Origin of the sequence: Pseudomonas sp. Root329, from assembly GCF_001424925.1 — a bacterium.
Classification (GTDB): Bacteria; Pseudomonadota; Gammaproteobacteria; order Pseudomonadales; family Pseudomonadaceae; genus Aquipseudomonas; species Aquipseudomonas arabinosi.
On record NZ_LMCV01000003.1, the window covers coordinates 57,672 to 114,826 of the forward strand.

Genomic DNA, 57,155 nt, shown 5'->3' on the forward strand with positions numbered 1-57,155 from the left:
ATTGGCAGCAAAAAGCCCGCGGGGGAGCGAGCTGTCTGCCGATGGGGTCGCTAATCCTTCAGCTTTTTTCAGTATAGACCCGTGAAAGGCAGGTAGCATCAGCCTTCTCGGACCGTCACTTGCGACCTGGCATTGAGCTGCCGGCATTCACGCCGGGCGTCCTCTTCATGGTCGAAACCGTCACCGATGAAGCCACGGGTTCGAGTATCGGCGATGCGATACCAGACAGCGGCATCGGGTGGTGGATGGTTGGTATCTCCGGCTCGGCGGCCATAGATGATGATCTTGTTGCAACGCTTCACAACGAAAATGTCTTCCATGGCCTCACCACAGCTAATTCAGGTTCACAACAACTATAGAAGTCATTTGCGATCGTGCAAAAAATAGACAGGTCAGTTCGTCGCTTCAACGGTTGCGAGCATCTTCTCCAAAAACACCGCAAGCCCGACTTCCTCTGCCCTGAGCCCTTTGCGCGCTCGTGGCCTGGGCAGCTCAGCCAACGCCCCCAAAAGAAAACCATCGAGCACCGCCGGGTGGATGTAGCACTTGCGGCAGACTGCCGGAGTGTTACCCAATTGCTTGGCAACGTTCTTGACCATCTCCACCACATGCCGCTTGGCATCCGACTCCGGCTCCCACTGCAGTTCACGCAAAACCGCCAACGCCAACGCGCTGCCGGCCCAGGTTCGGTAGTCCTTGGCAGTGAAGTCGGCACCGGTGAGGGTTTGCAGGTAGGCGTTGACGTCGGAGGAGCTGACGGTGTGCCGCTCACCGTTTTCATCCAGGTACTGAAACAGGTTTTGTCCGGGAATTTCCAGGCAACGTTTGATAATCCGCGCCAGGCGTCGGTCTTTCACGGTGATCTGGTGCTCGACGCCGCTCTTGCCGCGAAACTGGAACAGGATCGCGTTGCCGTTGACCTCGACGTGACGGTTGCGCAGGGTGGTCAGGCCGTAGGAGCGGTTGTCCCGAGCGTACTGGGTGTTGCCGACCCGGATCAGCGTCGCATCAAGCAAGGTGATGACCGTGGCCATGACTTTGTCGCGACTGAAGCCGGGAGCCGCCAACAGAGTTTCAAGCTGTTTGCGCAGTTTCGGCAGCGCCAGCCCAAAGTCCCGCAAACGTGAGTACTTGTCGGCATCGCGCACTTCTCGCCAGCGCGGGTGATAACGGTATTGCTTGCGGCCTCGGGCATCACGACCGGTGGCTTGCAGATGGCCGCGCGGGTCTGCGCAGATCCATACATCGGTGTAGGCCGGGGGCACGGCGAGGGCATTGATGCGTTTGATTTCGTCTTGATCGGTGATGCGTTGACCTGCCGGGTCGAAGTAGCAGAACTTGCCGCGCAGTTTCTTGCGGGTGATACCGGGCTGGGTGTCATCGACGTAATGCAGGTCGGATGGCAGTGCATCGGGCAGCGCGGTATCGGGCATGACGGTAGTCCTTGGCGAGGGAGCAGGGGCCGTTACAGCCATTGACCGCACGCCGTTGCAGTCGTGCCAGCGGATTTATGCCAGCACCGCCACCGCCTTGATCTGTGCCCAGAGTTGCTGGCCGGGGTGCACGCCCAATTGGTCCCGGGAGTAGCGAGTGATTCGCGCCAGCAGCGGTGTGCCGCCCGCGTCCAGGCGGATCAGCACGTGGGCGGCGTTGTCCGCGCCCATTTCACTGATCACGGTGACCGGCAGGCGATTGAGGATGCTGCTGTGCTCGACGCTTTGCAGGCTCAGGCTGACATCCCGCGCCTGAACCTTGCAGCGCAGCGCCTGACCCGGGGTCATCGGTGAGTGAGTTACGCGAATGTTCAGGGTCGTGTTCAGCAGTTGCAGGGTCAGCAACTGATAGTCGGCGTCATAGGCACTGACGTGCCCCTCGATCACCACGCCGGCGTCGTCGCCCAGTGCCAGGGGCAGGTCGAGGCGGGCCAGCGTTTCGCCAATAGCGCCGCTGGCCAACGCTTTACCTTCACTCAGCAAGACGATGTGATCGGCCAATCGCGCCACTTCATCCTGGGAATGGCTGACGTACAGCACCGGGATGTCCAGTTCATCGTGCAGTCGTTGCAGGTAAGGCAGGATTTCGTTTTTGCGTTGGCTATCCAACGCCGCCAGCGGCTCGTCCATCAGCAACAGTTTCGGGCTGGTGAGCAGGGCGCGCGCGATGCCGACCCGCTGCCGTTCACCGCCGGAAAGGTGCTGCGGATGCCGATCCAGCAAATGGCCGATCCCGAGCAGTTCAGTCGCGTGTGCCATATCGACCCGCCGCTGTGGGCGAGGGATGCGCTTGAGACCGAACTGCAGATTGGCCAGCACCGACAGATGGGGAAACAGGCTGGCTTCCTGGAAGACGTAACCCAGCGCACGTTTGTGTGGCGGCACGAAAATCTTCTTGTCGCTGTCCTGCCAGACTTCATCGTTGACCTGGATGAAACCCTGCTCGGCCTTCTCCAGGCCAGCAATGCAGCGCAGGCAGGTGGTCTTGCCCGAACCGGAATGACCGTAAAGGGCGGTGACGCCGCGGCCGGGCAATTGCAGATCCACTTCCAGGGCGAACCCTGAATACTTCAGTTTCAGACGCGTATGAATCATCGATCAGCTCCAGCCCGCTTTGGTTTTACGGCTGGAGTAGAGCGCCAGCAACACAATAAAGGAGAACACCAGCATCGCCCCGGCCAGCCAATGGGCCTGGGCGTATTCCATGGCTTCGACGTGATCGTAGATCTGCACCGAGACCACGCGGGTCTTGTCGGGAATATTGCCGCCGATCATCAGCACCACGCCGAACTCACCCACGGTGTGGGCAAAACCGAGAATGGCAGCGGTGATGAAACCGGGGCGGGCCAGCGGCAGGATCACGCTGAAAAACGTGTCCCAGGGATTGGCGCGTAAGGTCGCGGCCACTTCCAATGGGCGAGTGCCGATGGCAGAAAAAGCGTTTTGCAGTGGCTGGACCACGAACGGCATCGAGTAGAGCACCGAGCCGATCACTAACCCAGCAAAACTGAAGGTGAGGGTGCCGAGCCCCAGTGATTGGGTGAAGTGGCCGATAAACCCGTTAGGGCCGAGCGCCAGCAACAGATAAAAGCCAATCACCGTCGGCGGCAGCACCAGGGGCAGGGCGACGACCGCCCCGACCGGGCCGCGCAACCACGAGCGGGTGCGCGACAACCACAACGCAATCGGAGTGCCGATGACCAGCAGGATAACCGTCGTCAGCGACGCCAGTTTCAGGGTCAGCCAGATGGCGGAAAAGTCGGCACTCGATAGCGTCATTTAGAGTTGGTAACCGTAGGATTTGATGACTGCGGCGGCTTTCGGGCCTTTGAGGTACTCAACCAGAGCCTTGGCAGCCGGGTTGTCCTTACCCTTGTTGAGGATTACCGCATCTTGTTTGATCGGGTCGTGCATGTCGGCTGGAACGATCCAGGCCGAGCCGCCGGTGACTTTGCCGTCTTTGTAGATCTGCGACAAGGCCACAAAACCCAGTTCGGCGTTACCGGTGGAGACGAATTGGTAGGCCTGGGTGATGTTCTGGCCTTCAACGATCTTGGTTTTGACCTTGTCGGTCAGGCCCAGCGTGGCCAGCACCTGAGTAGCGGCCAGACCGTAAGGCGCCGCTTTCGGGTTGGCGATGGACAGATGCTGATACTGGTTGTCGCTCAACACTTTGCCCTTGGCATCGACGTAACCTTCTTTCGCCGACCACAGCGCCAGGGTGCCGACGGCGTAGGTGAAGCGCGAGCCCTTGACCGTGTCACCTTCGGTTTCGAGTTTTTGCGGGGTGGTGTCGTCCGCCGAGAGGAACACTTCGAACGGTGCGCCGTTCTTGATCTGGGTATAGAACTGGCCGGTGGCACCAAAGGAGGTGACCAGTTTATGCCCGGTGTCTTTTTCGAAATCGGCGGCGATCGCCTGAATCGGTGCAGTGAAGTTGGCGGCGACGGCGACCTGGACTTCGTCCGCCTGGGCGGACCCGAAAGCGAACACTGCCAGCAGGGTTGCCAGGCAGGTGGGGGCAAAACGTGAGGCACGAATGGTCATGAAACGGCTCCGTGGTAGGCAAGTGCAGCGAGGGGGGGTAAACGCTATATAGCGGAATATATAGCGAAATGCCTGCAAACGGAATGTGTTGGATGCGCGTTATTGAGGCCACGCTGAACCTTTAGCAGCTGGTGCAGCCTGCGTTCGGCTGCGCAGCGGTCGTAAAACCAGACACCGCGGTCTTTCAGGCTAACCGTGGCAGCTGGATTTACGACTGCTGCGCAGCCGAACGCAGCCTTCGGCAGCTGCTACACGGACGTGCGTTACCGACCCACCAATTTCGCCAATCCTTCCTCAGCCAGGCGCCGGGTCAGTTCACCCGTGGTCATTTCAACGCCCAGCGTGAATGCCTGACCCGCCCAGAGATTGCTGAAATCCGCTTCTCCCTTGGCCCGCAATGGCATCAGCGCACCACCCGCCAGCGGGAAGGCTGGTGCGTTGGCGCTCATCGGCCCGAGTTCGCGCATCACCCGATTGAGAATTCCGCGCGCTGGGCGTCCGGTGAAAATGTTAGTGACGGCTGTCTCACTTTCCTTGGCGGTGCGCAACGCCTTGTGATGAGACGCGCTGACCTTGGCCTCTGGCGTGAACAAGTACGCCGTGCCCACTTGCACCGCCGAAGCCCCCAACAGGAAGGCCGCCGCGACGCCTCGTGCATCGGCAATCCCGCCGGCAGCAATCACCGGCACTTTCACTGCATCGACAATCTGCGGCACCAGCGCAAAGAGGCCCACCTGGCTGCTCAGATCATCACTGAGAAACATGCCCCGATGGCCACCGGCTTCGTACCCCATGGCGATGATCGCGTCACAGCCCTGCTGTTCGAGCCAGATGGCCTCTTCGACAGTGGTGGCCGATGAGAGAATTTTCGCTCCAGTGGCTTTCACGCGGTCCAGCAGGGACCTTTCCGGCAGACCGAAGTGGAAACTCACGACTTCGGGGCGAAACTCTTCGACCACTTCGCAGGCCGCGTTATCGAACGGTGCTCGATTGGACACCGGCGTCGGCGCGTCGAAGTCCACGCCAAGTTCCCGGTAATAGGGTTCCAGCAGATTCTTCCAGTCTCGAGCGCGTTGCTCATCGGCGGCGGGAGTTTGATGGCAGAAGTAGTTGACGTTAATCGGGCGCTGAGTGTGTTGACGAATCGTTTTCAGTTCCTCGCGCAACTGATCGATGCTCAACATGGCGGCAGGCATCGAGCCCAGGCCGCCAGCGTTACTGGCTGCGATAACCATGGCCGAACCGGTCGCGCCGGCCATGGGCGCCTGGATGATCGGCAGCTCAATGCCAAGCAGGTCAAGAATGCGGGTATCTGGCCATTTGCTCATTTGAGGGGTTCTCCGACGTCATAACAGGGCAGGGACGGTAGGACCGTTTTTGTATCAGTTATGACGGACATAAGGCCAGTCGAGTTTTCGTTTCGTATGCCACTCTTGGCTTAAAGTCGAGTACGGTGAAATGTTGCTATGTGTTATTTCAACTGCACAACAACTCAGTGATTCCATCTGGAGGCAGCAATGTTCCAAGGCATATTGATCGACAAAGACGACAGCGGGTACCGGGCCACACTGCAAGAGATCAATGACGATCAACTGCCCGAGGGCGATGTGACGGTGCGTGTGGCGTACAGCACGCTGAACTTCAAGGATGGCCTGGCGATCACCGGCAGCAGCCCGGTGGTGCGAAAATTCCCGATGGTGCCGGGGATCGATCTGGCGGGTACTGTCGAAGTCAGTGGGCATCCGGACTACAAGGTCGGTGATCAGGTCGTACTCAATGGCTGGGGTGTTGGCGAAGGACATTGGGGCGGACTGGCGCAGAAGGCTCGCTTGAACGGCGACTGGTTGATTCCGCTACCCAAGGCATTCACCACGGCGCAAGCGATGGCCATCGGCACGGCGGGTTACACGGCGATGCTGAGCATCCTGGCGCTGGAACATAATGGCGTGACGCCCGATCAAGGCGAAGTATTGGTCACCGGCGCCAATGGCGGTGTAGGCAGTTTCGCCATCGCACTGCTGAGCAAGCTCGGCTATCGGGTGGTCGCGTCCACTGGCCGCACCTCCGAACACGATTACCTCAAACAACTCGGCGCCAGCGAAATCATCGACCGCGCCACACTGTCCGAGCCGGGCAAACCCTTGGCCAAGGAGCGTTGGGCGGCGGTCATCGACTCGGTCGGCAGCCACACGTTGGCCAATGCCTGTGCCAGCACGAAGGCCAACGGCACTGTCGCCGCGTGTGGCCTGGCGCAAGGCATGGACTTCCCGGCTTCAGTCGCACCGTTCATTTTGCGCGGTGTGACCCTGGCCGGGATCAACAGCGTGACTCAGCCCAAAGCCAAGCGGATACTGGCCTGGAATCGTCTGGCCAAGGATCTAGACTTCACCTTGCTGCCGCTGATCAGCCACGAAATCGGCTTGAGCGAAGTGATCGAGGCTGCACCGCGATTGCTCGCCGGTCAATTGCGTGGGCGGGTGGTGGTCGACGTCAATCGTTGACTGTCTCACCGCCATTCAAACAGACAAACGACAGAGACAAGGACTATCGACCATGGATGTAAAGCAGCGTGAAGTGCGGCCCTTTAGCGTCTCGGGCCTGCAAGTGCGCACCTGCAATGCCGCAGAGCATCAACCAGACACTGCGCGCATCGGCCCGATGTGGGAACAATTCTTCGTTGAGGACATCTTCGACAAGATCCCCCACAAACAGCCGGATTCCTTTATGTACGGCGTCTATTCCAACTACGAGTCCGACGCTTCGGGCCACTTCGATGTGACCGCGGGGGTGGCGGTCACCGCACCCTCGGAGGACTTTCCCCAGGTTCAGGTGGAGGGAGGCGAATACCTGGTGTTCAGCGCCAAAGGGCCGATGCCGGACAGTGTCATTCAGACGTGGGGCCTGATCTGGGCCTACTTTAAGGACAACCCGCAGGTTTGCCGCTCGTTCGCCACAGACTTCGAGGTCTATACCAGTCCGGATTCAGTGTCGGTCTATATCGGCATTCAGGACTCAGACGGGTTTTCGCGCTCAAGCAACTGACGCTTGCGTTCCACACCCCAGCGATAGCCCGACAGGTTGCCGTCGCTGCGCACCACGCGGTGGCACGGAATCGCCACTGCCAGGTTGTTCGCGCCGCAGGCTTGAGCCACGGCGCGCATCGCTTTTGGCGCGCCGATTCGCTGAGCGATATCGGCGTAGCTGGCGGTGCAGCCGGCGGGAATCTCCCGCAGGGCTTGCCAGACCCGTTCTTGAAAAGCGGTACCACGAACATCCAGCGGCAAGTCCAGGCCCAGGGCCGGCGCTTCGATAAAACCAACCACCTTGGCGATCAGTTGCTCGAACGTGTGATCGGCGCCAATCAGATTCGCACGTCGAAACTTGTCCTGCAGATCGCAGACCAGTTGGTGCGGGTCATCGCCCAGCAGGATCGCGCAAACACCACGCTCACTCTGCGCCACCAGAATCGCTCCCAGGGAACATTGGCCGACGGCAAAACGAATGTCGTTGTTCTGACCGGCGGCGCGGTAATCACCGGGTTTCATGCCCAATAGCTGATCGGCGGCTTCATAGAAACGGCTGTTGGAGTTGAAGCCGGCGTCATACAGCGCGTCGGTCACCGAGTCTCCGTCCGCGAGACGCTCACGGACCCTGCGTGAACGATGGGCCGCGGCGTAACCCTTGGGTGTCAGACCGGTTACCGCTTTGAATACCCGATGGAAGTGAAAGCTACTGAGGCCCGCAGCAACAGCCAGCTCGCTCAGAACAGGCAGACTCTCCGCGGTTTCGATCTGGCGGCAAGCGGCCGCCACCGTCGCGGCATGTTGCGCGGCGACGTCGCTTTGATCTTTCGCGGCGCGTTTGCTGGGGCGATAACCCGCCGCCTGGGCTTGCTCGGCGGTGTCGAAGAACTCGACGTTCTGCGGTTTCGGCAAACGCGCCAGGCTGCTGGGGCGACAGTAAATGCCGGTGGTTTTCACCGCATACACAAACTGTCCGTCTGCCCGGGGATCACGCGCGACGACGGCGGCCCAGCGAGGATCGTTCTCGGTGGCAATCTTTGTCGAATGGCTTGTCATGGCTTCATGTCCGTTGATCCGTTTCATGCAGATTAACCAGCCGACGGGGTCGCTGCACCCCGGGTCTTGCGGTCGAATTCGAAGGCTTCATCCGGCGGTACGAAAGGTGAAGTTGATCCGTTGCTCACCCAGTCGCGGGTGTTGGCCGTCCTTGATCGGCAAGACCCCGTGATAACGCAAGCGATCCACGCCACCCCAGACCACAATGTCGCCATGCAACAGCGGCACTCGTTGGCTTTTATCGCTGCGCTCGAAGCCGCCGAACAGGAACATTGCCGGTAATCCCAAGGACACTGAAACAATGGGCGCTGCGTAGGAAACTTCGTCTTTATCCTGGTGCAATGACATCTTGGCCCCGGGAACATAGCGGTTGATCAGGCAGGAATCAGGCACGAAATCCACAAACCCTGCTTCCCGCGCCGCCGCTTGCGCCAGTTCGAGAAACACCTCGGGCATTTTCGGCCAGGGTTTTCCGGTCAGCGGATCATGGCGGGTATAGCGATAACCGCTGCGGTCGGTGGTCCAGCCCAGTGTGCCGCAACTGCTCAAGGCGACCGACATGGTAAAGCCCCCGGGCGTGATCATCTGCCGAAACGGTGCCGCCGCCAGAACCGCGTCCAGTGCGGGCAGCAACTGATCCAGCCAGGGCAGGGCAAAACCTCTGAGGACGCAAGACTGTTCGCCGATCCGATCGAGCCTGGGTTGCTGCTCGGGTTCCGCGTCGGCAAACAAGTCGAAGGTGATCGGGCTCATGGGGTCATAACGCATCGTGAAAGATGATTCCAAGGGTATGCCGTTTTCCACTGTGCAGGCGACTCACGCCGTGGCGCAGGGTGACCCGGTAATAGCCACGAACGCCTTTGACCGGCCGTTGGTTGACGGCAAAGATCAGCCCGTCGCCTTTCTTCAGACCAATGACCTGGGGGCGCGACTGCATCCGCGGGCGCTGTTCCGTCAGCACGAACTCGCCACCGGTGAAGTCGTCATCCGGCTCTGACAGCAGAATCGCCACTTGCAGTGGGAAGACGTGTTCGCCGTACAGGTCCTGATGCAAGCAGTTGTAGTCCTGCGGTCCATATTGCAGCAACAACGGTGTCGGGCGTTCCTGACCGGCGGCATGGCAGCGTTCGAGGAACGCTTCGTGGGTTTCAGGGAAACGGGTCGGCAGGTCCATCTGCTCGTACCAGCGATTGGCAATCGGCACCAATCGAGGATAGAGCGCACTGCGCAAACGGGTGACGACATCTGGCAGCGGGTATTTGAAGTATTTGTACTCGCCACGGCCAAAGCCGTGACGAGCCATGATTACTTGCGAGCGAAACGGTTCGGGGCGGGCATACAGAGCGCTGATTTCATCGCACGTCTCATGGCTTAAAAGCGACTGGATGATCGCGCAGCCATCCTGATCGAGTTGCTGTTCCAGCGCTTCCCAGTCCAGTCCATCGAGAGAACGCTCGCTCATCGCTGTGCCTCACGCTCCAGCAGTTGCCGTTTGCGCTCCAGCCCCCAACGGTAGCCGCCGAGGCTGCCATCCTGACGCAGCACCCGATGGCACGGCACGATCACCGCCAGCGGGTTCGCTCCGCAGGCATTGGCCACCGCCCGAAAAGCCGTGGGTTGCCCCAGTTGTCGGGCGATGTCCTGGTAGCTGGCGGTTTCACCTATCGGTATTTGTCGCAGGGCATTCCAGACTCGCCGTTGAAACACGCTGCCCGTCAGATCCAGCGGCAAATCCAGGGCGGAGTGCGGATCTTCGAGGTGGCGCAGGGTTTGCTCCAGCGCAGGCATCAAGCCTTCATCGCGCTGCGGTGCTTGTTGGCCGGGGAAGCGTCGCGAAAGATCGCGTTCCAGCATTGCCAGGTCATCACCGATCAGCAGCGCACACAAACCCTCGGCGCTGAATGCGAGCAGCAAGACGCCAAGGCTGGAAGTGCCGCTGATGAAGCGAATCGAGGAAGTAGACATGTTCTGACTCCTTAACCAAAGGTTGAGGTGGCCAGTCTAGGGAGCGAGGCTGGAGTGAACACTCCGGCGCTTGCGGTTGAATTCGAGAGGCGGGAGCAGACGTCCATGTTGTCGCTCCAGATCCCGTTACAACGCTTTGCTGACGCTTATTTCGCTGATGACGTCGTCGCTCGAACCATGAAGAGCATCCAGCGCGGCCTTGGCTTCTTCTTCGGTGCCGTTTTCAAGCTGGGCAAATTCGAAGCGACGCTCGCCATTGAGTTTGTATTTGATGACGTACTTGGTCGTTTGGGCCACGGTCATACCTGCTTGTCTTGGTGTTTGGGTGTCACTCAGCTCAGTTTCGTGCTGGAGCGGCGGATAATCTTGATGGTGTGAGTCAGGGTCGGTTTGCGAGTCACGCTGATCGGCCGGCGGTTGACCGTGTCGATGGTGATGTTCCAGAAACCGGTGCTCGGTGCAGTAATCCGGGCAGGGAAAGTGTCGAATGCTCCACCATGGTAAGTGTGGCGGCCGCCATTCTTGAAGCTGCGGAAATTGGCGTCGTTCATCAAGCGGATATTGCATGTTTGGGAGCATTGAATGACGACGATGTCGTCTTCGTTGAGGTGCTCGCGCTGGTGGATAAATTTCATGAGGCGCCTCCAGAAGGGCTTTTTCTACAAAATCAAAACGATAGCATGTGCGATTGGCGCAGTTTATCAGCCCGAACGGGTTATTATCCGGTCGTCGAGGCCTGCTTTGACAATTAAAAACAGTTATACGGAATTCTATGAGCGATAAACGCAGCAAGCCTCGGAGAAAAACAGCATTTGTACTGTCGGAGTGTCTTTATCGGAGGTGTTGTATGAAGTGGGGTGTACTGGTCCTGCCTATGGCGATAGCGATGAGTGGTTGTGCGAGTGTCGCGGAGATCAATCAGACGCTGCCGACCATGAGCGTGATTTCAGGCAAGAAGCCTCATGAGTACGCGCAATGCCTGACCGAAAAGCTGGCCAGCAGCCGGGGAGCCCTGCAAGTCGAGCCGCACAAGGACGGTATGCGAGTCATCGTTCCGCAGAAGTTTTCCTCGGGCCCGGCCGCTGTATTTGATATCGAAGACCGCTCCGGCGGCAGCAGCATCAAATTGCATGAGCGCATCTCCAATGTGCCGTTGCGCCCCATGGATGTACGCAATGCCGCTACGGCGTGCATTTCCGGCTGATAGACTGTCGCCCGTCAGCACCGATGCCGCCAAAGCCGCGCTTTGGCGGCATTGTCATTTCTGGAGTGAGCATGAAGCGAGAGCAGGTACGGGAGCGCCATGCAGAGGGTCACATCTCTGCCACCCACGTGATTCAGAATCCGGCGAATCCGGGAGAATGGATCGTGTTTTTCAAGAAAAGCGCCGGGCGCAGTTATTTTCTGGTGGATGAAAACGATGAAGTCGAATCCTTCAGTAGCCTCGATGAATTGATCGAGACGGTGCGCGGCCTCGGGATCAAGTTCGCCGAAATCCACATGTAGGGCAGGGCGCCTTACTTGCAGACCACCACGACGCTGCGGTTCTTGTAGTTGCCGACGTCGACACCCAGCGTCTTGTCGCTTTCCTTGGTCGAAGGTGTTCCGTCGGTACCGACGATCCGATAGCCGGTGCCGGCGCAAGAGGCATCGGCTTTTTCGTAGCAGGTCGCCCAGGAATTGGCTTCCCCGGAGCAGTCGATGGCCAGGCCTTGCTCGCCGTTGTTCAGGTAGGTTGTTTCGGAAGTGGCGCAGCCGCTCAGGGCCAGCGCCGCGATCAGTGGCAAAAATTTATTCATGTCGTTGTCGTCGTCAGGATGAAGGGGCTGAGCCTGTGACAGCGCTGGCATCAAAAGGTTATAGCGAATGGCCACTTGGTTGCAGGCAATCACAAAAAAGCCCTGCGCGAGCAGGGCTTGGGTCGAGTCGGGTGCTTCTCAGGACTTGTCCTTGCCGCGACGCTTCGGGGCTGGGTGTTCCAGCTCCAATACGGATGCCACTTCAATCGCCGACGCTTCGGTAGGGAAAGGCCCGGCGATATTCTCGCCGCTGGCACTGTCTACCCACCACTGGCCGTCTTTCGCCTGATTGATCAGGAACCCGTTGACACTTTTTGCTTCCGACATCTATCTGCCTCGTTGGCTGGTTCAATCGCGCAATGATAGCGCCAAATGCACTCAACGGGTGCTGATGGTGTAGGGTGGTTCGATTCGCGGCCGTGCAGATCTGATGGTCTGTGCTATCTATAAAGGCTGCGGAGCTATCTCGGGAACTATCCGCGAAAATATTTCTCTATGATGGCATCGGTTAGCCAGTGCGGGGCATTGTAAGGTGCACGCCGCCTGATTAGACTGCGCCGAAACTCGTACACACAGCCCTATCAAGGACTTATATGATCAAGAAATGCTTGTTCCCAGCAGCCGGTTACGGTACTCGCTTCCTGCCAGCGACTAAAGCCATGCCCAAAGAAATGCTGCCGGTGGTAAACAAGCCACTGATCCAGTACGGCGTCGAAGAAGCACTGGACGCTGGGTTGACCGAAATTTCCATCGTTACCGGTCGCGGTAAACGCGCTCTGGAAGACCACTTCGACATCAGCTACGAGCTGGAAAACCAGATCAAAGGCACCGACAAGGAAAAATACCTGGTCGGCATCCGTAAACTGTTGGACGAGTGCTCGTTCTCCTACACCCGTCAGACCGAAATGAAAGGTTTGGGCCACGCGATCCTGACTGGCCGCCCACTGATCGGTGACGAACCGTTCGCGGTAGTGCTGGCGGACGACTTGTGCGTCAACCTCGAAGGCGATGGCGTCCTGACCCAGATGGTCAAGCTGTACGAGCAGTATCGCTGCACCATCGTTGCGATCCAGGAAGTGGATCCGCAGGAAACCAACAAGTACGGCGTGATCGCCGGCGAGCTGATCGCTGATGATTTGTACCGCGTTCGCAACATGGTCGAAAAACCAGCCCCGGAAGACGCACCGTCGAACCTGGCGATCATCGGTCGTTACATCCTGACGCCGGATATTTTCGAGCTGATCAAACAAACCGAGCCAGGCAAAGGCGGCGAGATTCAAATCACCGACGCCCTGATGAAGCAGGCGAAAAACGGTTGCGTGATTGCCTACAAGTTCAAGGGCCAGCGTTTTGACTGCGGTGGCGCTGAAGGCTACATCGAGGCCACCAACTTCTGCTTCGAGAACTTCTACAAGACTGGCAAGGCTTACTGATAGCCTCTGACCCACTTGTATTGAAAAGCCACCTTCGGGTGGCTTTTTCATTTTCCGTCCCCATATCGATTGCAGCGCTTGCCCAGCGGACGTCTGCGGGTATGCTTGTGGACTGCCGAGGAGATTGAAAATGGCCTACGATTTTGACCTTTATGTGATTGGCGCCGGTTCCGGCGGTGTGCGGGCTGCGCGTTTTGCTGCCGGTTTTGGCGCGAAAGTGGCCGTGGCGGAGAGCCGCTATCTGGGCGGCACTTGTGTGAACGTCGGCTGTGTGCCGAAGAAGCTGCTGGTCTACGGCGCACACTTCGCCGAAGACTTCGAGCAGTCTTCGGGTTTTGGCTGGACACCGGGCGAAGCGAAATTCGATTGGGCGACGCTGATCGCCAACAAGGATCGCGAGATCAATCGCCTGAACGGCATCTATCGCAATCTGCTGGTTAACAGCGGCGTGACCTTGCATGAAGGCCACGCCAAAATCGTTGATCCGCACCAGGTCGAGATCAATGGCGAGCGCTATACCGCCAAGAACATTCTGATTGCTACGGGTGGATGGCCACAGATTCCGGAAATTCCGGGGCATGAGCACGCAATCAGTTCCAACCAGGCGTTCTTCCTCAAAGAACTGCCCAAACGCGTTCTGGTGGTAGGCGGTGGTTACATCGCCGTCGAGTTCGCCGGGATCTTCCACGGTCTGGGCGCCGACACCACGTTGCTTTATCGCGGTGAACTGTTTCTGCGCGGTTTCGACGGTGCGGTGCGCAAACACCTGCAAGAAGAGCTGACCAAGCGCGGCATGAACCTGCAATTCAACGCCGACATCGAACGTATCGACAAGCAGTCTGATGGCAGCCTGAAGGTGACCCTCAAGGACGGCCGTGAGCTGGAAGCGGATTGTGTGTTCTACGCCACCGGTCGACGTCCGATGCTCGACAATCTTGGGCTGGAAAACACCGGGGTCAAACTCGACAAGAAAGGTTTCGTCGAGGTCGACGAGCAGTATCAGACGGCTGAGCCGTCGATCCTGGCGCTTGGCGATGTGATCGGTCGGGTTCAGCTGACGCCGGTGGCGTTGGCCGAAGGCATGGCCGTTGCGCGTCGCTTGTTCAAGCCTGAGCAATATCGCCCGGTGGATTACAAGATGATCCCGACCGCAGTGTTCAGTTTGCCGAACATCGGCACGGTCGGTTTCACCGAGGAAGAGGCCCGGGAGGCCGGTCACGATGTGGTGATCTTCGAAAGCCGCTTCCGTCCAATGAAACTGACCCTGACCGAATGCCAGGAACGCACCTTGATGAAGCTGGTGGTGGACGCCAAGACCGACAAGGTTCTGGGCTGTCACATGGTCGGTCCGGAGGCTGGGGAAATTGTGCAGGGCTTGGCGATCGCCTTGAAGGCGGGTGCCACCAAGCGCGATTTCGATGAAACCATCGGCGTGCACCCAACTGCCGCCGAAGAGTTCGTCACCATGCGCACGCCGTTCGCGGGTTAATCGTCCTTTTGCGGCTCTGATGCGTCTGGCGCTGTCGCAATGACGGCCGCCAGGCGCACGCTCTCATCGAGGCTCGCCTGAGTCTTGAGCAACTCAATTTCCAGCGCTTTGTTTATCTGCGACTGCTCATCGACGCTCTGTTTCAACGACTGACTTTCCAGCAGGGCAGCGCGCAAGCGTTCCTGGAGGAGGGTGCGTTCGTTGTCGATACGGTTGACCTGTTCCAGTAGCTGATCCTGTCGAGCGTTGGTTTGCTTGAGTTGATCCTGCAGCAGGCTCAACTCTCTCAGGGTGCCACGGTTCTCCGTTAACAAACGCTCGTTGTCGCGGTGCAGTTGCGTGATCTCATCCTGGCGCACCAATGCGCTCTGCTGGGCCTGACGCAATTCCATCTGAATCTGATGCACCTGGCTTTCGTGGCGGCGTTGTTCCTGCTCGCGCTGTTCTTTGACAGCGTTGCGATAATGTTCCAGGGCGTCGCGAGCGTGCAGGTGTTTCTCTTCAAGGGAGCGGATCTGCTCTTCCTTGTCTTGCAAGCGTAACTCGAAATCGGCCAGCGCCTGGTTCAGGCCGGCGTTGCGGGTTTGCTCGGTCTGCAGCATGGCACCGGTTTCTTGCAGGGCCTCGGACTCTTGGGTCAGTGCCAGACTTTGAATCTCGTACTGCTGATGCAATTCGCCATTGGCTTGTTGAGCTTCCTTCAGCTGTATTTCCAACTCTTTTCGCTGCTGATCGAACTGCGCGCGGGCCTGATCGATGGGTTCTTGCGCCTGTTCCTTGAGGCGTTGCGCCAGGCGTGAGACCAAGCCTGCCAGCTCATCATCAATGGGCTCGGAAGGCATTTCGACGCGCTCGGCGCCGTCATCCAGCTCCTTCAAATAGCGATGAATCGTGGTTTTCGAGCCGGTATTGCCCATCTCGATCCGTACCGCGTCGATGCTGGGGTTTTCACCTCGGGCGAGAATTGCCAAACGTGCCGCTTGCACTACTGCTTTATTAACGCCGCCACGAGCCATGTGTTCTCCTACGATTTCGTACTGTGGTACATGCCACTTCAGTACACAATGTACCACGCCAGATGAAAACTTAAAATACGAGAAGTATTCATGCGGGATATACTGGTATTACCCCGTGTGATGAGCCCTGTGGCGCGTTTTCACCCGCCAGAGCGGTACGTTTTAGAGAGTTGAGCCGATGACTGAGCTGGATCGTTACCTGCAAGCCGCCACCCGCGACAACACCCGCCGCAGCTATCGGGCGGCTATCGAGCATTTCGAAGTCAGTTGGGGCGGTTTCCTGCCGGCGACCAGCGACAGCGTCGCGCGCTACCTCGTCGCTCATGCGGGTGTGCTGTCGATCAATACTTTGAAGTTGCGTTTGTCAGCACTGGCGCAATGGCACAACAGTCAGGGTTTTCCTGACCCCACCAAGGCGCCGGTGGTGCGCAAGGTCTTCAAGGGCATTCGCGCGCTGCACCCGGCTCAAGAAAAACAGGCCGAGCCGTTACAGCTTCAGCATCTGGAGCAAGTGGTTGCCTGGCTGGAGCAAGAAGCGCAAACCGCGAAAGCTGAACTCGATCAACCGGCTCTGTTGCGGGCCAGACGCGACAGGGCGCTGATCTTGTTGGGGTTCTGGCGCGGCTTTCGTAGCGATGAGTTGTGCCGGCTACAGATCGAGCACGTGCAAGCGGCTGCCGGCTCAGGCATCACGCTCTATTTGCCGCGAACCAAGAGCGACCGCGAGAACCTCGGCAAGACTTACCAGACGCCAGCGTTGCAGCGCCTGTGCCCGGTGCAGGCGTACATCGACTGGATCACCGAAGCCGCGTTGGTTCGCGGGCCGGTATTCCGAGGCATCGACCGTTGGGGCCACCTGAGCGAGGAGGGGCTGCACGCCAACAGCGTGATCCCGTTACTGCGCCAGGCGCTGGAACGTGCCGGCATCTCGGCCGAGCACTACACCAGCCACTCCTTGCGGCGCGGCTTTGCCACTTGGGCGCATCAGAGCGGTTGGGATTTGAAGTCGTTGATGAGTTACGTGGGCTGGAAGGATATGAAGTCCGCCATGCGCTATGTTGAAGCCAGCCCGTTTCTCGGGATGACACCGCTCGCGGAAAAAACCATTGGCGCTGCTAAGTAAGTTTTCTTCTATTAATACGTACCGCTAATAGCGAAAACCAATGAGCAGCATGAGCTTTGCCAATGAGCCATCCGGCAATCGAGTCGGTAGGATTCACTCCATCAACTTCTCAACCAAACTTTTCAACCCTGACGGAGAGTCATCGATGCCTATCATCAACAGCCAAGTTAAACCGTTCAAAGCTGACGCCTTTAAAAATGGCGACTTCGTAAAAGTGTCGGACGCTGACCTGAAAGGCAAGTGGTCTGTCGTGTTCTTCTACCCTGCCGACTTCACCTTCGTTTGCCCGACCGAACTGGAAGACCTGGCTGACAACTACGACGCGTTCCAGAAGCTGGGCGTCGAGATCTACAGCGTTTCCACCGATACCCACTTTGCTCACGCTGCCTGGCACAACACTTCGCCAGCCATCGGCAAAATCCAGTACACCATGATCGGCGACCCGACCCACGCCATCTCCCGCAACTTCGACGTACTGATCGAAGACGCTGGTCTGGCTGACCGTGGCACCTTCGTGATCAACCCTGAAGGCCAGATCAAAATCGTCGAACTGAACGATGGCGGCGTTGGCCGTGACGCTTCCGAGCTGCTGCGCAAAATCAAGGCTGCTCAGTACGTCGCTGCTCACCCAGGCCAGGTTTGCCCAGCCAAGTGGAAAGAAGGCGAGGCCACTCTGGCTCCGTCCCTGGACCTGGTCGGCAAGATCTAAGTCTGTGGATCGCATCATCAGGGCGGGTTTCCGCACCTAAGTAAGCTGCAACCGCCCAATAAAAACGCCCGGGCGAGATTCGCTCGGGCGTTTTTTTATGTCGGCTCTTTATGTCACTGCAAAAAAAGGAAATCGCCCGTATGTTGGACGCCAATCTTAAAGCCCAGTTGAAATCGTACCTGGAACGGGTCACCCAGCCGATCGAGATCATTGCCTCCCTCGACGACGGTGCGAAATCCCAGGAAATGCTCGCATTACTCAAAGACGTTGCCAGTCTTTCCAACCAGATTACGTTGCTCGACAACGGTGACGATGCACGTAAACCGTCGTTCTCGATCAACCGCCCGGGTGCCGATATCAGCTTGCGTTTCGCCGGCATCCCGATGGGGCACGAATTCACATCCCTGGTGCTGGCCTTGCTGCAAGTCGGCGGCCACCCTTCGAAAGCCAGTGTTGAGGTGATCGAACAGATCCGCTCGCTCAAAGGCGAGTTCAGCTTCGAGACTTACTTCTCGCTGTCCTGCCAGAACTGCCCGGACGTGGTCCAGGCACTGAACCTGATGGCCGTGCTGAACCCAAACATCCGCCACGTCGCCATTGACGGCGCGCTGTTCCAGGCCGAAGTCGATGACCGTCAGGTCATGGCCGTGCCAAGCGTTTACCTGAACGGCGTGAACTTCGGTCAGGGCCGCATGGGCCTGGAAGAGATCCTTGCCAAGATCGACACCAGCGGCATTGAGCGTCAAGCCGAGAAGATCAGCGCAAAAGAAGCCTTCGACGTGCTGGTCGTCGGCGGTGGCCCAGCCGGTGCTTCGGCCGCGATCTACGCTGCCCGTAAAGGCATTCGCACTGGCGTGGCAGCTGAACGTTTTGGTGGGCAAGTGCTCGACACCATGGCCATCGAGAACTTCATCTCCGTGCAGGAAACTGAAGGGCCGAAACTGGCTGTGGCGCTGGAAGAACACGTCAAGCAATACGACGTCGACATCATGAACCTGCAGCGCGCCGACAAGTTGGTGCCGGGCAAGAACGGCGAGTTGCACGAAGTCCACTTCGCCAGCGGCGCGACCCTGAAAGCCAAGACCGTGATCCTGGCGACCGGTGCGCGGTGGCGTGAAATGAACGTTCCGGGCGAGCAGCAATACCGCAACAAAGGCGTGGCGTACTGCCCACACTGCGACGGTCCGCTGTTCAAAGGCAAACGTGTGGCAGTGATTGGCGGCGGTAACTCCGGCGTCGAAGCGGCCATCGACCTGGCGGGCATCGTGTCCCACGTAACACTGCTGGAGTTCGACGTGCAGCTGCGCGCCGATGCGGTCTTGCAGCGCAAGTTGCACAGCCTGCCGAACGTCACCGTGATCACCAGTGCGCAAACCACTGAAGTGTTGGGCGACGGTCAGAAGGTCAACGGCCTGCGTTACAAGGATCGTCAGTCGGACGAGTTGCGTAGCGTCGAGCTGGAAGGGATTTTCGTGCAGATCGGTTTGCTGCCCAACACCGACTGGCTCAAATGCACCATCGAGTTGTCGCCGCGCGGTGAGATCATCGTCGATGCCCGTGGTGAAACGTCGATGCCGGGCGTGTTCGCTGCCGGTGACGTGACCACCGTGCCGTACAAGCAGATCGTTATTGCGGTGGGCGAGGGCGCCAAAGCCTCCCTGAGCGCATTCGATCACCTGATCCGGACCTCGGCCCCGGCATAAAACCCGACGCTGAAAACACAAAAACCCCATGAGTGATCATGGGGTTTTTTTGTGGCAGCGAGCTTTTTTTACAGCGGTGCAGGCTGGATGATCTCAACCCAATACGCATCCGGGTCTTTGATGAACGCCAGGCTCTTCATGCGGCCGTCATTCAGGCGCTTCTGGAAATCGCAGCCCAGCGCTTCGAAGCGCTCGCACGCAGCGACGATATCCGGCACCGAGATGCAGATGTGGCCAAAACCGCGCGGGTCGGTGTTGCCGTTGTGGTAAGCGAAATCCGCGTCGTTCTCGGTGCCGTGGTTGTGGGTCAGCTCGAGAATGCCCGGGATCGACTTCATCCACTCGGTGCGCGCAGCGGCGTCGGCCGGGATCTGGTTTTTATCGACCAGCGCCAGGAAGTACAGGCTGAACTCGGCTTCCGGGAAATCGCGTTTTTCAACCAGCGAGAAACCCAAAATGCGCGTGTAGAAATCCAGGGACTTGGTGATGTCCTTGACCCGCAGCATGGTGTGGTTGAAGACGAACTTCTGGGTGGCGGTGTCAGGTTGGGCAGTCACGCCTGGGAAGGTGTTCAATTCGTACAGGCTCATGGGCCCTCCGGAAAATAAGTGGGGCTAACGAATGGCGACAATGATACGCAAGGGCTCGGACATCACCAAACCCAAAGCGTCGGCTATTGCCTGACAGACGGGCGAGGCTCAGACTTTACGGTTCAATCCGTGAGTGTTCAGTGCAATGATTCGTTTTTGTAAATCGATGGTCGTCCTGATCTGTGTGCTTTCAGGTGTTAACAGCGCTCATGCAGGCGAGCCAATCATGACCTGGCCCAGCGGCTGGGAGGTCGAAGCCGTCCCGCAAGATAATGCCAACGCCCAGGTATCCCGCCAGCGCGCGGTGAAAAACGATCAGGGCGGCACGCCGGTAATGGTGATGGAGTTGACCATGACTCAGGTGGAAAGTGGTCATCAGGTGAATCTGCAAGGCGTGTTGCTGGAGATGCGCAAGTCGGTGCAGAAGGACTTCTTTCAAGGCGGTTATCAAAGTGTCTGCAACAAGATTCACCCGACGACCTTGAGCCGCTTATCAGCGCTGGAAACTACCTGCACGATCACGCAGAACGGAAGGCATGTGCTCTCTCAAACATTGGTTGCCGCCGTGGATGGCGATAAGGCCTATGTTCTTTCCTACGCGGGGCAGGCTGAGGTTTATAAGGCAAGTCAGGATGAAATAGACGCGGCCCGTAACAGCTTGAAACTTTAGTTAAAGATTTCAATGGCTACCGGTTTCAGCGCATTCTGAAATTTTTAGATACCCAAACGGATTAAGCACAAAGTTATTCAGCAAGTAGCGAGTTGATCGACGCCAATCGTTGCATTTAGAAGGCGTCCATGAAAAAGCCCTGCATTGGCAGGGCTTTTTTGTCACCGCGAGTGCTTAGCCACGCAGCCAGGAATCAACGGTAGCTGCACCGTATTGTTCCTTCCAGGCTTTCAGGCCGCGGTGGTTGCCACCCTTGGTTTCAATCAGTTCACCGGTGTGCGGATTCTGGTAAACCTTGACCACGCGAGCGCGGCGGGTTTTAGGCGTGGCCTGTTGCAGACCGGATTTTGCCGGGTTCGGATCGAGAATGGCGATGATGTCGCGCAGGCTCTTGCCGTAGGTTTTCATCAGCCCCTGGAGCTTTTCTTCGAATTCGATTTCTTTCTTGAGCCCGGCATCATTCTTCAGGGTTTCCAGCTGCTTGAGCTGCTCTTGAAGGGCCTTTTCAGCTGCACGAAATTCAGCGAGTCTGGACAATATCTTTACTCCAATAGTGTGTTTGGCTGATACCAACCGCAAACAAAGCTATAAGCCAAGAGCCTTGAAGCGACTCGGTGATAATGGCTCACCTGCCAATCTAGCGCAGGCATGAAAAATTGTAGTAGTTAATTGGCCAAGAGTAAATCCTGTCTTTTTCTTCATGTAATAACAGTAGTCTTTTGATTCAAATTAGGGCGCGATCTCCTTGTCTCGTCGCTGAGCGCCGCTAGTTAATGGTGACTTAATGCGTTAATGAAGTCCGCGCCGGGCATCGGCCGGCCGAATAGATAACCTTGCAAGAAGTTTACGCCGTGGGCGGTCAGGTAATCACTTTGCTCCACTGGCCCTCGGTTAGTGTGCCGCTTAGCGGTAGTTCAGGCGCTCGGCCAGTTTGATAAAAGCCAGCGCCGCAGGGGATGACTGGCGCTGGTCGAGCACCGCCAGACCAACCTGGCGTGTGACCGTTGGCGATAGCGGTCTTTTCACGTAGCGACCGTCGTGATCATCGGGCAATGAGCTTTCGGCGACGACCGTCAGTGCATCGCCTCGGCCAACGGTATCCAGCGTACTCAGTAGTTGCGAGCAGCGATAACGGATGTTCGGAGTCAGCCGGGCGGCACTGAACAGTCGCGACACCAGTTCCGACGAACCGGCCTCGGTCAAGACAAAGGTGTCGTTGCACAAATCGCTCAGGGTCAAGCTGTCGCGACGGGCCAGCGGATGATCGACGGGCAGCAGCGCGACCATCTGGTCTTTGATCAGCGCAAAGGTGTCGAACCGCTCCTCCGGCAACACCACGAAGCCGATATCGATACGCCGCTCCTCCAGCCACTGGATCACCTGTCGGTCCGGGCCTTCATCTATATGGACCTCAATGCCCGGGTGGGCCGCGCGGTAGTGCTGCAGGATAAGCGGCAGCAGTTTGATCGATGAGGTCGGGCCAAACGAGCCGATGCGCAACGTGCCGCGTTTCATTCCGCGAGCATCGGCCGCTTCCTGGCGCAAGGTGTTGGCCAGGCCCAGCATCGCCCGGGCGCGCAGCAGAAGCTGTTGGCCGATGTCGCTGAGTTCGACCCGGGATTGATGCCGGCGCAGCAGCTCCACGCCCAATTCCTGTTCCAGCGACTTGAGGGCATGAGAGACCGCGGATTGGGAAATCCCCAAGCGATTGGCTGCCGCGGTAAAACCGTGAAGCTCGGCGACCAGAGAAAAGATCTCGAGTTGGGTAAGGGTCATGAGTGATTACTCATTTTACGATGAGAAGGTATTAGCCGAATGATACGTCATCTCTCCCGATTTCTTGTTCTGGAAACCTATGACGACCTGTGAGCAGAGCCTGTCCAACCCTTCGGATGTCCCGGTTTATCTGAAACTGGCTGCCGTCACCATGATCTGGGGCGGCACCTTTGTCGCCGGGCGGTTTCTGGCCGACAGCCTCAGCCCGTTGTTTGCCGCCAGCCTGCGATTTTTGCTGGCCAGCGTGGCGTTGCTGGTGTTTCTGCTGCTGGCCCGCGTGCCTCTCGCAAGGCCCAGTCCCAGGCAATGGCTGCAATTGGCGCTACTGGGTTTTTTCGGGATCTTTTTCTACAACCTGTGCTTCTTTTATGGGCTGCATTACATCAATGCCTCACGGGCGTCATTGATCGTGGCGTTGAACCCGGCCGTGATCGGGCTGGCGTCGTGGCTGTTGTTCAAGGAGCGCTTGAGCCGAGCAAAAGTTTTCGGAATCGCGATCTGTATTGCCGGGGCGAGCCTGGTGATCGTCAGCCGTAACCCGCAATTGCTGGCCGGTAATGCCGACGCCTGGATCGGCGATCTGTTGATTTTCGGCTGCGTGCTTGGCTGGGGCGTTTATTCGCTGTTCTCCAAAGACCTGAATCAAACCCTGGGGCCGGTGCAAACGGTGACGTACTCGATTCTGTTGGGCACGCTGATGCTGTGGGTAACCAGTGCTGTTCGCGGTGAGTTGAGTGTGGCTGCACTCGCCAGCCTCGGACCAACGCAATGGATGAGCCTGATGTACCTGGGCGTGTTGGGTTCAGCGCTGGCCTATATCGGCTATTACGACGGCATTCGCAAAATCGGTGCGACCCGTTCAGGCGTGTTCATCGCCCTGAACCCGTTGACTGCGGTGATCCTCGGTGCGCTGCTGTTGGGTGAGCAATTGACCCTGGCGATGTGCCTGGGAGGAGGGCTGATCCTCGCGGGGATTTTCCTGTGCAACAAACCCCTTGCGCGAGCAGGGAAAAAGGGGATTTGATACAGAAGGCGGACAAACCTATTTACGCTGTGTAGAATCGGGTTACGCATATAAGAATAATCGTCTTCTGGCAGCAGAAGCCTCGCCCGCAATAGCCTTGGGTCGACAATGAAGAGTTTTGGGTTTCAATTGATCTACGGTGACTTCCTCGCCCGCAGCGTGCGGGGCATCTCCTGCGCGCCACCCGCCGGTCTCAGCATTGCTAGCAACTAACGATCCGTTAATTGACAAGAAAATGATGAGGCGCCAACCATGGCAGATTTATACGAAAACCCAATGGGCCTGATGGGCTTTGAATTCATCGAATTCGCATCGCCAACCCCGAACACCCTGGAGCCGATCTTCGAGATCATGGGCTTCACCAAGGTCGCGACCCACCGTTCCAAAGACGTGCACCTGTATCGTCAGGGCCAGATCAACCTGATCCTCAATAACGAACCGCACAGCGTTGCTTCGTACTTCGCGGCCGAGCACGGTCCGTCGGTGTGCGGCATGGCGTTCCGCGTCAAGAATGCCCAGCAGGCGTTTGCCCGGGCTCAGGAACTGGGCGCTCAGCCAATTCATATCGAAACCGGCCCGATGGAACTGAACCTGCCAGCGATCAAAGGCATCGGCGGCGCGCCGCTGTACCTGATCGACCGTTTCGGCGAAGGCAGTTCGATCTACGACATCGACTTCGTATTCATCGAAGGCGTTGACCGCAACCCGGTCGGGGCTGGCCTGAAGATCATCGACCACCTGACCCACAACGTGTATCGCGGTCGCATGGCCTACTGGGCCAACTTCTACGAGAAGCTGTTTAACTTCCGCGAGATCCGTTACTTCGACATCAAGGGCGAGTACACCGGCCTGACCTCCAAGGCCATGACCGCCCCGGACGGCATGATCAAAATCCCGCTGAACGAAGAATCGTCCAAGGGTGCCGGGCAGATCGAAGAGTTCCTGATGCAGTTCAACGGCGAGGGCATCCAGCACGTTGCCTTCCTGACCGATGACCTGATCAAGACCTGGGATCACCTGAAAAGCATCGGCATGCGCTTCATGACCGCGCCGCCGGAAACCTATTACGAAATGCTCGAAGGTCGTTTGCCGAACCACGGCGAGCCGGTTGATCAACTGCAATCGCGCGGCATTCTGCTGGACGGTTCGTCCGAGTCAGGCGACAAGCGTCTGCTGCTGCAGATCTTCTCGGAAACCCTGATGGGCCCGGTGTTCTTCGAGTTCATCCAGCGTAAAGGCGACGATGGTTTCGGCGAAGGCAACTTCAAGGCGCTGTTCGAATCCATCGAGCGCGACCAGGTTCGTCGTGGTGTGCTCTCCACCGACTAAGCCGTTTCAGATGTAAAAAAAGCCCGGTCAGCAGCAATGCTGACCGGGCTTTTTCGTGCCGGTCCTACATCGATTTCCGTCGATGCCGGACCAGATGTTTGAACCCTTCGAACACCAGAACCACCACAGCCAACCAAATCGGGATGTAGGTCAGCCACTCACCGGGCTTGATGCTTTCCCCCAGCAGCAACGCGACGCCGAGCAACAGCACCGGTTCGACATAGCTCAACAACCCGAACAGGCTGAACGGCAACAACCGGCTGGCGATGATGTAGACCACCAGCGCCGATGCGCTGATGACGCCGAGCAACGGGATCAGCAGCGACAACCACGGGTGTTGATCGAACACGGCGAAACCTTGATCACCGCCCTGAACGAACCAGAACGCGACGGGCAACATCAAGGCCATGTCCATCCACAAACCGCCGAGGTTGTCGGTCGCCAGTCGTTTGCGCAGGATGAAGTAGAGCGGATAACCGATGACGACCAGCAAGGTCGCCCAGGAAAAACCGCCGACCTGATACAGCTCGTTGAGCACGCCGAGGGAGGCAAAAAACACGGCAACCTTTTGCAGGTAGGACAATCGCTCGCCATAGGCGAACCGCCCGGTCAGCACCATGGACAGCGGCAACAGGAAGTAGCCCAGGGACACGTCGAGGCTATAGCCGTTGAGCGGCGCCCACATGAATAACCAGAGTTGCAGGCCAAGCAGCGTCGCGGAAAGGATCAGGCCGGCGAGCAATTTTGGTTGGCCAACCAGCCGCCGAAAAAGGGCGACCACGCGTTTCCATTCACCGGAGACCACCATGAACACGGTCATGCAGGGCAGGGTCAGCAGCATCCGCCAGCCGAAGATTTCCACGCCGCTCAAAGGCGTGAGCAACGACGTGTAGTAATACATGACGGCAAACAGCACCGAGGCTGAAACCGATAGAGCGATACCTTTAGACAAACTGTCCTCGCGAAGCTGAACGTGAAACGGGTGCGGAGGATACGTGGTTTTCGAACTGAATATTGTCCGATCGATCAACACAAACCTAATGTGGGAGCGRGCYTGCTCGCGATAAATCTCAAGCCAGACGCGATTTGCGTCCCGACACAAAGTGGCTCACATCATTAAACCCCGGCGTCGACGCATGCCCAGGCACAACCAGCGAATCAATAAACGCTTCATCCTCAGCCGTAATCTTCACCGCCTGCGCCTTGGTGTAGGCATCCCATTGTTCTTCAGTGCGCGGCCCTACGATGGCCGAGGTGACGGCACTGTTGTTCAGCACCCAGGCAATGGCGAATTCGACGATGCCCACGCCGCGACCCTGGGTGTACTGCTGGATCTGCTGAGCAATGCGCAATGATTCGACGCGCCATTCGGTTTCCAGAATGCGTTTGTCTGCGCGGCCGGCGCGGCTGTTGGCATCCGGCTTCACGTCCTGCGCGTATTTACCGCTGAGCACACCACGCGCCAGCGGACTGTAAGGCACCACGCCCAGGCCATAGTTTTGCGCGGCGGTGATCTGCTCGGTTTCCGCCTGACGGTTGACGATGTTGTACAGCGGCTGACTGATCACCGGCCGGTCGACGCCCAGTTGATCGGCCACGCGAATCACCTCAGCGATGCGCCAGCCACGGTAGTTCGACAAACCCCAATAGCGAATCTTGCCCTGGCGGATCAAATCGCCGATGGCCGACACCGTCACTTCCAGCGGCGTGTTGTGGTCTTCGCGGTGCAGGTAATAGATGTCGAGATAGTCAGTGCCCAAACGCGTCAGGCTGGCGTCGATGCCATTGAACAGGTGCTTGCGGCTCAGGCCGCTGCGGTTCGGAACGCCGTCCACCGGGCCGAAACCTACCTTGGTCGCCAGCACCCATTCATGGCGGTTACCGGCAATCGCTTCGCCGACGATCTCTTCGGAGCGGCCGTTGGTGTAAACGTCTGCAGTGTCGATGAAATTGATGCCCTGGTCCCAGGCCTTGTCGATGATCCGCAGGGAATCTTCGGGGCTGGTCTGTTCGCCGAACATCATGGTGCCCAGGGTCAGGGTAGAAACCTGCAAACCCGAATGACCCAGCGTGCGGTAGCTCATGACGAAATCCTTTTACCGGTGGGAGAAAGGCTCAATCAAATACCAGAACGGTGGGGCGGGGCAATCTGATTTATCGACGAAGCGCCTGGCAGCACTTTTGCCCAGAAACGGTCGGGCGCTTCAACACCTCGAATGAAGGTCGGGGTAACCACTCGTCGCTACTGTCAGATTTGACAGTAGCCAGTATTCCCGGCCTGGAGTGTGATAACCCGCGTCCCGAGAAGACTCAGGACTCGTCACCTTCCAGGAGAACATGATGGATATCCAGTCCGCCGCGTTGAACGAATTGTTTGAGCTTTTTCCCGTAATCATCCCGGACTTGGTTTCCCCGGTGAAACCGGACGGCATCGCCCACGGCGGCATCCCCAAAGCCATTTACGACGACGAGGCCCTGGGCCTTGAATGCCTGGTCGATCCCTGGACCGAGATGCAGCTACGCTCCTGGAACATGGCGGCCGGTGATAGCGTGCATTTATATTGCAACGGTGTTCGGGTCCCAAAAGGCCATACCGTCAAGCCGGGGGAGGAACATCTGCGCGTGTATCTGTACCTGCCACACGGGGAATTGAGGCAAGGCGTCAACCCTCTACAGTACGTGGTCAGCCGTGCCTCGGAGAACTCCGCACCCTCTCGGGAACTGCTGGTGCTGTATCACTTACGGCCTGTGGAGAATCTGAATCTGGTGATCCCGGCCGACGTGCTCAAGGAGGGCGTCAGCGCCGCACGGGCGGCGCAAGGGGTGGAGTTCGGGTTCACCTATGCCAACCGGCGCAACCACGACCGCATCGAGTTTCTGTTGGGCGACACNGGCGTCAGCGCCGCACGGGCGGCGCAAGGGGTGGAGTTCGGGTTCACCTATGCCAACCGGCGCAACCACGACCGCATCGAGTTTCTGTTGGGCGACACCCAGGTCAGGTTCGACGTCCCCGACGGCACGGCGCCAATCACCCACACGCTGTTCACCGACACGTTCCAGAAGGCGGGCGACAATAAGGGTGCGGTGGCCGAGTTCTATGTCGTNGTCCCCGACGGCACGGCGCCAATCACCCACACGCTGTTCACCGACACGTTCCAGAAGGCGGGCGACAATAAGGGTGCGGTGGCCGAGTTCTATGTCGTCGACCAGTTGGGCAACCGGGTCAAATCCCCGGAGAAGCGGCTGGATATACACCTTAAACGTGTCGAACTCGAGCAGGCGATCCTTCGAGAAATCCCGACCGAGAACAATGACGACCCGGCCATCGTCGATCTCGCCAAGCTGAACGGCGGGCCGTTGTGGGCCTTGATTCATTTGGTCGATACGACCTGGGACGTGGGGGATGAGATCCGCCTGACGTTCACCGCTCTGGTGAATGGCAGTCCGGTTGCCACCCATGAACAAACTCTGCCAATTACACAGGTGCCGGGGCAATTCTCTTGGGACATACCCAACAGCAAGGTCATTGCCGACAGCGTGGTGAGGGTGATCTATGAGCAGGTCAGAGGTGGCGCGGTCATTGCCACGTCCAGAACGGCTACGGCGCAGGTGACGGGCGCAGGACAGCAGGACGTGCTGACCTTCACCAACGGGCCCTACACCATCGCCCCGGCTGGCCGGCTCAAGAACGTTGAGTTGCTTCTCAGTACCAGCAATAACACCCCCGTCCCCGGGGGGGAGCTCAGTCTGATTCTCCCGCCCAACTTTGAGTACGCCAATGGCGGCGGCGGCGAGCGCGATTTCATCACCGACGCAGTCGGCAGGCTTAGCGTCAGCGGCGTCAAAGGCGCTCTCATCCCCGGCTCTTACAATCTGAGCGCCACCAGTGGTGCTCAGGTCGCCAACGCAACCGTAACCGTTACGGGGATGGGGCCGGTCGGTAGTATCCCGGTCGGGAACGGTCCGTACAGGATCGCCGTCAGCCCGGACGGTACCCGCGCCTATGTCAGCGGCCATCATACAAACACGCTCTCGGTGATTGATACGGCGACGAATCAAGTCCTGACGACCATTCCGGTCGGGAACACTCCGATCGGGGTTGCCGTCAGCCCGGACGGTAGCCGCACTTATGTCACCAACAATGCTAACCACACGGTCTCGGTGATTGATACGGCGACGAATCAAGTCCTGACGACCATCCCGGTCGGGAACCAGCCTTTCGGGATCGCCGTCAGCCCGGACGGTACCCGCGCTTATATCTGCAACCTGGGTAGCAATACAGTCTCGGTGATTGATACGGCGACGGATCGAGTGCTGACGAACATCCCGGTCGGGAACAATCCGATCGGGATCGTCGTGAGCCCGGACGGTACCCGCGCTTATGTCTGTAACGTGACTAGCCACGCGATCTCGGTGATTGATACGGCGACGAATCAAGTCCTGACGCACATTTCGGTCCGAAGCGGTCCGAGCTGGATCGCCGTCAGCCCGGACGGTACCTGCGCTTATGTCACCAACAATGCTAGCAACACGGTCTCGGTGATTGATACGGCGACGAATCGAGCCCTGACGACCATCCCGGTCGGGAGCTATCCGCACGGGATCGCCGTCAGCCCGGACGGTAGCCGCGCTTATGTCTGCAACCAGGGGGGGCGGACGGTCTCGGTGATTGATACGGCGATGAATCGAGTCCTGTCGAACATCCCGGTCGGGATCTCTCCGATGGGGATCGCCTTCAGCCCGGACGGTAGCCGCGCTTATGTCTGCAACTTGACTAGCCACACGGTCTCGGTGATTGGGGGCTAATCAGGGACATCCATTAGCCGGTTTCGAGTCAAGGCTAAATGTCCACTTACCCTGCAGCTCCAAACTGCAGGGTGTTTCCCCCGCCAAACCCGACCCGATTTATCCATCTTCCTATCGATTGAAAAGTGAGCAATGACTGAGTTGTTTAAACGACATCTCCAGATACTGATTCGGGCTACACATCCTTGCGCCGCTGCCTACGACTACGCCAGAATCCGCCGGCTTGTGCGCCTTGGGCCTGGGCTCTATCGTTTCCCGGTCGCTGAGTAACAGCGATCGGGTTTGGTAGCCTGGGTTTTTAGACGCAAAGCACTACTCTTTGCTGAGATTTTTTCGTCTCGGTTTTATGGTGGTCATGCGCAGGGCGCCTTCGGGCGCGCCGTTTCCTAAAGCCCGGTCTACCAACCTGCGTATGGCCACCACCCATCGTTTGGTAGCGAGGGTGATGGCTCCTTTTAAGTGCTTTAGGAGTTTCATCCATGTTCAAAGTAACGCCCAATCCACCGGACACCGATCCGGCATCCCCGCACGAAACCCTCGACTCTAAAAAACTCCACGAAGCCGCCGACCGCGCCCTCGATCATTACCTCAAGCTGGCTGCCCACATCAAAGCCACTCCGCGCACACCCGGCACCATGTTCATCGTCAATCCGGAGCTCGATACCGAAACCCTGCTGGGCCATGCTTGCGAGTCGCTGGCCTCCGCCAATGTCATGACCATGGATCTGGCGGATCACATGGAGGGGTCGAGTCGCAATTCGCTGTTGGGGATTGCGCAGATCATCATGCTGGGGGAGCTGGCGGTGAATCGGGCGCTGGATAACATCGATCCACAAGGGTAGCGACGATCAGTTAAGCCAAAAAAACGCGATCCGTAGCAGCTGGCGAAGCCTGCGTTCGGCTGCGCAGCAGTCGTAAAACCTGAGTTTGCGGTCTTCCTGAAACACCGCATCGTCTGATNAACGCGATCCGTAGCAGCTGGCGAAGCCTGCGTTCGGCTGCGCAGCAGTCGTAAAACCTGAGTTTGCGGTCTTCCTGAAACACCGCATCGTCTGATTTTACGACTGCTTCGCAGCCGAACGCAGGCTTCGCCAGCTGCTACGGATATGTCGCTCCTTAACTGATCAGCATTACCCGAAGGGCCGTTTTTTTGTTGTCGTCAAACCTTACACCCGCAACGTCCGCGTCATGCGCAACGCCAACAAACTCCCGCAAACAATCACGCCCGCCAGCAGGTAAAGCGCAGCATCGGTCGAGCCGGTGCTGTCCTTGACCCAACCCACCAGATACGGACTCAGGAACCCGGCCATCTGCCCCATGGAGTTGATCAACGCCAAACCACCCGCCGCAGCGCCCGCACTGAGCAGCGCAGTCGGCACCGGCCAGAACATCGGCAGGCCGGTGAGGGCGCCCATGGTGGCGATGGTCAGGCCGAGGATGGCAATGGCCGGTGTAGTCGCAAAGTTCACAGCGATCAGCAAACCGACCGCACCCATCAGCATTGGGACCACCAGGTGCCAGCGGCGTTCTTTGCGCAGGTCCGCCGAACGGCCGACCATCAACATGAACAGCGCCGCCAGCAGGTACGGAATCGCACTGAGCCAGCCAATCACCAGGTTATCGCTGAAGCCCAGGTTCTTGATGATCGACGGCAGCCAGAAGTTGATCGCGTAGACACCGCTCTGGATGCAGAAATAGATCAGGCCAAACGCCCAGATCGCCGGGTTCTTGAACACCGCCAGCAGCGAGTCGGTGGTGGTTTTCGGTTTGTTCGCCAGGTCTTCAGCGTGGTCGGCTTCCAGCACCGAGCGCTCGAACGGCGTGAGCCATTTGGCGTTGGCGTAACTGTCGCTCAACAGGAAGTAGGCGAGGGCGCCGAGGATCACGGTCGGAATGCCTTGCAGCAGGAACATCCACTGCCAGCCCGCCAAACCCGCCTGGCCTGCGCCAAAGTGATTGAGAATCCAGCCGGAAAACGGGCTGCCGAGCAGGCCGGACACAGGGATCGCCGACATGAACAACGCCATGATGCGGCCACGGCGGAAGGTCGGAAACCACTGCGAAAGGTAGAGCACCACGCCCGGGAAAAACCCGGCTTCGGCCGCGCCGGTGAACAGGCGCAGGATGTAGAACTCGGTCGGGGTGGTGACGAACAGCAAGCAGGTCGAGAGCGAGCCCCAGACGATCATCATCAGCGCGATCCAGCGGCGCGGGCCGAATTTGGTCAGGGCCAGGTTGCTGGGGACGCCGCACAATACGTAGCCGATAAAGAAGATCCCGGCCCCGAGGCCGTACACGGTTTCGCTGAATTTCAGTGCGTCGAGCATCTGCAGCTTGGCAAATCCAACGTTCACCCGGTCGAGGTAGTTGAACAGGTAGCAGATGAAGATGAAGGGAATCAAACGCAGGGTAATGCGTTTGTAGACGGCGTTTTTTTCGTCAACGATGGCCTGGGTAGCGGCGGCGCTCTGTGACATGGCGGGCTCTCTCTTTATTATGATTTTTTGCGATGCAAGGGTAACGTTGACCGCCCGGTGAGTCTCGGCCACCGCTTGGGTCATTGTCTTTGTGCCTGAGCACAGGGTTTGCAACCAAGGCCTGTGCGGGTGAACAATCCGCTCCATCACGCTTTCAAGGATCCCCGCTATGTTCGAACTCGATCACGACCTGGCCCAGGACATCGTCGACCGGGCGATGGCCATCCTGCCGTACAACGTCAACGTCATGGACAGCCAGGGCCTGATTCTTGGCAGCGGCGAACCTGAGCGGGTCAACACCCGGCATGAAGGCGCGCAACTGGTGCTGGCCAACGGGCGAGTGGTGGAGATCGACGCTCAAACGGCGATTCATTTGAAAGGCGTGCAGCCGGGCATCAACTTGCCGCTGTTGCTCGATCAACGGTTGATCGGCGTGCTGGGCATCACCGGTGAACCCGAGCAATTGCGCACCTATGCCGAGCTGGTGCGGATGACCGCCGAGATGCTGGTCGGCCAGCGCAATCAGCAGGCCGAGCAGCAATGGCGGCGCCAGCGTTGCGACGATCTGCTGGCATTGCTGCTCAGCGAGGCCGGGGATTCGCCGCGGTTGATCGACGAAGCGCAACAACTGGGGCTCAAGCCGCAGATGACGCGGGTGCCGTACCTGTTCGAGTTAGGGATGGAACACGGTCCGGGGCAAACCGTCGAGGCGCTCAGCGCCTGGTTGACTTCGCGCTACCCGGACAGTTGGTGCGTGAGTTCGGCCAAGTCATCGTTGCTCTGGTGCCGACCGGCGGCGCAGGCGATCGAGAATGACCGGTTGCTGGAAAAACTCGACGGCCTCGGCTGGAACATTCTGCGGATCGCCGTGGGCGGGCAGGCCGATGGGTTGTCGGGATTGCGCCGCTGCTATCGACGCGTCGGCGACTTGCTGGCTTATGGGCGAGAGGTGTTGCCGCACTCCCGTTTGCTGACGCTCAACCGTTATCGGTTGCCGGTGATGCTCTGGCGTCACCGCAACGACGACGCGCTGGACGAGCTGCTCAAACCGCTGCGCAAAGTCATCGCCAAGGATGGCAACGGCCAACTGCTGGCGACTTTGCGCTGCTGGTGCGATCACGATGGACAGAGTCAGGCGTGTGCTGATGCGCTGGGGATCCACCGCAACAGCCTGCGTTATCGGATGGAGCGGATTGCCGAGCTTAGTGGTGTTGATCCGCTAAGACTGGACGGTATGCTTGCGCTTTATCTCGGCGTTCAGCTACTCCCCCAAACTGATGCACCGAACACCAACCCGTAGCAGCTGCCGAGCCTGCGAGGCTGCGTTCGGCGGCGCAGCCGTCGTAAATTCTGCAAGCACGGTTTACCTGATGCTCCGCGGCGCATGATTTCACGACGGCTGCGCCGCCGAACGCAGCCTCGCAGGCTCGGCAGCTGCTACAAGGAATGTGTAGGGACAGATAGGTTTTGTGGAAATGAACAATAATCGTCATGGCCGCTTGTGCAGCGGACCGGCGTTATTGTGCTTGCCTGCTGGCAGCATGGAACGCATTGGAACTGGAGAATTCGCATGAAAATCGTCATCGCCCCCGATTCGTTCAAGGACAGCCTGAGTGCCCAGGGTGTGGCTGATGCCATTGCTCTGGGGTTGGCGCAGGTTTGGCCCGATGCGCTCCTGGTCAAATGCCCGATGGCTGACGGCGGGGAGGGGACCGTCGAGTCGATTCTGGCGGCGTGCGAGGGCGAACTGCGCAGCACCCCAGTTCGCGGGCCGCTCGGCGCGACGGTTGAGGCCGCTTGGGGCTGGTTGCCTCAGAGTCACACCGCGATCATCGAAATGGCCGAGGCCAGTGGCCTGCAACTGGTTCCGCCGGGCAAGCGTGATGCGTGCTTTAGCAGCACGTTCGGCACTGGCGAATTGATCCGCGCGGCGCTCGATGCCGGGGCGCAACGGGTCATTCTGGCGATTGGCGGCAGCGCCACCAACGACGGCGGGGCGGGTGCGATGCAAGCCTTGGGCGTCAAACTGCTCGACGCACACGGCCGAACACTGGCACCGGGTGGTCTGGCGCTTGGACAACTGGCCCGCATTGATCTGAGTGAATTCGATCCGCGTCTGGCCGAGGTGCGATTCGACATCGCCGCCGACGTCAACAATCCACTGTGCGGCCCTCACGGTGCCTCAGCGATTTTCGGCCCGCAAAAAGGTGCATCCCCCGAGCAAGTCCAGCAACTGGATCGCGCGCTCGGGCACTTTGCAGAACGGTGCGCGCAAGTCCTGAACAAAGACGTTCGTGACGAACCGGGCAGCGGTGCGGCAGGCGGCCTGGGGTTTGCCGCCAAGGCGTTTCTGGGGGCGCAGTTCAAGGCCGGTGTTGAAGTGGTCGCCGAACTGGTCGGTTTGGACGATGCGGTCAAGGGCGCCGACCTGGTGATCACCGGTGAAGGTCGTTTCGACGCTCAGACCCTGCGCGGCAAGACGCCATTTGGTGTGGCGCGTATTGCTCGGCAGCACGGCGTGCCGGTGATCGTCCTCGCCGGGACGCTGGGGGAGGGTTATCAAGCACTGTACGAACATGGCATCGATGCCGCGTTTGCCTTGGCCAGTGGACCGATGACGCTGGAGCAGGCGTGTGCCGAGGCGCCGCGGTTGTTGCGGGAGCGGGCGAGTGATGTTGCGCGGGTTTGGCGGATGGCCGCTCGCAAAGTCTGAAGCCGTACGATCTCCTGTAGCAGCTGCCGAGCCTGCGAGGCTGCGTTCGGCGACGAAGTCGTCGTAAACCCTGCGAACGCAGTTTTCCTGGCACACCACAGCGTCTGATTTCACGACGACTCCGTCGCCGAACGCAGCCTCGCAGGCTCGGCAGCTGCTACATGGAACCAGAGTGTTTCATGGGTGAAACACTCGTAACCTCCTGAAATATATTTCTCAACTCCCCGCAAAAATCCTCATCCCCAGCCGATACAGCCAATAGGCCCACACAAACCTATTCCAACAGTGGCGCCAAACTGAAAGCGCGTGCGCCGCCGCCCGCCCTTCAGCGATCACGCAAGGATGCTCGTAGCCCCATCACCCGAGAATCATCCTATGTCACTGCGTAATCTGAATATCGCGCCTCGAGCTTTCCTGGGTTTTGCCTTCATTGCCTTGCTCGTCATCGTGCTGGGTGTGTTTGCCGTGAACCGCATGACGACCATCCACCAAGCCTCCATCGACATGGAAACCAAGCAGCTGCCCAGCGTCGGTTTTCTCGGCAACCTGACGGAAAACGTCCTGCGTCTGCGCATTCTCTCGTTCCGGGTGTTGGTCAACCGTGATCCGGCTGCGTTGCAGGAAGCCCAGACGCGTATCGGCGTGCTGGTCGACAAGGTTCGCAGCGCACAATCCAGCTATGCAGCGTTGTCGGCCACCCCGGAAGAAGCCGCGCTGTACAAGACCTTCACGGCAACCCTGGACAGCTACATGCAAGCCCAAACCCAGATGCTGGAGCTGTCGCGGCAGAACAAGCTCGATGAGATGCGCACGCTGATCAACACCCGGATCAAGGAAGGTACGGACCAGATGGGCGAGCAGCTGAACAAACTGGTGGCGCTGAATAATGCCGATGCGAAAACCGCCTCGGCCGAAGCAGGCGAGCAGTACCGCAGCGCGATTACCGGCATCATCGTGGTGGCGGTGATTGCGGCGCTGATGACCGTGCTGCTGGCCTGGCTGCTGACCCGCAGCATCGTCACACCGCTGAACCGTGCATTGCAGGCGGCGCAAACCATTGCGGGCGGCAACCTGACCAACGTCATCGAGGTCGATGGCAAAGACGAACCGGCCCGTTTGCTCGGTGCCTTGTCCGCGATGCAGGCCAGCCTGCGCAAAACCATCGAACAGATCGCCGGTTCCGCCACCCAACTGGGTGCCGCCGCTGAAGAGCTCAGCACGGTCACCCAAGAAGCGTCCCGCGGTCTGCAACAGCAGACCAACGAAATCGAACAGGCCGCCACCGCGGTCAACGAAATGACCGCCGCCGTGGAAGAAGTGGCGCGCAACGCGGTGTCGACGTCCGAAGCCTCGAACCAGTCGACCCAGGCCGCCCGTGAAGGTCGCGACCGGGTGGTGGAAACCGTCGGCGCGATCCAGACCATGACCCACGATGTACAAAACACCTCGGTGATGATCGAAGGCCTGGCCACTCAGGGGCGCGACATCGGCAAGGTGCTGGACGTGATCCGCGCCATCGCCGAGCAAACCAACCTGCTGGCGCTGAACGCCGCGATCGAAGCCGCCCGTGCCGGTGAAGCCGGACGCGGTTTTGCGGTGGTGGCGGACGAGGTCCGGGCGCTGGCCCATCGCACTGCGCAATCGACCCAGGAAATCGAAAAAATGGTCGCCGGCATCCAGAACGGCACCGGCCACGCGGTCGCGTCGATGCAGCAAAGCAATCAACGCACTCAAAGCACCCTGGAAATGGCCCGCGCGGCCGGTGTCGCGCTGGAGCAGATCACTCAGTCGATCCAATTGATCAACGAGCGCAACCTGGTGATCGCCAGCGCGTCCGAAGAACAGGCCCAGGTGTCCCGCGAAGTCGATCGCAACCTGGTGAACATCCGCGACCTGGCCACTCAGTCCGCCGCTGGCGCCAACCAGACCAGCGCCGCGACGCACGAACTGTCGCGCCTGGCTGTGGATTTAAATGCCATGGTGGCGCGTTTCGTGATTTGAGATAGGGTTGAGGCTTGGAACCCGCGCGACTGGAGAATTACATGCGCTATTCAGCCTTGACCAAACGAATCGCCGGTGACGGCGCTGCGGCCTGGCAGATTCATGACCGAGCACTGGAATTAATCGAGCAGGGTGTTGATGTGCTGTTGCTATCGATCGGCGATCCCGACTTCGATACGCCGCAGCCCATCGTTCAGGCGTGCATCGATAGCTTGTTGGCCGGTGACACCCACTACCCGGCAATACGTGGCAGTCGGGGGTTGCGCGATAGCATTGCCAACCGTCATCGACGTCGCAGTGGTCAAGCGGTGGATGCGGATCATGTGATCGTGCTGCCGGGCGCGCAGTGTGCGGTGTATTCGGTCGCGCAATGCCTGCTCGACCCGGGCGATGAAGTGATCGTCGCCGAACCGATGTACGTGACCTATGAAGGTGTGTTCGGTGCCTGCGCGGCCAAAGTGGTGCCGGTGGCGGTGCGCCCCGAGAACGGCTTTAGGGTCGATCCGGCGGATGTCGCGGCGCTGATCACCCCCAAGACCCGCGCTATTTTGCTCAACAGTCCGAACAATCCTTCCGGCGCGAGTTTGCCGCTGATGGTCTGGCAGGAACTGGCATCGCTGTGTGTTCGTCATGACCTGTGGCTGATCAGCGACGAGGTCTACAGCGATCTGTTGTATGAAGGCGAGCACATCAGCCCGGCCAGTCTGCCGGGCATGGCCGAGCGCACCGCGACCATCAATAGCCTATCCAAATCCCACGCCATGAGCGGTTGGCGCGTGGGCTGGGTGATCGGGCCGAAACCTTTGGCCGAACACTTGGTGCACCTGTCGTTGTGCATGCTGTTTGGCATTCCGGATTTCATTCAGAACGCCGCGCAATTGGCGCTGGATGAGGATCTGCCGGAAGTGGCGCTGATGCGCGAGGAGTATCGCCAGCGTCGCGACCTGGTGTGCGCGAGCCTGAGTGATTGCCCGGGCATCCGGCCGATCCGGCCTGATGGCGGGATGTTCGTGATGATCGACGTGCGCCAGACCGGATTGTGTGCCCAGAGTTTTGCCGAGCGGCTGCTGGAAGGTTATGGCGTGTCAGTGCTGGCGGGTGAAGCGTTCGGCCCGAGTGCGGCGGGGCATATTCGACTGGGGTTGGTGGTGGATCAGCTGAAGCTGGCGGATGCATGCCGGCGGATTGCGTTGTGTGCGGCTGACCTTCTGGAGGCTCGCCGGGCCTGAAGGATTTGTGCTGGCTTTAATGGCCCCTTCGCGAGCAAGTCGAATCGTCGCACCGCCGCTCCCACAGGGGAACGCATTCCAAATGTGGGAGCGGGCTTGTTCGCGAAAGCTATCTAACAAACGCCAAATACATCAAGCTTTCCACGCCTGTGTATTCACCAGACTCTTCGGCCGCTCACCCGCCAGCGCCGCCAACAGATTGTCCACCGCACACGTGGCCATCGCCTCCCGCGTTTCATACGTCGCCGAGCCAATGTGTGGCGTCGCCACCACGTTGTTCAGTTGCAACAGCGGCGAGTCGGTGTTCAGCGGCTCGCGTTCGAACACATCCAGCCCCGCAGCGCGAATCTGCCCGTCACGCAAGGCCTGAATCAGCGCCGCCTCGTCCACCACCTTGCCCCGTGAAATGTTGATGAAGATGGTTTCGGGGCGCATCAGGGCAAACTGCTCGGCCCCGATCAGTCCTTCGGTTTCAGCCGTCAGCGGCAAGGTCAGGCAAACGAAATCAGCCTGCTGCAACAGCTCCGGCAAGCTTCGGTATTGCGCGTCGAATCGCTGTTCCACCGCCGGTTTCGGCGAGTGGCTGTGGTAAATCACCGGCATGCCAAAACCGAAATGCCCACGCTGGGCCAGGGCCTCACCGATCCGCCCCATGCCAATGATGCCCAGGGTTTTACCGTGCACATCGGTACCGAATTGCGCGGGACCGACATTGAGCTTCCACTGACCGGCGCGAACCATGTTCGCCAGTTCCACCACGCGCCGGGCGGTCGCCAGGATCAGCGCGAAACCGGTGTCGGCCGTGGTTTCGGTGAGCACGTCCGGGGTGTTGCTGAGCAGGATCCGTCGTTCGGTCAGGTAGTCGATGTCGTAGTTGTCGACCCCCACGGACACGCTGGCAATGGCTTCCAGGTCAGGAGCTAGATCCAATAATCCGGCATCCAGTTTCAGACTCGCACCGAGTAGCCCGTGGGCGCGGGGCAGGGCCTCGCGCAGCGTTGCCAGGCCGTCGGCATTGAGGTTGTCGATCAGCGTCACCTCGGTCTGCTCGTGCAGGCGAGCCATCAGCAGCGGCGAGAGTTTCTTGTACAGCACAACCTGCTTTTTCATCGTCATCATCTCAACTTCAATTCAGGAATGAGCGGCCGTTGACCGTTGCACAACGGCCTTGGCCACGACCCGGTCGCTGGCGCCGGGCTTGAGGAAAATCGTCAGCACCACCGAGAGCATCAACGCGCCGCTCATCAACAGATAAGAAGCACCCGGCGAGCCGGTGGAGCTGTTCAGGTAGCCCACCAGATACGAACCGCCAAACGAACCGAGCGCGCCCATGCTGTTGATCAGCGCCATGGCGCCACCCGCGACATTGGCCGGCAGGATTTCCGGGACGATGGCAAAAAACGGTCCATAAGGTGCGTACATGCAGGCGCCGGCAATCACCAGCAAGGTGTACGACCACCAAAAGTGTTCAGCGCCCAAAGCGTAGGAGCCGTAGAACGCAATCGAGGCGATCAGCAATGGCGGCCAGACAAAGCGTTTGCGCTTCTGCAATTTGTCCGAGCCCCAGGACACCAGCAGCATGCCGATCACCGCCGCCAGATACGGCAGCGAGGAGAGCCAGCCGGCCTCGATCATGTCCATTTGCGCACCGGCCTTGAGGATCGACGGCAGCCACAGCACGAAACCGTAGACACCAATGCTCCAGCAGAAAAACTGCAAGGCCAGGATGATCACCTTCGGCGAACGGAAGGCTTCGGCGTAGTTTTTCACCGCTTTGATACCGACCTGTTCGGCCGCCAAAGCGCTTTGCAGATCCTGCTTCTCTTGATCGCTCAGCCACTTGGCTTGGGCGGGACGGTCATCGGCCAGACGCCACCAGATAAAGGCCCAAAGCACCGCCGGCAAACCTTCGATGATGAACATCCAGCGCCAGCTGAAATGCTGCACCAGATAACCCGACACCACCGACATCCAGAGCATGGTCACCGGGTTGCCGAGGATCAGGAACGTGTTGGCGCGCGAGCGTTCGGCACGAGTGAACCAGTGGCACAGGTACACCAGCATCGCCGGCATCACCGCGGCTTCGACCACGCCGAGCATGAAGCGAATCACGACCAGCCAGTAGGCGTTGGAGACGATCCCGGTCAGCGTGGCCAGGCCACCCCAGAGAATCAGGCTGACGAAAATCAGCTTCTTCACGCTGTGCTTCTGGGCGTAGATCGCGCCCGGCACCTGGAAGAAGAAGTAGCCAAGGAAGAACAGCGCGCCAAGCATCGACGACAGGCCCGGCGTGATCATCAGGTCGGCGGCCATCCCGGAGGCGGCGGCGAATCCGTAGTTGGCGCGGTCCAGGTACGCCAGGCTGTAGGTGATGAACACGATCGGCATGATGTACCACCAGCGGCGGGCGGCGAGTGTTGCGGTTTTCATAGTGGTGCTCCTGAGCTTGTTGTTTTTGTCGCAGCAGGTAACGGTTAGATCTTCAGTGACTGTGCGGGCCTCTTCGCGAGCAAGCCCGCTCCCACATTTGAATCTGTGTCGTACACAGAATGGGAGGGCGAATCCGATTGAATGTGGGAGCGGGCTTGCTCGCGAATGGCGGCCTCAAACTCGGCAGCCATTTCAAGTCGATTGGGCAACCCCTCCATATCCCCCCGGCTCTGCACCGCGCGGCTGCCAATCCAGTTGGCACGCTTCACGGCGTCGGCAAAGCTGTGGTTTTCCAGCAGGGCGCTGATCATGCCGACGGCAAATCCATCGCCGGCACCGACGGTATCGACCACCGTTTCCACCGGCACGCCCGCCACGAAACCCTGGTCCAGATGAGTGCGGTAATACGCACCGTGCGGGCCCAGTTTGATCGCCACGGCTTCGGCGCCTTGATCGAGGTAAAACGCAGCGATGTCGGCCGGGTCTTCGAAACCGGTCAGCAAGCGGCCTTCGCTCAACCCCGGCAGCACCCAATGGGCAAGGGCGGCGAGGCGGTTGATCTCGGTAATCATCTGTTGCTCGCTGGCCCACAGGCTCGGGCGCAGGTTCGGGTCGAAGGACACGCTGCGCCCGGCATCGCGCATGCGGGTCATCAATTCGAAAGACATTTCCCGAGCCGTTTCGGACAGCGCCGGCGGAATACCGGTGGCGTGCAAGTGCCGGGCGTTCAGTAATTCAGGCGCGATCGACTGCCGCGACAGATGACTCGCCGCCGACCCACGGCGGAAATACTCGACCACCGGATCGCTGCCATCGTCGGTGCGTGACTTGAGTTGAAAACCAGTCGGGTGCTCGGTGTCGATGGCAACGTTGCGGCAATCCAGACCTTCTTTCTCCAGAGTGTCGATCACGAAGCGTCCCAGCGAATCAGCGCCCACCCGGCTCAGCCAGGCCACGTTAAAACCCAACCGCGACAAGCCAATGGCGACATTGCTGTCAGCCCCGGCAATGCGTTTGTGGAATTGGCCAATGTCGGCCAAATCACCGTTGTGTTCGGCGACGAACATCGCCATGGTTTCGCCGAACGAGAGAATATCGATCTCAGACATGAGCGCTCTCCAACCGGGTTTGACCGAGGCGGGCGAGAGTGGCGACATGCTCGGTGGTCAACTGCACCAGGTCGTCGCCTTGCAGCGGATATTCCGCCGCCCGCATCACGCCTTGGGCCATGTGCCGCAGCAGTTGTTCCCACAGATGCAGGTCGCTGGCGGCCGGCGGTATGGCGACCAGTTTTCCGTCGGCCCGGCGCGTGACGGCTTTGCAGTGCACATAGCCGACGTGGCGACCGAGCAACCGCGCGGCGCTGGCGGCGGACTGGTCTTGCCAGTGCCAGTTGCCGATATCGAAGGTCATTTTGACCGGCAGGTTGTGTTGCTCGATTTCAGTGAAAAAGCGCTGGAATGGCTCGATGCGGCCACCGTGCAGGGTTTGATCATTTTCCACCAACAACTGCACAGCGCTTTTGCCCAGCACACGGGACAAGGTCTGGAGGTCGCTGTTGTCGGTGAAATAACCCAGGGACACTTTCAGCCATTTGGCTCCGAATGCCTGGGCGCGCTGCAACGCAGAGATCAGTTCGGGATTGGGTTTGGACTGGCCGGCCAGCCACAATTCCATCGGCGAGGAATACACGCTTTCGAGGCCCTGTGCCTGGGTGGCATCGGCCAGTTGCGCGGGATCTTCGACGGTCAGCAGTTCCTCGCGCCATTCGATGCGCGTGGCGCCCGCGGCGGCCAACACGTCGATAAACGATCCCTGGCCGCGTTGGCGAACAAGGTCGGCGCCGTAGCTCGACAGGCTGATGGAAACGGGTGGTTTATTCATTGTTGTATACCTCTGAAACCGGTTTCATTTTTGTTCAAAAAAAATGGCTACTTGATGGGATGTTCTTTAGGGCCCCTTCGCGAGCAGGCTCGCTCCCACATTGGAATGCGGTGCCCATGTGGGAGCGAGCCTGCTCGCGAAGGGGCCATAACATTCACTGAAAATCTCCAAGAGTCGACCCACGCACAATCAACTTCGCCGAAAAATCCAGGGTCCGCACCGGCCCGTCATCACCGCGCAAACGCTTGAGCAAACACTCGAACGCACTGGCACCAATTTCGACCGTCGGCTGGGCGAGGGCGGTGATCCCGCTGCCGACCAGCGGATACCAATCCAGATCATCGAGGGCGATCAGGCCGACGTCCTCGAACAGATTGCACTTCAGTTCTCGCAACGAATGGGTGCTGGCCAGCGCGGCGATTCCGTTGGCACAGAACAGCGCTTTCGGGCCGGGGCCGGGCGTTTCAAGGAAGGTTTTCAGCTGTGCGGTGAGTTCACTGCCGGTTTCGATCAGGGTGCCGCGAAGGGCCGGACGTTGCTCGATCTGCGCCTTGAAACTGCTGACCCGCTCGATCCGCGAACTGGTGCCGTCAAACGGCTCGGTCACCAACAGCACATCGCGATAGCCGCGCTCTTGCAAATGGGCGAGGGCCATTTCAACGGCGGCAGGATTGTCCAGCCCGACCAGATCGCTGTCGAGCTGCTCGACCTTGCGATCCACCAGTACCAGCGGCATTTCCCGGTGCAGCTCGCGCAACTCATCGCGGTGATGACCGAGGGTGTTCACGATCAAGCCTTCGATGTTGTAGGAGCGCAGCAGGGCCAGGTGCTGGCGTTCCTGCTCGTCATCGCGATCGGTGTTGCACACCACCAGGCTGTAGCCGTGCTGACGGCAGGCGGTTTCCACCCCGTGCATCACGGCAATCGAATAAGGGTTACGGATATCGGCCACCAGCATGCCGATCAGGCGGGTTCGCCCGCGTTTCAGGCCGCGGGCCATCTGGTTCGGGCGATAGCCGAGTTCGGCGATTGCCTGCTCGATGCGCAAGGCAATGGCATCGGAGAGCAGGGCGCGGTCATCGCCGATGAAGCGCGAGACGCTGGCCTTGGAGACCTTGGCGTGTTCGGCGACGTCGAGCATCGTCACGCGGCTGCGTTGGGCGGCGGAGAAATCGTTCACGGTGATGGACCTTATTATTGGCGTCGTTGCGGTTCTGTACATCAAGCTTCTGAAACCGGTTTCAGGAAACACCATCGATACCGTCGCAGTCAACCGGATTGTGCTGAGTGATAGGTCAGATACCTGATGGTTTCCGACAGACGGTGGCTTTACCTGTCACATTTGACAGTAGTCAACATCTGGATGTGGGCGCTTAATTTCTTGCACTTAAGGCGATAAAAGAACGCGAGAAATTACTCATGCCAGCACCCAATGACCCACTTGCAGCAGGGAGCACCTCCGATGCGGGCGTACTACTTGACCCTCTTCGGGTGCGGGGAGTCGACCCAGCGGATCCTGCTGGGACATTACCGGATGATGCGAAACAAAATGGCATTGTTTGCATCATTCCCCGCTGGCCGGCGTTCCCAACAGACGCTCGTATTGACCACGTCGAAATCTTCATAGTTGGAAACCCCATCCCGATTGCGCAACGCGATTATGGCGTTGCCGATGATGCAGCGGAGTTTCCCATTCCGATAGGGCCGACATCACTTCCGGATCTGCCTACGTTTGAAATCGAGTACACGGTTCGTTCAGTCAACAATACGACGTCCCCGCGACGACGCTTGACGTTTGCAATTGTTGCGCCGCCACAAGTGCTCAAAGAAGCGACTTTTCCCGACGCCAGCCTTTGGGGCTATATCAACTGCACTAAAAACAATCCTCAGGATCCTGATTCTTTATTTGTTTGGGAGGGAATACGCATCCTTGTTCCGTTCGACGATCGTTTTCAACTGCGAGATGTCATCGAACTGGTTTGGCAGGGATGGGACTCTTTAAACGGGGCAGGGACGGCGTTGACACCTGCAGCTACGTTCACCGGGACGGTAACAGATGTCACCAACAAACAACCGGTTTCGATCGTTATTCGACCGTTTGTTCCGCATATCGAACCTATGCGTGACAACGATTCTGCAACCGTAAGTTATTTGCTGTTGCGCAATGGGGTTCCGATCTTCAGATCTTTTACAGGGCTCGTGAAAATAGACAGAGTGATTCCTGGTAATAGTGGTTTTTGTTCGGATGCAAGTTGGAAGAAGTAAGCGCGTTGTTGTAACTGAAAAACGACTGTTGTTGGCGATAAACGCTGTTGTCGATGAGGTAAGGATTGATATTAAATTTTTTCAGCGTAATGGAGAAAGCACATGACAATTTATCAAGCTGGGACAACGGGGCAGGGCGGTGGATTATTGGCAGCCCCTTTACCTGAGTTACCGGATGGCCGCGGTACCAACGGTGACATTATTCCCATCGCCGCCATTTCTGTGGGCGCTGCTCTCACGCTTCTACTGGATACAACCGTTCCTGTAAACCAGAGAAATAATGATCAGGTGACACTGGATGTCACACGAATCGCGCCACCTCCCATTCCAACTCCCACAGACTACACAAGGCTTACACGCCTTACCCTTCCTGATATGGGTCAAAGGCCTGTTAAATTCCCGTTCCCAGTGCCCACCCAATTTCTGGGAGAGGATGCAACGCTAGCCGGCCCGACAACACTGTGGGTCCGTTGCGTGTATTTTGAACGGGGCTTCAACTCGCTGACTTCAGACTTCGTTCCGTTCCTCATTGACCGCACTGCCCCCTGGCAAGCGAAACCGGTGCAAACGGGCGCCAATCCCGGACAAACACCCGGCGCTAAAACAATTCCGCCAGCGACGTTTCCCAATGCCCCCGGCGATCTGGACGACATCTGGGCGAATCTCCCAGGAAGCTCAATGGGATTGAGGGTAGTGATTGACACCACTTACCCCAATGCTCAACCAACAGACCGCGTACGACTGTATGTGGCAAATCAACGATCCAATCCTCCTCAGGTGTCACCCTTCTACGATGACGTTATGCCTAGCAATGGTGAGGTAGTGGTTCCGACTGCCGAACTGAGAAAGATAACCAGTGGCAGGGCTTTCATCTGGTTCATTATTACTGATGATGCAGGCAACGAAAGCGCGTGGGGAGTGTATTTCAAAAACACTCGTTTTCTGCCGCTGCCCAATTTGGGTCCATTGGACGTCCCGGCAAACACCGATGGTCTGATCGATCTGAAGGATGCGCGTGCAGGTGTAACGGTGGAAGTGAATCGGCCGGTTGACGCACTCAACAACGACGAGGTGAGTGTCAAGTGGGGAGGCCAGCCGGCGCAGGACTTGCCGTTCGGCACCCTCACCAAGCTGACTTTCATCATTCCCTGGGCGGATCTGAGCAAAGAGTATTTCGATAATCAGACCGGCACAGATTACGAGCTGGATGTTGTGGTCACGGCTGACTTGATGCGTGCAAATGTTTCTGTCAGCGACGTGAATACGACGGTAAACACGGATTTCTCGACGAACCCTCCCTATATCGTCGATCCACTTATTCCGCCTCCTGAGTTCAATCCCGAATTCAAGCCATTGATTGTGCGGGGCCAGGCCCCCGTTATTGATAACGAACTCGGTCCACACGACGCCAATCGAACGGCTACGGCACACATTGATGTTTCGCCTGTGAGTGGCGGTACGTTCTTGGACCCGGAACCGGGTGACCTGTTAACCCTGATGTACCTCGGCGATCGGGGTGAGGTGGTCGTAAGTTCAACGCCGTTGGACGCGTCAAATATCAATACAGTCATTCCAGTTGATTTGCCTTACAGTGTTGTCGGCCCAGGTGGTCTGGGGGTAAAGCAAGTATGGTGGATATATGAAAACCCCGGCCGTAACAACACTCAAGCCGCGGTCAAAACGCCTGTGACAGTCAACACCGTAGTCATCACACTTGATCCACCGGAGTTCGTACGGCCACCCGCAGATGGCACTGAAGATCCGTTCATTATTTGCGACAGTTTGACCGGTACGGAACACGTAGCGAGATTCCGGATTCCGCCAAATACCCATTTTGTCGATGGTATGCCCATTACGTTCAGCTGGCGTGGGTTCCACACTGAGGACTATGCCACGCCGGCGCCTGTAGATACCGAGTTCACTGAAACTCGGAATATCACTGTGGCGGAACTGACGGCCGGGATGATCTTCGATGTCGGGCCTTATGATCCGGTGATTCGAAATCTTCCAGTACCTCCACCGCTAACCCCGGACCCCTCAGACTTTTACGCTGGTTATGTGAAAGTCTGGTATTCGACACCGACTGTGCCCACATCGGGGGTAACGGAAATGACGGTTTACTTGCTCAATGCCGACTACTTGTACTGTGAGTCAGAACCGGGTTGGGATCCCGCACCATAACCATCGTATAAAAGTTCAGAACTGCATTTGCCGGGAGAGTAAGGCTCTCCCGGCAGTGCTATCGCTGTCTGTCGTCAAAAGCACAGATTGTACTTCACGGGTGATGATAAATCCCACTCATAAAAGGAATAGTCCTACATAGAAGGTTCGAAGTTGTAGGTATGCTCCGACGCGGCCAACGACGGACGTCTGATGGAGCATCTCTTTGAACTGTCTTTCTACCGTCCCGACAAAACTCAGAGAGTAGTGACTATGAAGTTTGAAAAGATACTGGGACTAACAGTTATGAAGTTTACAGGCGTGCTCTCTTATGCAGTGGTCATAATGGCCGTCTCAGAGTCCGTCTATTCGCGAAATCTTCTGCCGGGAGAGGTGGAAACCGTCTCCAGTGGTGCAACGCCTGAAGCGTGGTTTATCCCTGCAACGGCAACTCTAAACATTAACGGTGCCGGCGCGCTGAATATCGAGGTTGGTGGTGGCACACTCAACGGCGACACCGCTGCCACATCACAGATAGATGCATCTTCAGGTGCTCGCATCAATCTGGCCCAGTCCAGGGTGACCAGCACAGGTTTTGATACCGCACTCGCATTGACTGACAGTTCGGCGACGGTTACGGGCAGTACATTGACCAGTCAAGGCAGGGCAATGTCTTTGGCTCGGGATCTGCTAATACCGGTGGGATCAATGGCGACCGTGTCCAACAGCACTTTGCTCGGAGGCATATCCGGTGCCGCGGTTACATCGCTCAGCACTCTGAACCTGGTCAATACCCGGGTGGAAGGGACGGGTTCGGATGGCATTGGTCTGGAACTGTTCGGTGGCCACGCCAATGTCAGCGCAGACAGCCGGATCACCGGCGGGCTCAACGGCGTCATGTTCGGGGACGACACTGTACTGAATCCCGGCGATGTGATGGGGCAGAGCCGATTGAAGCTGGACGGATCAACCGTGCAAGGTCGTACTGGCGCTGCGATCAGTGTCAATTTCGTTACTCCGGCCGGCCAGCCGGTCTTGATCGAAGTAAACAACGGTTCCAGCCTGATCGGAGGCAACGGCAATATCCTGGAGGTGATCGATGGCGCCACTGCCCGGTTCCAGGTCGACAACAGCAAGCTGTCTGGCAACATCGAAGTCGCTGAGGGTGGAGAAGCCAGCGTACTGTTACGAAACTCTGCGAGCCTTGACGGCAATCTGGTCAACGTTGATTCGGTCACGCTCGATACCCAAAGCTCTCTGACCGGCAACATCCAAGGTTCCGGAGCCGGCGTGGTGACGCTGGACAATAGCGCGGTCTTGCATGGCGCCGTCACCGGAGTCAGCAACATGTCGATCAGCCATGGTGCAGAGTGGAACATGGTCGGTAGCAACGCTGTCACCCGCCTCGACCTGCAGGGCGGCAGCGTGCGCTTCGGGGCGAATCAGGCGTTCACTCGCCTGGACATCGCCAACCTGTCAGGCAAAGGTCAGTTCCTCATGGACACGGATGTTGCCACCGGAGAGACGGATTTTTTGAATGTCACGCAATCTGCCTCCGGCCAGCATGAGCTGGTGGTGGCTGCTACTGCCAGCGAGCCGGTCAGTGGCGCGCCGGTCAAGGTGGGCAATATCGCCGCAGGGGATGCGCAGTTTTCCTTGAAAAACGATCAGGTGGATGTTGGTGCTATAGGCTACAAACTGGTGAAAGAAGGCGAAGGGTTGTTCCTGCAACCCGATGCGACAAGTCCGAGCACGGGGTCAAAAACAGCTCTGGCAATTGCCGGCACCGCCCCCACAGTGATTTATGCTGAAATGACTACCCTTAATACTCGCCTCGGGGACCGCCGCATGGCCGGCACCCAGCCTCGGGCGCGATCCGTCGCTGCTCTGGACTCGGATACTCAAGGCTCGACATCCGGTGTCTGGATACGTACTTACGGAAATCAGTACAACGTCAAGAATGCATACGGTGATGGCTATAAACAAAATCAGACCGGGGTCTCCGTAGGGGTGGATACGCCTCTGTCGGCGATGGGTGACGGTCAATGGTTGATCGGCGCCTTTGGTGGTTACAGCACCACGCGGCTGAACCTGACGCGCGGCAGCTCTGGCTCGATCGATAGCGTTTATCTGGGCACATACCTGACCTGGTATGACGAAGAGACCGGGTATTACGTGGATACCGTCGCCAAGGTCAACCGTTTCAATAACGACGTTAAAGTCACATTGAGTGATGACTCTCGAACAAAGGGCAATTTTGATAACCTGGGCGTGAGCGGATCTGTCGAGGTCGGCAAGCACATCGTCTTTAACAAAGGCTATTTCATCGAACCTTCTGCACAACTCGGTGCGGCGGCTGTGGAGGGCAAAACGTACCGTCTGGACAATGGATTGCACGTGGACAGCGATGAGACCCGGTCTTTGCTCGGCAAGGTCGGCATGACCGTTGGTCGTGAATTGGTTATGGACAACGGCGGTAAGCTTCAGCCCAGACTGCATGCCGCCGTCAGCCATGAGTTTGTCAAAAGTAATCGTGTCAGTGTGAACGACACTGACTTCAACAATGATTTGTCCAGCACCAGTCTGGAGTTGACCGGCGGGCTGAACTGGATACCTGCGAACAATAAGTGGCAGGTTTATGCGGAGATCGGAACCAGTCGTGGCAGCAAAGTTGACCAGGAGCTGGGGGGGAGCATGGGGTTGAGTTATAACTTCTAAGTAGAGTCGCGAATAAAAAAGGAAGCTTGAAAGCTTCCTTTTTTATTGCGGGCTGTTGGCGATTTATTTTCGGCTCTGGCTCAGATCGGCGTTAACAAGTAATTCTCCATTGATCGGAAACAGACTGTTGCCATCTGCCCCACCATGATCAAACAAACCGTTCCACGTCGCGGTCAGGGTTTTTTCGATGTCATCATATTGAAACGTAATGCTACCGCTGTCGGCCACGTGTAAATCGCCATTCACGGGATTTGAGTTGTAGGTCACTCTGACATCTTCTATATCCTTGGATATTGAAGACGTTCCCGTTGCAGGTTTTTTGTAAAAGACAAATTCGATTGTTTGCGTCATGCCATTTTCAGTGTGTCCAGCTCTTAACCAGTAATGCTGCCCATCGGGAAAATCCTTCAGCTCGATTGAAGGGATAGAGGTAGAGCGAAACTCCTTGAATGCAGGGGTTTTGACGTGTTTGAAATTTGGATTGGAATCGCCATTGATGGTGGCGGACAAGTACGCTTGTGCTGAAAGAGTTGTCGGGTAGGCCCGGGCTGCGAAGCTCATGAGTTTATCTCCATACATGATAGTTAGAGGCATCCAAAGACTGAGCAGTCCTAATCCTGGATGCTGTATGGAAACTTAAATATAACCCCGCTGTAAACTGTCAGAGTTGACAGTTTACATTGTGGTGGTTTTGTGGGTTTTAATTTAAATGTTTAAGCTGATTGGCTATATAAAAAATGGTATATGGGGGCGCTCTTTTATTAAGAATCAAGCTAATACGCTTAGCCATGTAGAGCCCAATAACAATAGTGCCATGCAACGGTTGAAGCGCCGAATCGTTAGCGCAGAGCGTAAAACACGAGATGATCCGATGCCCAGTGCCGCCCAGCATCCCAGGCATGGAATGGCGACAAGAAAAAATACGATCGACAAGTACAGTGTATGAATGATCCGGTCTTCTGTGTGCACAGTGAACACGCTCGCGACTGCCAAGGCCATTGCCCAGGTTTTGGGGTTGATCAGTTGCAATCCTGCAGCACCCCATAAACCCAGGCGCCGATGGTTATGGGCTGGAGCATCGGGCTTGGATACTTCGACAGGGTCCTGGAACATTTGCAAGGCCAGGAAACTCAGCCAGACGACGCCAACCCACCGCATTGCCTGTTGCACGCCGGGGTTCGCGTTGAGGGCTTGACCAAAACCACTGCCCACTAACAACACAATCAATGCCGCGCTCGCGCAGGCGCCAAAAATGATCGGCAATGCGGCTTTGAAACCGTATCTCGCGCTGTTGCTCAGGACCAAAATGTTGGTTGGCCCCGGCGTAATGGAGGCGACGAAAGCGAACAGCAAAAATGGCAGCAGCGTGGGAAAGGTGGACAACATGGCAGCGGACTCCGTGAATGATCTCAGGAGCCAATCCTCACAAAGCCTGCTTCACGCGTCTGGAAGATTTGAGCAGCGCTTGCGATACAGCGCCGGCGTCAAGCCATAAGCCCGGACAAACCAGCGGCCCAGGTGACTCTGGTCGGCAAACCCCAGCTCCATCGCCACCGTCGCCGGTTGCTCGCCACGTGCCAACATTCGCCGGGCAGTGGCCAGGCGCAATTGCACCAGATACGCGTGGGGTGCCATCCCATAAGCGGCCTTAAAGGCGCGGGTCAGGCGGAAGCGATCAACTCCGGTGACGGCAGCCAGTTGGTCGAGGCCGATGTCGTATTGAGCGTTGGCATGCAGATACTCCCTCGCCTTCTGCGCCACCAGCGGCAGGCGCGGATCCTCGCCATAGCGGGCGCGCCAGTGCAGGTGACTGGTCAGCCGTTCGAGCAAACCGTCGAGGGCGGTCTGGCGGACGATTTTCAGCTCACCGTGATGCAGGGTTTGAAACGCCAGGCTGGTGGCGTGGGCCAGTCGCGAGTCGCTGGCCAGGGTGTTGGCGAAACTCAATTGACTGTTGTCGGGGGCATTTTCGAAGACTGCACTGAGTTCACGTTTCAGCCACTGCGGGTCGAGGTACAGCATGCGGTAGGTGAAACCGTCTTCGGTCGGCGCGTCGCCGTCGTGGATGTCACCTGGCTCGAGCAGAAACACCTTGCCCGGCGTGCTTTGGTGCTTCGCCCGCCGACAGTGGAACTGCTGAACCCCTTGCTCGGTGACGCCCACCAGATAGCTGTCATGCCAGTGCGGGTCGTAGGCATGGCCTTCGAAATGCGCGCGCAGGGTCTCGATGCCGGTGTCGGCGTCCTGGGCCAGGTCGATCCAGTTGTGAGTCGTCATGCTGCACCTGTGAGACGGATAGCCGACGTATTTAACGCCCGCGCCGAGGGCGGTGACTAGAACGTTTGTGCAGGATCAGTTGAACAGTCCCGCCGCGATGTTGATCGAGAACCCGAGAATGGCCGTGTTGAACAGAAAGCCGATCAGCGACTGCGCCAGGACAATCTTGCGCAAATCCCGAGTCGCCACGCCAACATCGGACGTCTGCACCGCTGCGCTGATGGTGAAAGAGAAATACAGGAAGTCCCAGTAATTGGGCGTTGTCAGACCTTCAGCAAAACGCAGTGCCGGGTCTTTGCCGCCCCAGGTGTAGAACAGACGGGCGTAGTGCACGCTGAAAATCACCCCGATCAGCAGCCATGAACCGATCACCGTCAACGCGGTAAAACCGTAATGCAGCAGCTTGCGCGTGGTTTCAAGGTCTTTGCTGCCAGCCAGTTCGAAAGTGATGGTCGCCAGGCTGGCAATCGCCGCGATACACACCACAAACAGCACCAACCCGGCATTTTCGTCTTCGACCTCGGCAATGCGCTTCACGTCCGGCGCTTTGGCGCGCGCGGTGAGCCAGAGCATCAGGACCAGGTAAGTCCAGACGCCGGCATTCCAGCCGAAGAGGATTTTGCTGATGATCGAGTCGGCCGGCGCCAGAATGCCCACCGCGACGCCGAGGGTGGCCGCGGCGGACAGGCGAGGGTGGGTGCGGGCGAGGAAGGACATGTGAACTCGATGCGTCAGGGCTTTGCAAACACCTTAGCCCAGCGCATCCAGTTGTGACCACCAAGCTGTAGGCGATGAGGCCTCCTGTGGGAGCGGGCTTGCTCGCGAAGGCTGTGTGTCGGTCAACATCCATGTTGAATGTGATGGCCTCTTCGCGAGCAAGCCCGCTCCCACAGGGGTAGGTGGTGTGGGTTAGAGGTCTTTATGCCGTTTGCGGACCAACTTCATCACCACCACAAAAAACACCGGCACAAATACCACCGCCAGCGTCGCGGTGATCATCCCGCCAATCACCCCGGTGCCGATGGCTTGCTGGCTCGCCGAACTGGCCCCGGTGGCAATCGCCAACGGCACCACGCCGAGGATGAATGCCAGCGACGTCATTACAATCGGCCGCAGTCGCAGGCGTGCGGCTTGCAGGGTGGCGTCGATCAGGTCATGGCCTTCGTCGTACAGGCTCTTGGCGAACTCGATGATCAGGATCGCGTTCTTCGCCGACAGCCCGATGATGGTGATCAGCCCGACCTTGAAAAACACGTCGTTGGGCATCCCGCGCAAGGTCACGGCCAGTACCGCGCCGAGTACGCCGAGCGGCACCACCAGCAGCACCGAGGTCGGAATCGACCAGCTCTCATACAACGCGGCCAGACACAGGAACACGATCAGCAACGACAAACCGAGCAGGATCGGCGCCTGACTGCCGGACAACCGCTCCTGCAACGACAACCCGGTCCATTCCTGGCCCAATCCTGCCGGCCCTTGCGCCACCAGACGCTCGATTTCCGCCATGGCTTCGCCAGTGCTGTGACCGGGCGACGGTTCACCGGAAATGCTGATCGCCGGGTAGCCGTTGTAGCGCGTCAATTGCGCCGGGCCCTGAGTCCATTTGGCCTGGACGAAGGCCGACAACGGCACCATTTTCCCGGCGCTGTTGCGCACGTGAATCTTCAGCAGATCGGCGACCTGACTGCGCTGATCGCCTTCGGCCTGTACCACCACACGCTGCATCCGCCCCTGATTGGGGAAGTCGTTGATGTAGGCCGAACCGACGGCGGTGGACAGCACATTGCCAATGTCGGCAAAGGACACGCCCAGCGCGTTCGCCTGTTTACGGTCGACTACCAGTTGCACTTGCGGTGCTTCGGCCAGCGCGCTTTCGCGCACGTTTATCAGGATCGGACTTTTCTCGGCGGCAGCGAGCAATTCACTGCGCGCCTGCATCAACGTGGCATGGCCGAGGCCGCCACGGTCCTGCAAGCGGAACTCGAAACCGCTGGAAGTGCCGAGGCCATCTACCGGCGGTGGCAGGACGGCAAACGCTACGGCGTCCTTGATCTGGCTCAACGCGATGTTGGCGCGATCGGCAATCGAACTGGCCGAGTCGTCGCTACCTCGATCAGACCAGTCCTTGAGCGTGGTAAACGCCAACGCCGCGTTCTGCCCGCTGCCGGAGAAGCTGAAACCGAGAATCACCGTGCTGTCGCCGACGCCGGGTTCAGTGGCGTTGTGGGCTTCGATCTGCTCGACCACCTGCACCGTGCGGTTCTTGCTTGCACCCGGTGGCAGTTGAATGTCGGTGATGGTGTAACCCTGATCTTCCACCGGTAGAAACGAGGAGGGCAGTCGACTGAAGCACACGCCCAATCCGATCAGCAGCACGCCGTAGATCAACAGGTAACGTCCAGTGCGTTTCAGCGCATAGGCGACCCAGCCTTGATAACGCTCGGTCAGTTGCTCGAAACGCCGGTTGAACCAGCCGAAGAACCCACGCTTCTCGTGATGTTCGCCCTTGGCAATCGGCTTGAGCAGCGTCGCGCACAACGCCGGGGTCAAGGTCAGGGCGAGGAACGCCGAGAACAGAATCGAAGTCGCCATCGACAAGGAGAACTGCCGGTAAATCACCCCGACCGACCCCTGCATGAACGCCATCGGAATGAACACCGCGACCAGCACCAGCGTGATGCCGATGATCGCCCCGGTGATCTGCTTCATTGCCTTGCGCGTTGCCTCTTTGGGCGACAGGCCTTCGGTGGCCATGATTCGCTCGACGTTCTCCACCACCACAATCGCGTCATCCACCAGGATGCCGATCGCCAGCACCATGCCAAACATGGTCAGCACGTTGATCGAAAACCCGAGCGCCAACATGGTCGCAAACGTGCCCATCAGCGCCACCGGTACTACGAGGGTTGGAATCAGCGTGTAGCGGATGTTTTGCAGGAACAGGAACATCACAGCGAACACCAGCAACATCGCCTCGCCCAGGGTGTAAACCACCTTGGTGATCGAGACTTTGACGAAGGGCGAGGTGTCGTACGGGATCTTGTATTCCACACCAGCCGGGAAGTAGCGCGCCAGTTCGTCCATCTTCGCCCGCACCAACGTGGCAGTGCTCAGGGCATTGGCGCCCGGCGCCAATTGCACGCTGACGGCGGTCGACGGTTTGCCGTTGAGGCGCGTGGAGAACTGATATTCCTGACTGCCGATCTCGACGCGCGCCACGTCTTTGATGCGCACAGTTGAGCCGTCGGGATTGGCTTTCAGGACGATGTCGGCGAATTCTTCCGGTGTCGACAACTGACCTTTGACCAGAATGGTCGCGGTGATTTCCTGGGTGGTGCGGGTCGGCAAGTCGCCGATGCTGCCGGCCGACACTTGTGCGTTCTGCGCGACGATGGCGGCGTTGACGTCAGCCGGGGTCAGGTTGAAACCGATCAGCTTCTGCGGATCGATCCAGATTCGCATGGCCCGTTCGGCGCCATACAACTGTGCCTTGCCGACGCCGTCCAGACGTTTGATCTCGTTCATCACGTTGCGCGCCAGGTAATCGCTGAGCGCCACGTCGTCGAGCTTGCCGTCGCTGGAGGTGAGGGTGATCAGCAGCAGGAAACCGGCGGAGACTTTCTCCACCTGCAAGCCCTGCTGCGTCACCGCTTGAGGCAGGCGTGACTCGACTACTTTCAGACGGTTTTGCACATCGACCTGAGCCATTTCCGGATCAGTGCCCGGCTGGAACGTCGCGGTGATGGTGGCACTGCCGAGGCTGCTCTGGGATTCGAAATACAGCAGGTGGTCAGCGCCGTTGAGTTCTTCCTCGATCAGGCTGACCACGCTTTCGTCCACGGTCTGTGCCGAAGCACCTGGGTAGGTGGCGTAGATTTCGACTTTCGGCGGCGCGACGTTGGGGTATTGCGCCACCGGCAACTGCGGAATGGCCAGGGCGCCGGCCAACAGGATGAACAGGGCAACCACCCAGGCGAACACCGGGCGATCGATAAAGAACTGCGGCATAAAGAAGCGTCCTGCTTACTGACCAGAAGCCTGGGCAAGTGGAAGAGGGGTGTCGTCGATCTGCACTTTTTCGCCGGGACGGGCGTGTTGCAGGCCTTCGGTGACGATGCGGTCACCGGGCTTGAGGCCGCTGGTGACGATCCAGCGATCGTTCTGCACGGCGCCCAGTTCGACCGGTTGCTGGCCGACCCGTAGTTCGGCGTCGAGCACCAGCACTTGGGCGATGCCGGCGCTGTCACGCTGGATGGCCCGTTGCGGCACGCTGATGCCTTGCTGAATGACCGCTTGCTCCAGACGCACGCGCACGAAGCTGCCCGGCAGCAAGTCGAGGTCCGGGTTGGGGAATTCGCTGCGCAGGATGATCTGGCCGGTGCCGGGGTCGACGGTGATGTCGGCGAACAGCAACTTGCCGGGCAACGGATAGAGGCTGCCGTCGTCCTGGATCAGCGTGGCTTTGGCCTGGTCCTGACCGACCTGCTGCAACTGGCCGGAACGGAACGCCCGGCGCAGGTCGTTGAGTTCGCGGGTCGATTGGGTGAGGTCGGCATGGATCGGGTTCAGTTGCTGAATCAATGCCAGCGGCGTGGTTTCGTTCTGCCCGACCAGTGCGCCTTCGGTCACCAACGCGCGGCCGATGCGCCCGGAGATCGGCGCCGTGACCGTGGCGTAACCCAGGTTGAGTTTCGCCCGTTCCACGGCGGCTTTGTTCGCGGCGACGTCGGCAGCCGTTTGCCGGGCACTGGCCCGGGCGTTGTCATAATCCTGACCGCTGATGGCATTGCCTTCGATCAACTGCGCGTAACGCTGCTCTTGCAGGCGCGCCTGGAACGCGTTGGCTTCAGCCTTGCGCAGCGCCGCTTCAGCGCTGTCCAGGTCTGCCTTGAACGGCGCCGGGTCGATACGGAACAACACTTCACCTTTTTTCACATCGCTGCCTTCGCGGAAGTCCCGTTGCAACACCACGCCGGCAACCCGGGCGCGGACTTCGGCAATCCGTGGCGCGGCAATCCGCCCGCTCAGCTCACTGGTGATCGACAGGGGGCTGGCTTGGATGGTTTCGATCCGAACCGTGGCCAGAGGCGCCTGTTCTTCGGCCGTCGAGGCCTTGTCACAAGCGCTCAGCGTCACCGCCAGTGCAATCAGGCTGAGCCTGGCAAGCAGATTCTTTGACATGTAATACCCCAATAATGACCCCCAGCATCCTACGGGGAGGCGACGAGGGTAGCGGTGAAGCTTTGTAGGCGCTGTGTGAAATTGTGTAAGGGTTTTACTCAGGCATGGGTGAGGGCGTATATCCTTCGCAACTTGATTACGTTTGCGCCTGCCAGGACGCCTTCGCGAGCAAGCCCGCTCCCACAGTTGAAATGCATTCCCCTGTGGGAGCGGGCTTGCTCGCGAAGAGGCCGGATCAGGCACCACAGCACTTTCTGGAAACACCCATG

General features: G+C 58.6%; 54 protein-coding genes (1 of these 54 only partly in view). 22 read left to right on the forward strand and 32 right to left on the reverse strand.

The genetic code is table 11. From position 1 onward, the window contains the following. Positions 1-98: 98 nt before the first annotated feature. The 6 genes from ASC74_RS05255 to ASC74_RS05280 form a co-directional block, all read right to left on the reverse strand. Positions 99-320, reverse strand: coding sequence for a hypothetical protein (locus tag ASC74_RS05255; protein WP_046047413.1), 222 nt, complete (start codon positions 318-320; stop codon positions 99-101). 72 nt (positions 321-392) lie between these two features. After that, positions 393-1,433 (reverse strand): DNA topoisomerase IB, encoded by a 1,041-nt coding sequence (locus ASC74_RS05260; protein WP_056739827.1) that lies wholly within the window; start codon positions 1,431-1,433, stop codon positions 393-395. Between the two features lie 75 nt (positions 1,434-1,508). Further along, the gene (gene modC, locus ASC74_RS05265; RefSeq protein ID WP_056739829.1) at positions 1,509-2,588 is read right to left on the reverse strand and encodes a molybdenum ABC transporter ATP-binding protein; all 1,080 of its coding nucleotides are present in this window, start codon (positions 2,586-2,588) and stop codon (positions 1,509-1,511) included. A gap of 3 nt (positions 2,589-2,591) precedes the next feature. Then, entirely contained in the window at positions 2,592-3,272 is a 681-nt protein-coding gene (modB, locus tag ASC74_RS05270) for a molybdate ABC transporter permease subunit (RefSeq protein WP_046047416.1), read from the reverse strand. Further along, positions 3,273-4,040, reverse strand: coding sequence for a molybdate ABC transporter substrate-binding protein (gene modA, locus ASC74_RS05275; protein ID WP_056739831.1), 768 nt, complete (start codon positions 4,038-4,040; stop codon positions 3,273-3,275). Between the two features lie 263 nt (positions 4,041-4,303). Continuing rightward, positions 4,304-5,368 (reverse strand): NAD(P)H-dependent flavin oxidoreductase, encoded by a 1,065-nt coding sequence (locus tag ASC74_RS05280; RefSeq protein WP_056739833.1) that lies wholly within the window; start codon positions 5,366-5,368, stop codon positions 4,304-4,306. Positions 5,369-5,557: 189 nt separating this feature from the next. Here ASC74_RS05280 and acuI point away from each other — a divergent pair, with 189 nt between their 5' ends. Then, positions 5,558-6,541: an acrylyl-CoA reductase (NADPH) gene (acuI, locus tag ASC74_RS05285; RefSeq protein ID WP_056739835.1), complete on the forward strand. Its 984-nt coding sequence runs from the start codon at positions 5,558-5,560 to the stop codon at positions 6,539-6,541. A gap of 52 nt (positions 6,542-6,593) precedes the next feature. Then, positions 6,594-7,082, forward strand: coding sequence for a GyrI-like domain-containing protein (locus ASC74_RS05290; protein WP_056739837.1), 489 nt, complete (start codon positions 6,594-6,596; stop codon positions 7,080-7,082). On the opposite strand, the gene ada is transcribed toward ASC74_RS05290, so the two are convergent. The 6 genes from ada to ASC74_RS05315 all read right to left on the reverse strand — a co-directional run bounded on the left by ada (position 7,046) and on the right by ASC74_RS05315 (position 10,719). After that, the gene (ada, locus tag ASC74_RS05295) at positions 7,046-8,119 is read right to left on the reverse strand and encodes a bifunctional DNA-binding transcriptional regulator/O6-methylguanine-DNA methyltransferase Ada (RefSeq protein ID WP_056740096.1); all 1,074 of its coding nucleotides are present in this window, start codon (positions 8,117-8,119) and stop codon (positions 7,046-7,048) included. The genes ASC74_RS05290 and ada overlap by 37 nt on opposite strands. 87 nt (positions 8,120-8,206) lie before the next feature. Beyond that, a complete protein-coding gene (gene alkB / locus ASC74_RS05300; RefSeq protein ID WP_056739839.1) occupies positions 8,207-8,887 on the reverse strand; it encodes a DNA oxidative demethylase AlkB in 681 nt (226 codons plus the stop codon). Next, complete coding sequence (locus tag ASC74_RS05305; RefSeq protein WP_056739841.1) at positions 8,877-9,581, reverse strand: 2OG-Fe(II) oxygenase; 705 nt, start codon at positions 9,579-9,581, stop codon at positions 8,877-8,879. The genes alkB and ASC74_RS05305 overlap by 11 nt, the downstream gene beginning before the upstream one ends. Next, the gene (locus ASC74_RS05310; protein WP_056739843.1) at positions 9,578-10,084 is read right to left on the reverse strand and encodes a methylated-DNA--[protein]-cysteine S-methyltransferase; all 507 of its coding nucleotides are present in this window, start codon (positions 10,082-10,084) and stop codon (positions 9,578-9,580) included. Before ASC74_RS05310 ends, ASC74_RS05305 begins: the two co-directional genes overlap by 4 nt. A 126-nt stretch (positions 10,085-10,210) precedes the next feature. Continuing rightward, positions 10,211-10,387, reverse strand: a complete 177-nt coding sequence (locus ASC74_RS31560) for a hypothetical protein (protein ID WP_156400794.1) — start codon at positions 10,385-10,387, stop codon at positions 10,211-10,213. Positions 10,388-10,416: 29 nt separating this feature from the next. Further along, a complete protein-coding gene (locus ASC74_RS05315) occupies positions 10,417-10,719 on the reverse strand; it encodes a DUF1883 domain-containing protein (protein WP_024164534.1) in 303 nt (100 codons plus the stop codon). Between the two features lie 212 nt (positions 10,720-10,931). Here ASC74_RS05315 and ASC74_RS05320 point away from each other — a divergent pair, with 212 nt between their 5' ends. Then, positions 10,932-11,288, forward strand: coding sequence for a hypothetical protein (locus tag ASC74_RS05320; RefSeq protein WP_056739845.1), 357 nt, complete (start codon positions 10,932-10,934; stop codon positions 11,286-11,288). A gap of 71 nt (positions 11,289-11,359) precedes the next feature. Beyond that, the gene (locus tag ASC74_RS05325) at positions 11,360-11,590 is read left to right on the forward strand and encodes a hypothetical protein (RefSeq protein WP_008155098.1); all 231 of its coding nucleotides are present in this window, start codon (positions 11,360-11,362) and stop codon (positions 11,588-11,590) included. Between the two features lie 11 nt (positions 11,591-11,601). On the opposite strand, the gene ASC74_RS05330 is transcribed toward ASC74_RS05325, so the two are convergent. Further along, complete coding sequence (locus ASC74_RS05330; RefSeq protein WP_056740098.1) at positions 11,602-11,883, reverse strand: hypothetical protein; 282 nt, start codon at positions 11,881-11,883, stop codon at positions 11,602-11,604. Positions 11,884-12,021: 138 nt separating this feature from the next. Beyond that, positions 12,022-12,210 carry a hypothetical protein gene (locus ASC74_RS05335; RefSeq protein WP_056739847.1) on the reverse strand — a complete coding sequence of 63 codons (189 nt, stop codon included), beginning with the start codon at positions 12,208-12,210 and terminating at the stop codon, positions 12,022-12,024. A 266-nt stretch (positions 12,211-12,476) separates the two neighbouring features. On the opposite strand from ASC74_RS05335, the gene galU reads away from it, so the two are divergent. Both galU and gorA read left to right on the forward strand, forming a co-directional pair. Then, positions 12,477-13,316, forward strand: coding sequence for a UTP--glucose-1-phosphate uridylyltransferase GalU (gene galU / locus ASC74_RS05340; RefSeq protein WP_056739849.1), 840 nt, complete (start codon positions 12,477-12,479; stop codon positions 13,314-13,316). 130 nt (positions 13,317-13,446) lie between these two features. Continuing rightward, entirely contained in the window at positions 13,447-14,805 is a 1,359-nt protein-coding gene (gene gorA, locus ASC74_RS05345; protein WP_056739851.1) for a glutathione-disulfide reductase, read from the forward strand. Here the strand turns inward: gorA and ASC74_RS05350 are convergent. Then, the gene (locus tag ASC74_RS05350; RefSeq protein WP_056739853.1) at positions 14,802-15,821 is read right to left on the reverse strand and encodes a DNA-binding protein; all 1,020 of its coding nucleotides are present in this window, start codon (positions 15,819-15,821) and stop codon (positions 14,802-14,804) included. The two genes, gorA and ASC74_RS05350, sit on opposite strands and share 4 nt — an antisense overlap. A 178-nt stretch (positions 15,822-15,999) precedes the next feature. Between ASC74_RS05350 and ASC74_RS05355 the strand changes: the two genes are divergently transcribed. The 3 genes from ASC74_RS05355 to ahpF all read left to right on the forward strand — a co-directional run bounded on the left by ASC74_RS05355 (position 16,000) and on the right by ahpF (position 19,356). Continuing rightward, complete coding sequence (locus ASC74_RS05355) at positions 16,000-16,944, forward strand: site-specific integrase (protein WP_056739854.1); 945 nt, start codon at positions 16,000-16,002, stop codon at positions 16,942-16,944. Positions 16,945-17,089: 145 nt separating this feature from the next. Further along, positions 17,090-17,653 carry an alkyl hydroperoxide reductase subunit C gene (gene ahpC, locus ASC74_RS05360; protein WP_010460707.1) on the forward strand — a complete coding sequence of 188 codons (564 nt, stop codon included), beginning with the start codon at positions 17,090-17,092 and terminating at the stop codon, positions 17,651-17,653. Positions 17,654-17,793: 140 nt separating this feature from the next. After that, on the forward strand, positions 17,794-19,356 hold the full coding sequence (gene ahpF / locus ASC74_RS05365) for an alkyl hydroperoxide reductase subunit F (RefSeq protein ID WP_056739856.1): 1,563 nt from the start codon (positions 17,794-17,796) through the stop codon (positions 19,354-19,356). Between the two features lie 68 nt (positions 19,357-19,424). On the opposite strand, the gene gloA is transcribed toward ahpF, so the two are convergent. After that, a complete protein-coding gene (gene gloA / locus ASC74_RS05370) occupies positions 19,425-19,946 on the reverse strand; it encodes a lactoylglutathione lyase (protein WP_056739858.1) in 522 nt (173 codons plus the stop codon). A gap of 145 nt (positions 19,947-20,091) precedes the next feature. Between gloA and ASC74_RS05375 the strand changes: the two genes are divergently transcribed. After that, positions 20,092-20,616 carry a DUF4946 domain-containing protein gene (locus ASC74_RS05375; RefSeq protein WP_056739860.1) on the forward strand — a complete coding sequence of 175 codons (525 nt, stop codon included), beginning with the start codon at positions 20,092-20,094 and terminating at the stop codon, positions 20,614-20,616. Positions 20,617-20,790: 174 nt separating this feature from the next. Here ASC74_RS05375 and ASC74_RS05380 read toward each other — a convergent pair whose 3' ends face one another. Together ASC74_RS05380 and ASC74_RS05385 are read right to left on the reverse strand one after the other, a co-directional pair. After that, positions 20,791-21,153, reverse strand: coding sequence for a histone-like nucleoid-structuring protein, MvaT/MvaU family (locus ASC74_RS05380; protein WP_008155126.1), 363 nt, complete (start codon positions 21,151-21,153; stop codon positions 20,791-20,793). A 366-nt stretch (positions 21,154-21,519) separates the two neighbouring features. Continuing rightward, positions 21,520-22,392 (reverse strand): LysR family transcriptional regulator, encoded by an 873-nt coding sequence (locus tag ASC74_RS05385; RefSeq protein ID WP_056739861.1) that lies wholly within the window; start codon positions 22,390-22,392, stop codon positions 21,520-21,522. Between the two features lie 79 nt (positions 22,393-22,471). Between ASC74_RS05385 and ASC74_RS05390 the strand changes: the two genes are divergently transcribed. Then, positions 22,472-23,416, forward strand: a complete 945-nt coding sequence (locus ASC74_RS05390; RefSeq protein ID WP_056739863.1) for a DMT family transporter — start codon at positions 22,472-22,474, stop codon at positions 23,414-23,416. A gap of 252 nt (positions 23,417-23,668) precedes the next feature. Continuing rightward, positions 23,669-24,745: a 4-hydroxyphenylpyruvate dioxygenase gene (gene hppD / locus ASC74_RS05395; RefSeq protein WP_046047435.1), complete on the forward strand. Its 1,077-nt coding sequence runs from the start codon at positions 23,669-23,671 to the stop codon at positions 24,743-24,745. Between the two features lie 64 nt (positions 24,746-24,809). Here the strand turns inward: hppD and rarD are convergent, their stop codons facing one another. Further along, positions 24,810-25,697, reverse strand: coding sequence for an EamA family transporter RarD (rarD, locus tag ASC74_RS05400; RefSeq protein WP_056740099.1), 888 nt, complete (start codon positions 25,695-25,697; stop codon positions 24,810-24,812). A gap of 118 nt (positions 25,698-25,815) precedes the next feature. Further along, positions 25,816-26,829 carry an aldo/keto reductase gene (locus ASC74_RS05405; RefSeq protein ID WP_056739864.1) on the reverse strand — a complete coding sequence of 338 codons (1,014 nt, stop codon included), beginning with the start codon at positions 26,827-26,829 and terminating at the stop codon, positions 25,816-25,818. A gap of 1,843 nt (positions 26,830-28,672) precedes the next feature. Here ASC74_RS05405 and ASC74_RS32550 point away from each other — a divergent pair. Beyond that, the gene (locus tag ASC74_RS32550) at positions 28,673-29,551 is read left to right on the forward strand and encodes a YVTN family beta-propeller repeat protein (protein WP_082555774.1); all 879 of its coding nucleotides are present in this window, start codon (positions 28,673-28,675) and stop codon (positions 29,549-29,551) included. A 479-nt stretch (positions 29,552-30,030) separates the two neighbouring features. Continuing rightward, positions 30,031-30,393 carry a DUF6124 family protein gene (locus tag ASC74_RS05415; RefSeq protein WP_056739868.1) on the forward strand — a complete coding sequence of 121 codons (363 nt, stop codon included), beginning with the start codon at positions 30,031-30,033 and terminating at the stop codon, positions 30,391-30,393. 324 nt (positions 30,394-30,717) lie between these two features. On the opposite strand, the gene ASC74_RS05420 is transcribed toward ASC74_RS05415, so the two are convergent. Further along, on the reverse strand, positions 30,718-32,028 hold the full coding sequence (locus tag ASC74_RS05420) for an MFS transporter (protein WP_056739871.1): 1,311 nt from the start codon (positions 32,026-32,028) through the stop codon (positions 30,718-30,720). A gap of 169 nt (positions 32,029-32,197) precedes the next feature. On the opposite strand from ASC74_RS05420, the gene ASC74_RS05425 reads away from it, so the two are divergent. The 4 genes from ASC74_RS05425 (at position 32,198) to ASC74_RS05440 (ending at position 37,971) form a co-directional block, all read left to right on the forward strand. Continuing rightward, positions 32,198-33,328, forward strand: coding sequence for a sugar diacid recognition domain-containing protein (locus tag ASC74_RS05425; protein ID WP_056739872.1), 1,131 nt, complete (start codon positions 32,198-32,200; stop codon positions 33,326-33,328). 270 nt (positions 33,329-33,598) lie between these two features. Further along, on the forward strand, positions 33,599-34,741 hold the full coding sequence (locus tag ASC74_RS05430) for a glycerate kinase (protein WP_056739874.1): 1,143 nt from the start codon (positions 33,599-33,601) through the stop codon (positions 34,739-34,741). A 375-nt stretch (positions 34,742-35,116) separates the two neighbouring features. Then, on the forward strand, positions 35,117-36,742 hold the full coding sequence (locus ASC74_RS05435; protein ID WP_056739876.1) for a methyl-accepting chemotaxis protein: 1,626 nt from the start codon (positions 35,117-35,119) through the stop codon (positions 36,740-36,742). 41 nt (positions 36,743-36,783) lie between these two features. After that, positions 36,784-37,971 (forward strand): pyridoxal phosphate-dependent aminotransferase, encoded by a 1,188-nt coding sequence (locus tag ASC74_RS05440; protein ID WP_056739878.1) that lies wholly within the window; start codon positions 36,784-36,786, stop codon positions 37,969-37,971. A gap of 132 nt (positions 37,972-38,103) precedes the next feature. On the opposite strand, the gene ASC74_RS05445 is transcribed toward ASC74_RS05440, so the two are convergent. From ASC74_RS05445 to ASC74_RS05465, 5 genes are all read right to left on the reverse strand, one after another. Then, complete coding sequence (locus ASC74_RS05445; protein ID WP_056740102.1) at positions 38,104-39,081, reverse strand: 2-hydroxyacid dehydrogenase; 978 nt, start codon at positions 39,079-39,081, stop codon at positions 38,104-38,106. Positions 39,082-39,102: 21 nt separating this feature from the next. After that, positions 39,103-40,401, reverse strand: coding sequence for an MFS transporter (locus tag ASC74_RS05450; protein WP_056739880.1), 1,299 nt, complete (start codon positions 40,399-40,401; stop codon positions 39,103-39,105). A 44-nt stretch (positions 40,402-40,445) separates the two neighbouring features. Beyond that, positions 40,446-41,510 (reverse strand): sugar kinase, encoded by a 1,065-nt coding sequence (locus ASC74_RS05455; protein ID WP_056739883.1) that lies wholly within the window; start codon positions 41,508-41,510, stop codon positions 40,446-40,448. Next, positions 41,503-42,285: a sugar phosphate isomerase/epimerase family protein gene (locus ASC74_RS05460; RefSeq protein WP_056739885.1), complete on the reverse strand. Its 783-nt coding sequence runs from the start codon at positions 42,283-42,285 to the stop codon at positions 41,503-41,505. Before ASC74_RS05460 ends, ASC74_RS05455 begins: the two co-directional genes overlap by 8 nt. Before the next feature lie 154 nt (positions 42,286-42,439). Next, positions 42,440-43,465 carry a LacI family DNA-binding transcriptional regulator gene (locus ASC74_RS05465; protein ID WP_056739887.1) on the reverse strand — a complete coding sequence of 342 codons (1,026 nt, stop codon included), beginning with the start codon at positions 43,463-43,465 and terminating at the stop codon, positions 42,440-42,442. Positions 43,466-43,704: 239 nt separating this feature from the next. Here ASC74_RS05465 and ASC74_RS30820 point away from each other — a divergent pair, with 239 nt between their 5' ends. The 3 genes from ASC74_RS30820 (at position 43,705) to ASC74_RS05475 (ending at position 49,428) form a co-directional block, all read left to right on the forward strand. Continuing rightward, complete coding sequence (locus tag ASC74_RS30820) at positions 43,705-44,550, forward strand: hypothetical protein (protein ID WP_082555770.1); 846 nt, start codon at positions 43,705-43,707, stop codon at positions 44,548-44,550. A gap of 102 nt (positions 44,551-44,652) precedes the next feature. Continuing rightward, positions 44,653-46,731, forward strand: a complete 2,079-nt coding sequence (locus tag ASC74_RS05470; protein WP_056739889.1) for a hypothetical protein — start codon at positions 44,653-44,655, stop codon at positions 46,729-46,731. Between the two features lie 252 nt (positions 46,732-46,983). Further along, positions 46,984-49,428 (forward strand): autotransporter outer membrane beta-barrel domain-containing protein, encoded by a 2,445-nt coding sequence (locus tag ASC74_RS05475; RefSeq protein WP_056739891.1) that lies wholly within the window; start codon positions 46,984-46,986, stop codon positions 49,426-49,428. Between the two features lie 63 nt (positions 49,429-49,491). Here the strand turns inward: ASC74_RS05475 and ASC74_RS05480 are convergent, their stop codons facing one another. The 6 genes from ASC74_RS05480 to ASC74_RS05505 all read right to left on the reverse strand — a co-directional run bounded on the left by ASC74_RS05480 (position 49,492) and on the right by ASC74_RS05505 (position 56,886). Continuing rightward, entirely contained in the window at positions 49,492-49,989 is a 498-nt protein-coding gene (locus tag ASC74_RS05480) for a hypothetical protein (RefSeq protein ID WP_056739893.1), read from the reverse strand. A 207-nt stretch (positions 49,990-50,196) separates the two neighbouring features. Then, positions 50,197-50,814, reverse strand: coding sequence for a LysE family translocator (locus ASC74_RS05485; protein WP_056739894.1), 618 nt, complete (start codon positions 50,812-50,814; stop codon positions 50,197-50,199). Between the two features lie 51 nt (positions 50,815-50,865). Continuing rightward, complete coding sequence (locus ASC74_RS05490; protein ID WP_056739896.1) at positions 50,866-51,705, reverse strand: AraC family transcriptional regulator; 840 nt, start codon at positions 51,703-51,705, stop codon at positions 50,866-50,868. A gap of 75 nt (positions 51,706-51,780) precedes the next feature. Next, positions 51,781-52,422 carry a DUF1345 domain-containing protein gene (locus ASC74_RS05495; protein WP_056739898.1) on the reverse strand — a complete coding sequence of 214 codons (642 nt, stop codon included), beginning with the start codon at positions 52,420-52,422 and terminating at the stop codon, positions 51,781-51,783. Between the two features lie 192 nt (positions 52,423-52,614). Then, complete coding sequence (locus tag ASC74_RS05500) at positions 52,615-55,713, reverse strand: efflux RND transporter permease subunit (protein WP_056739899.1); 3,099 nt, start codon at positions 55,711-55,713, stop codon at positions 52,615-52,617. 15 nt (positions 55,714-55,728) lie between these two features. After that, the gene (locus ASC74_RS05505) at positions 55,729-56,886 is read right to left on the reverse strand and encodes an efflux RND transporter periplasmic adaptor subunit (protein ID WP_056739901.1); all 1,158 of its coding nucleotides are present in this window, start codon (positions 56,884-56,886) and stop codon (positions 55,729-55,731) included. A 266-nt stretch (positions 56,887-57,152) separates the two neighbouring features. Between ASC74_RS05505 and ASC74_RS05510 the strand changes: the two genes are divergently transcribed. Continuing rightward, positions 57,153-57,155: the start of a response regulator transcription factor gene (locus ASC74_RS05510; RefSeq protein ID WP_008155184.1), read on the forward strand. The gene runs 699 nt beyond the window's last position; 3 of the gene's 702 nt are visible here — the first part of the coding sequence; it begins with the start codon at positions 57,153-57,155; its stop codon lies beyond the right edge, outside the window.

Coding starts and splice junctions, on each gene's coding strand:
- ASC74_RS05255 (WP_046047413.1), bottom strand. CDS start 320: ATGGAAGACATTTTCGTTGTGAAGCGTTGCAACAAGATCATCATCTAT.
- ASC74_RS05260 (WP_056739827.1), bottom strand. CDS start 1,433: ATGCCCGATACCGCGCTGCCCGATGCACTGCCATCCGACCTGCATTAC.
- modC (WP_056739829.1), bottom strand. CDS start 2,588: ATGATTCATACGCGTCTGAAACTGAAGTATTCAGGGTTCGCCCTGGAA.
- modB (WP_046047416.1), bottom strand. CDS start 3,272: ATGACGCTATCGAGTGCCGACTTTTCCGCCATCTGGCTGACCCTGAAA.
- modA (WP_056739831.1), bottom strand. CDS start 4,040: ATGACCATTCGTGCCTCACGTTTTGCCCCCACCTGCCTGGCAACCCTG.
- ASC74_RS05280 (WP_056739833.1), bottom strand. CDS start 5,368: ATGAGCAAATGGCCAGATACCCGCATTCTTGACCTGCTTGGCATTGAG.
- acuI (WP_056739835.1), top strand. CDS start 5,558: ATGTTCCAAGGCATATTGATCGACAAAGACGACAGCGGGTACCGGGCC.
- ASC74_RS05290 (WP_056739837.1), top strand. CDS start 6,594: ATGGATGTAAAGCAGCGTGAAGTGCGGCCCTTTAGCGTCTCGGGCCTG.
- ada (WP_056740096.1), bottom strand. CDS start 8,119: ATGACAAGCCATTCGACAAAGATTGCCACCGAGAACGATCCTCGCTGG.
- alkB (WP_056739839.1), bottom strand. CDS start 8,887: ATGCGTTATGACCCCATGAGCCCGATCACCTTCGACTTGTTTGCCGAC.
- ASC74_RS05305 (WP_056739841.1), bottom strand. CDS start 9,581: ATGAGCGAGCGTTCTCTCGATGGACTGGACTGGGAAGCGCTGGAACAG.
- ASC74_RS05310 (WP_056739843.1), bottom strand. CDS start 10,084: ATGTCTACTTCCTCGATTCGCTTCATCAGCGGCACTTCCAGCCTTGGC.
- ASC74_RS31560 (WP_156400794.1), bottom strand. CDS start 10,387: ATGACCGTGGCCCAAACGACCAAGTACGTCATCAAATACAAACTCAAT.
- ASC74_RS05315 (WP_024164534.1), bottom strand. CDS start 10,719: ATGAAATTTATCCACCAGCGCGAGCACCTCAACGAAGACGACATCGTC.
- ASC74_RS05320 (WP_056739845.1), top strand. CDS start 10,932: ATGAAGTGGGGTGTACTGGTCCTGCCTATGGCGATAGCGATGAGTGGT.
- ASC74_RS05325 (WP_008155098.1), top strand. CDS start 11,360: ATGAAGCGAGAGCAGGTACGGGAGCGCCATGCAGAGGGTCACATCTCT.
- ASC74_RS05330 (WP_056740098.1), bottom strand. CDS start 11,883: ATGAATAAATTTTTGCCACTGATCGCGGCGCTGGCCCTGAGCGGCTGC.
- ASC74_RS05335 (WP_056739847.1), bottom strand. CDS start 12,210: ATGTCGGAAGCAAAAAGTGTCAACGGGTTCCTGATCAATCAGGCGAAA.
- galU (WP_056739849.1), top strand. CDS start 12,477: ATGATCAAGAAATGCTTGTTCCCAGCAGCCGGTTACGGTACTCGCTTC.
- gorA (WP_056739851.1), top strand. CDS start 13,447: ATGGCCTACGATTTTGACCTTTATGTGATTGGCGCCGGTTCCGGCGGT.
- ASC74_RS05350 (WP_056739853.1), bottom strand. CDS start 15,821: ATGGCTCGTGGCGGCGTTAATAAAGCAGTAGTGCAAGCGGCACGTTTG.
- ASC74_RS05355 (WP_056739854.1), top strand. CDS start 16,000: ATGACTGAGCTGGATCGTTACCTGCAAGCCGCCACCCGCGACAACACC.
- ahpC (WP_010460707.1), top strand. CDS start 17,090: ATGCCTATCATCAACAGCCAAGTTAAACCGTTCAAAGCTGACGCCTTT.
- ahpF (WP_056739856.1), top strand. CDS start 17,794: ATGTTGGACGCCAATCTTAAAGCCCAGTTGAAATCGTACCTGGAACGG.
- gloA (WP_056739858.1), bottom strand. CDS start 19,946: ATGAGCCTGTACGAATTGAACACCTTCCCAGGCGTGACTGCCCAACCT.
- ASC74_RS05375 (WP_056739860.1), top strand. CDS start 20,092: ATGATTCGTTTTTGTAAATCGATGGTCGTCCTGATCTGTGTGCTTTCA.
- ASC74_RS05385 (WP_056739861.1), bottom strand. CDS start 22,392: ATGACCCTTACCCAACTCGAGATCTTTTCTCTGGTCGCCGAGCTTCAC.
- ASC74_RS05390 (WP_056739863.1), top strand. CDS start 22,472: ATGACGACCTGTGAGCAGAGCCTGTCCAACCCTTCGGATGTCCCGGTT.
- hppD (WP_046047435.1), top strand. CDS start 23,669: ATGGCAGATTTATACGAAAACCCAATGGGCCTGATGGGCTTTGAATTC.
- ASC74_RS05405 (WP_056739864.1), bottom strand. CDS start 26,829: ATGAGCTACCGCACGCTGGGTCATTCGGGTTTGCAGGTTTCTACCCTG.
- ASC74_RS32550 (WP_082555774.1), top strand. CDS start 28,673: ATGGGGCCGGTCGGTAGTATCCCGGTCGGGAACGGTCCGTACAGGATC.
- ASC74_RS05415 (WP_056739868.1), top strand. CDS start 30,031: ATGTTCAAAGTAACGCCCAATCCACCGGACACCGATCCGGCATCCCCG.
- ASC74_RS05420 (WP_056739871.1), bottom strand. CDS start 32,028: ATGTCACAGAGCGCCGCCGCTACCCAGGCCATCGTTGACGAAAAAAAC.
- ASC74_RS05425 (WP_056739872.1), top strand. CDS start 32,198: ATGTTCGAACTCGATCACGACCTGGCCCAGGACATCGTCGACCGGGCG.
- ASC74_RS05430 (WP_056739874.1), top strand. CDS start 33,599: ATGAAAATCGTCATCGCCCCCGATTCGTTCAAGGACAGCCTGAGTGCC.
- ASC74_RS05435 (WP_056739876.1), top strand. CDS start 35,117: ATGTCACTGCGTAATCTGAATATCGCGCCTCGAGCTTTCCTGGGTTTT.
- ASC74_RS05440 (WP_056739878.1), top strand. CDS start 36,784: ATGCGCTATTCAGCCTTGACCAAACGAATCGCCGGTGACGGCGCTGCG.
- ASC74_RS05445 (WP_056740102.1), bottom strand. CDS start 39,081: ATGAAAAAGCAGGTTGTGCTGTACAAGAAACTCTCGCCGCTGCTGATG.
- ASC74_RS05450 (WP_056739880.1), bottom strand. CDS start 40,401: ATGAAAACCGCAACACTCGCCGCCCGCCGCTGGTGGTACATCATGCCG.
- ASC74_RS05455 (WP_056739883.1), bottom strand. CDS start 41,510: ATGTCTGAGATCGATATTCTCTCGTTCGGCGAAACCATGGCGATGTTC.
- ASC74_RS05460 (WP_056739885.1), bottom strand. CDS start 42,285: ATGAATAAACCACCCGTTTCCATCAGCCTGTCGAGCTACGGCGCCGAC.
- ASC74_RS30820 (WP_082555770.1), top strand. CDS start 43,705: ATGCCAGCACCCAATGACCCACTTGCAGCAGGGAGCACCTCCGATGCG.
- ASC74_RS05470 (WP_056739889.1), top strand. CDS start 44,653: ATGACAATTTATCAAGCTGGGACAACGGGGCAGGGCGGTGGATTATTG.
- ASC74_RS05475 (WP_056739891.1), top strand. CDS start 46,984: ATGAAGTTTGAAAAGATACTGGGACTAACAGTTATGAAGTTTACAGGC.
- ASC74_RS05480 (WP_056739893.1), bottom strand. CDS start 49,989: ATGAGCTTCGCAGCCCGGGCCTACCCGACAACTCTTTCAGCACAAGCG.
- ASC74_RS05485 (WP_056739894.1), bottom strand. CDS start 50,814: ATGTTGTCCACCTTTCCCACGCTGCTGCCATTTTTGCTGTTCGCTTTC.
- ASC74_RS05490 (WP_056739896.1), bottom strand. CDS start 51,705: ATGACGACTCACAACTGGATCGACCTGGCCCAGGACGCCGACACCGGC.
- ASC74_RS05495 (WP_056739898.1), bottom strand. CDS start 52,422: ATGTCCTTCCTCGCCCGCACCCACCCTCGCCTGTCCGCCGCGGCCACC.
- ASC74_RS05500 (WP_056739899.1), bottom strand. CDS start 55,713: ATGCCGCAGTTCTTTATCGATCGCCCGGTGTTCGCCTGGGTGGTTGCC.
- ASC74_RS05505 (WP_056739901.1), bottom strand. CDS start 56,886: ATGTCAAAGAATCTGCTTGCCAGGCTCAGCCTGATTGCACTGGCGGTG.